The organism is Actinoplanes sp. NBRC 101535, from assembly GCF_030269225.1.
Lineage (GTDB): Bacteria > Actinomycetota > Actinomycetes > Mycobacteriales > Micromonosporaceae > Actinoplanes > Actinoplanes rectilineatus.
Window position 1 is genome coordinate 507591 of the sequence record NZ_BSSY01000005.1, and the last position, 57671, is coordinate 565261.

The 57671-nt window shown below is 71.0% G+C and carries 52 protein-coding genes and 1 tRNA gene (2 of these 53 cut by a window edge); 35 read left to right on the forward strand and 18 right to left on the reverse strand.

Going from position 1 to position 57671, the window contains the following annotated elements:
* Positions 1-581, reverse strand: the 5' portion of a protein-coding gene (locus QSK32_RS17330; RefSeq protein WP_285472521.1) for an ATP-binding protein. It extends 2668 nt beyond the left edge of the window; 581 of the gene's 3249 nt are visible here — the first part of the coding sequence; the start codon lies at positions 579-581; the stop codon falls past the left edge of the window.
* 169 nt (positions 582-750) lie between these two features.
* On the opposite strand from QSK32_RS17330, the gene QSK32_RS17335 reads away from it, so the two are divergent.
* Together QSK32_RS17335 and QSK32_RS17340 are read left to right on the forward strand one after the other, a co-directional pair.
* Positions 751-1437: a DUF998 domain-containing protein gene (locus tag QSK32_RS17335; RefSeq protein WP_045746500.1), complete on the forward strand. Its 687-nt coding sequence runs from the start codon at positions 751-753 to the stop codon at positions 1435-1437.
* 118 nt (positions 1438-1555) lie between these two features.
* Complete coding sequence (locus tag QSK32_RS17340) at positions 1556-1816, forward strand: hypothetical protein (protein WP_285472522.1); 261 nt, start codon at positions 1556-1558, stop codon at positions 1814-1816.
* Positions 1817-2051: 235 nt separating this feature from the next.
* Here the strand turns inward: QSK32_RS17340 and QSK32_RS17345 are convergent, their stop codons facing one another.
* Positions 2052-2528 (reverse strand): NUDIX domain-containing protein, encoded by a 477-nt coding sequence (locus QSK32_RS17345; protein ID WP_353050974.1) that lies wholly within the window; start codon positions 2526-2528, stop codon positions 2052-2054.
* A gap of 752 nt (positions 2529-3280) precedes the next feature.
* Between QSK32_RS17345 and QSK32_RS17350 the strand changes: the two genes are divergently transcribed.
* Genes QSK32_RS17350 through solA form a run of 4 tightly spaced genes read left to right on the forward strand, consistent with a single transcriptional unit; the run spans position 3281 to position 9904 of the window.
* A complete protein-coding gene (locus QSK32_RS17350) occupies positions 3281-4609 on the forward strand; it encodes a Rieske 2Fe-2S domain-containing protein (protein ID WP_045746502.1) in 1329 nt (442 codons plus the stop codon).
* A complete protein-coding gene (locus QSK32_RS17355; RefSeq protein WP_211275545.1) occupies positions 4596-6092 on the forward strand; it encodes a glutamine synthetase family protein in 1497 nt (498 codons plus the stop codon). The genes QSK32_RS17350 and QSK32_RS17355 overlap by 14 nt, the downstream gene beginning before the upstream one ends.
* A 15-nt stretch (positions 6093-6107) precedes the next feature.
* On the forward strand, positions 6108-7532 hold the full coding sequence (locus QSK32_RS17360; protein ID WP_285472523.1) for an aldehyde dehydrogenase family protein: 1425 nt from the start codon (positions 6108-6110) through the stop codon (positions 7530-7532).
* 59 nt (positions 7533-7591) lie between these two features.
* On the forward strand, positions 7592-9904 hold the full coding sequence (gene solA, locus QSK32_RS17365) for an N-methyl-L-tryptophan oxidase (RefSeq protein ID WP_285472524.1): 2313 nt from the start codon (positions 7592-7594) through the stop codon (positions 9902-9904).
* A gap of 1 nt (position 9905) precedes the next feature.
* Here solA and QSK32_RS17370 read toward each other — a convergent pair whose 3' ends face one another.
* Positions 9906-10592, reverse strand: a complete 687-nt coding sequence (locus QSK32_RS17370; RefSeq protein ID WP_045746505.1) for a GntR family transcriptional regulator — start codon at positions 10590-10592, stop codon at positions 9906-9908.
* 210 nt (positions 10593-10802) lie between these two features.
* Here QSK32_RS17370 and QSK32_RS17375 point away from each other — a divergent pair, with 210 nt between their 5' ends.
* The 16 genes from QSK32_RS17375 (at position 10803) to QSK32_RS17450 (ending at position 27165) form a co-directional block, all read left to right on the forward strand.
* Positions 10803-12689 carry a primary-amine oxidase gene (locus QSK32_RS17375; protein WP_285472525.1) on the forward strand — a complete coding sequence of 629 codons (1887 nt, stop codon included), beginning with the start codon at positions 10803-10805 and terminating at the stop codon, positions 12687-12689.
* A gap of 176 nt (positions 12690-12865) precedes the next feature.
* Complete coding sequence (locus QSK32_RS17380) at positions 12866-14497, forward strand: ABC transporter substrate-binding protein (RefSeq protein WP_285472526.1); 1632 nt, start codon at positions 12866-12868, stop codon at positions 14495-14497.
* Positions 14490-15359: an ABC transporter permease gene (locus QSK32_RS17385; RefSeq protein WP_211275547.1), complete on the forward strand. Its 870-nt coding sequence runs from the start codon at positions 14490-14492 to the stop codon at positions 15357-15359. Before QSK32_RS17380 ends, QSK32_RS17385 begins: the two co-directional genes overlap by 8 nt.
* Positions 15356-16423, forward strand: a complete 1068-nt coding sequence (locus QSK32_RS17390) for an ABC transporter permease (protein WP_052721031.1) — start codon at positions 15356-15358, stop codon at positions 16421-16423. Before QSK32_RS17385 ends, QSK32_RS17390 begins: the two co-directional genes overlap by 4 nt.
* Positions 16424-16425: 2 nt before the next feature.
* Complete coding sequence (locus tag QSK32_RS17395; protein WP_045746508.1) at positions 16426-17103, forward strand: alpha/beta fold hydrolase; 678 nt, start codon at positions 16426-16428, stop codon at positions 17101-17103.
* Complete coding sequence (locus QSK32_RS17400; protein ID WP_045746509.1) at positions 17100-18101, forward strand: ABC transporter ATP-binding protein; 1002 nt, start codon at positions 17100-17102, stop codon at positions 18099-18101. Before QSK32_RS17395 ends, QSK32_RS17400 begins: the two co-directional genes overlap by 4 nt.
* A complete protein-coding gene (locus QSK32_RS17405) occupies positions 18098-19096 on the forward strand; it encodes an ABC transporter ATP-binding protein (protein WP_045746510.1) in 999 nt (332 codons plus the stop codon). Before QSK32_RS17400 ends, QSK32_RS17405 begins: the two co-directional genes overlap by 4 nt.
* Positions 19093-19854, forward strand: a complete 762-nt coding sequence (locus QSK32_RS17410) for an amidohydrolase family protein (protein WP_045746511.1) — start codon at positions 19093-19095, stop codon at positions 19852-19854. The genes QSK32_RS17405 and QSK32_RS17410 overlap by 4 nt, the downstream gene beginning before the upstream one ends.
* An 11-nt stretch (positions 19855-19865) precedes the next feature.
* Positions 19866-20294, forward strand: a complete 429-nt coding sequence (locus QSK32_RS17415; protein ID WP_285472527.1) for a cytidine/deoxycytidylate deaminase family protein — start codon at positions 19866-19868, stop codon at positions 20292-20294.
* A gap of 25 nt (positions 20295-20319) precedes the next feature.
* Entirely contained in the window at positions 20320-21096 is a 777-nt protein-coding gene (locus tag QSK32_RS17420) for a creatininase family protein (protein ID WP_045746522.1), read from the forward strand.
* Positions 21097-21107: 11 nt separating this feature from the next.
* The gene (locus QSK32_RS17425) at positions 21108-21743 is read left to right on the forward strand and encodes a cyclase family protein (protein ID WP_211275549.1); all 636 of its coding nucleotides are present in this window, start codon (positions 21108-21110) and stop codon (positions 21741-21743) included.
* Positions 21743-23254, forward strand: a complete 1512-nt coding sequence (locus QSK32_RS17430) for a gamma-glutamyltransferase (RefSeq protein ID WP_285472528.1) — start codon at positions 21743-21745, stop codon at positions 23252-23254. The genes QSK32_RS17425 and QSK32_RS17430 overlap by 1 nt, the downstream gene beginning before the upstream one ends.
* A 1205-nt stretch (positions 23255-24459) precedes the next feature.
* Positions 24460-25221 carry a sulfite exporter TauE/SafE family protein gene (locus QSK32_RS17435; RefSeq protein ID WP_045748485.1) on the forward strand — a complete coding sequence of 254 codons (762 nt, stop codon included), beginning with the start codon at positions 24460-24462 and terminating at the stop codon, positions 25219-25221.
* 44 nt (positions 25222-25265) lie between these two features.
* Positions 25266-26303 carry an LPXTG cell wall anchor domain-containing protein gene (locus QSK32_RS17440; protein ID WP_285472529.1) on the forward strand — a complete coding sequence of 346 codons (1038 nt, stop codon included), beginning with the start codon at positions 25266-25268 and terminating at the stop codon, positions 26301-26303.
* A 38-nt stretch (positions 26304-26341) separates the two neighbouring features.
* Complete coding sequence (locus tag QSK32_RS17445; protein ID WP_285472530.1) at positions 26342-26809, forward strand: hypothetical protein; 468 nt, start codon at positions 26342-26344, stop codon at positions 26807-26809.
* A gap of 35 nt (positions 26810-26844) precedes the next feature.
* On the forward strand, positions 26845-27165 hold the full coding sequence (locus tag QSK32_RS17450; RefSeq protein WP_285472531.1) for a VanZ family protein: 321 nt from the start codon (positions 26845-26847) through the stop codon (positions 27163-27165).
* A gap of 1118 nt (positions 27166-28283) precedes the next feature.
* On the opposite strand, the gene QSK32_RS17455 is transcribed toward QSK32_RS17450, so the two are convergent.
* A complete protein-coding gene (locus tag QSK32_RS17455; protein ID WP_285472532.1) occupies positions 28284-29078 on the reverse strand; it encodes an N-acyl homoserine lactonase family protein in 795 nt (264 codons plus the stop codon).
* 131 nt (positions 29079-29209) lie between these two features.
* Here QSK32_RS17455 and QSK32_RS17460 point away from each other — a divergent pair, with 131 nt between their 5' ends.
* Both QSK32_RS17460 and QSK32_RS17465 read left to right on the forward strand, forming a co-directional pair.
* Entirely contained in the window at positions 29210-29869 is a 660-nt protein-coding gene (locus tag QSK32_RS17460) for a response regulator transcription factor (protein ID WP_285472533.1), read from the forward strand.
* Between the two features lie 18 nt (positions 29870-29887).
* Positions 29888-31270: a sensor histidine kinase gene (locus tag QSK32_RS17465; RefSeq protein ID WP_285472534.1), complete on the forward strand. Its 1383-nt coding sequence runs from the start codon at positions 29888-29890 to the stop codon at positions 31268-31270.
* Here the strand turns inward: QSK32_RS17465 and QSK32_RS17470 are convergent.
* Complete coding sequence (locus QSK32_RS17470; protein WP_045747750.1) at positions 31260-32171, reverse strand: TAXI family TRAP transporter solute-binding subunit; 912 nt, start codon at positions 32169-32171, stop codon at positions 31260-31262. The two genes, QSK32_RS17465 and QSK32_RS17470, sit on opposite strands and share 11 nt — an antisense overlap.
* Before the next feature lie 173 nt (positions 32172-32344).
* Between QSK32_RS17470 and QSK32_RS17475 the strand changes: the two genes are divergently transcribed.
* Genes QSK32_RS17475 through QSK32_RS17485 form a run of 3 tightly spaced genes read left to right on the forward strand, consistent with a single transcriptional unit; the run spans position 32345 to position 35158 of the window.
* The gene (locus QSK32_RS17475) at positions 32345-32998 is read left to right on the forward strand and encodes a hypothetical protein (protein WP_285472535.1); all 654 of its coding nucleotides are present in this window, start codon (positions 32345-32347) and stop codon (positions 32996-32998) included.
* A 52-nt stretch (positions 32999-33050) separates the two neighbouring features.
* Positions 33051-34643: a serine/threonine-protein kinase gene (locus tag QSK32_RS17480; RefSeq protein WP_285472536.1), complete on the forward strand. Its 1593-nt coding sequence runs from the start codon at positions 33051-33053 to the stop codon at positions 34641-34643.
* Positions 34640-35158, forward strand: coding sequence for a hypothetical protein (locus tag QSK32_RS17485; RefSeq protein ID WP_285472537.1), 519 nt, complete (start codon positions 34640-34642; stop codon positions 35156-35158). Before QSK32_RS17480 ends, QSK32_RS17485 begins: the two co-directional genes overlap by 4 nt.
* Here the strand turns inward: QSK32_RS17485 and QSK32_RS17490 are convergent.
* Complete coding sequence (locus tag QSK32_RS17490) at positions 35155-35595, reverse strand: DoxX family protein (RefSeq protein WP_285472538.1); 441 nt, start codon at positions 35593-35595, stop codon at positions 35155-35157. The two genes, QSK32_RS17485 and QSK32_RS17490, sit on opposite strands and share 4 nt — an antisense overlap.
* Before the next feature lie 69 nt (positions 35596-35664).
* On the opposite strand from QSK32_RS17490, the gene QSK32_RS17495 reads away from it, so the two are divergent.
* Positions 35665-36222 (forward strand): TetR/AcrR family transcriptional regulator, encoded by a 558-nt coding sequence (locus QSK32_RS17495; protein ID WP_245674329.1) that lies wholly within the window; start codon positions 35665-35667, stop codon positions 36220-36222.
* Positions 36223-36235: 13 nt separating this feature from the next.
* On the opposite strand, the gene QSK32_RS17500 is transcribed toward QSK32_RS17495, so the two are convergent.
* The 6 genes from QSK32_RS17500 to QSK32_RS17525 form a co-directional block, all read right to left on the reverse strand.
* Positions 36236-36763 (reverse strand): hypothetical protein, encoded by a 528-nt coding sequence (locus QSK32_RS17500; protein WP_285472539.1) that lies wholly within the window; start codon positions 36761-36763, stop codon positions 36236-36238.
* A 578-nt stretch (positions 36764-37341) separates the two neighbouring features.
* Entirely contained in the window at positions 37342-37845 is a 504-nt protein-coding gene (gene msrA, locus QSK32_RS17505) for a peptide-methionine (S)-S-oxide reductase MsrA (RefSeq protein ID WP_285472540.1), read from the reverse strand.
* 81 nt (positions 37846-37926) lie between these two features.
* Positions 37927-39009, reverse strand: a complete 1083-nt coding sequence (locus QSK32_RS17510) for a hypothetical protein (protein WP_285472541.1) — start codon at positions 39007-39009, stop codon at positions 37927-37929.
* A complete protein-coding gene (locus QSK32_RS17515) occupies positions 39006-41402 on the reverse strand; it encodes a hypothetical protein (RefSeq protein ID WP_285472542.1) in 2397 nt (798 codons plus the stop codon). The genes QSK32_RS17510 and QSK32_RS17515 overlap by 4 nt, the downstream gene beginning before the upstream one ends.
* Positions 41403-41411: 9 nt before the next feature.
* Positions 41412-42998, reverse strand: coding sequence for an AMP-binding protein (locus tag QSK32_RS17520; protein ID WP_083449682.1), 1587 nt, complete (start codon positions 42996-42998; stop codon positions 41412-41414).
* Complete coding sequence (locus QSK32_RS17525; protein WP_285472543.1) at positions 42995-45076, reverse strand: type II toxin-antitoxin system Rv0910 family toxin; 2082 nt, start codon at positions 45074-45076, stop codon at positions 42995-42997. The genes QSK32_RS17520 and QSK32_RS17525 overlap by 4 nt, the downstream gene beginning before the upstream one ends.
* A 66-nt stretch (positions 45077-45142) precedes the next feature.
* Here QSK32_RS17525 and QSK32_RS17530 point away from each other — a divergent pair, with 66 nt between their 5' ends.
* Positions 45143-46300 (forward strand): acyl-CoA dehydrogenase family protein, encoded by a 1158-nt coding sequence (locus QSK32_RS17530; RefSeq protein ID WP_285472544.1) that lies wholly within the window; start codon positions 45143-45145, stop codon positions 46298-46300.
* Between the two features lie 79 nt (positions 46301-46379).
* On the opposite strand, the gene QSK32_RS17535 is transcribed toward QSK32_RS17530, so the two are convergent.
* Positions 46380-46811: a GNAT family N-acetyltransferase gene (locus tag QSK32_RS17535; RefSeq protein WP_285472545.1), complete on the reverse strand. Its 432-nt coding sequence runs from the start codon at positions 46809-46811 to the stop codon at positions 46380-46382.
* Complete coding sequence (locus tag QSK32_RS17540) at positions 46808-47347, reverse strand: hypothetical protein (protein ID WP_285472546.1); 540 nt, start codon at positions 47345-47347, stop codon at positions 46808-46810. Before QSK32_RS17540 ends, QSK32_RS17535 begins: the two co-directional genes overlap by 4 nt.
* Before the next feature lie 247 nt (positions 47348-47594).
* Here QSK32_RS17540 and QSK32_RS17545 point away from each other — a divergent pair, with 247 nt between their 5' ends.
* The 3 genes from QSK32_RS17545 to QSK32_RS17555 are packed head-to-tail and all read left to right on the forward strand — an operon-like array spanning position 47595 to position 51207.
* Positions 47595-49205, forward strand: coding sequence for an FAD-binding oxidoreductase (locus tag QSK32_RS17545; RefSeq protein WP_285472547.1), 1611 nt, complete (start codon positions 47595-47597; stop codon positions 49203-49205).
* Positions 49205-50560, forward strand: coding sequence for a sensor histidine kinase (locus tag QSK32_RS17550; RefSeq protein WP_285472548.1), 1356 nt, complete (start codon positions 49205-49207; stop codon positions 50558-50560). The genes QSK32_RS17545 and QSK32_RS17550 overlap by 1 nt, the downstream gene beginning before the upstream one ends.
* Positions 50557-51207 carry a response regulator gene (locus QSK32_RS17555; RefSeq protein WP_285472549.1) on the forward strand — a complete coding sequence of 217 codons (651 nt, stop codon included), beginning with the start codon at positions 50557-50559 and terminating at the stop codon, positions 51205-51207. Before QSK32_RS17550 ends, QSK32_RS17555 begins: the two co-directional genes overlap by 4 nt.
* A 245-nt stretch (positions 51208-51452) precedes the next feature.
* On the opposite strand, the gene QSK32_RS17560 is transcribed toward QSK32_RS17555, so the two are convergent.
* Entirely contained in the window at positions 51453-52286 is an 834-nt protein-coding gene (locus QSK32_RS17560; protein ID WP_285472550.1) for an SDR family oxidoreductase, read from the reverse strand.
* Positions 52287-52403: 117 nt separating this feature from the next.
* Between QSK32_RS17560 and QSK32_RS17565 the strand changes: the two genes are divergently transcribed.
* Both QSK32_RS17565 and QSK32_RS17570 read left to right on the forward strand, forming a co-directional pair.
* Positions 52404-53006 carry a TetR/AcrR family transcriptional regulator gene (locus QSK32_RS17565; protein ID WP_285472551.1) on the forward strand — a complete coding sequence of 201 codons (603 nt, stop codon included), beginning with the start codon at positions 52404-52406 and terminating at the stop codon, positions 53004-53006.
* A gap of 252 nt (positions 53007-53258) precedes the next feature.
* Positions 53259-54590 (forward strand): CotH kinase family protein, encoded by a 1332-nt coding sequence (locus tag QSK32_RS17570; RefSeq protein WP_045747493.1) that lies wholly within the window; start codon positions 53259-53261, stop codon positions 54588-54590.
* 41 nt (positions 54591-54631) lie between these two features.
* Here the strand turns inward: QSK32_RS17570 and QSK32_RS17575 are convergent, their stop codons facing one another.
* Positions 54632-56764: a hypothetical protein gene (locus QSK32_RS17575; RefSeq protein WP_285472552.1), complete on the reverse strand. Its 2133-nt coding sequence runs from the start codon at positions 56762-56764 to the stop codon at positions 54632-54634.
* Position 56765: 1 nt separating this feature from the next.
* A tRNA-Leu gene (locus tag QSK32_RS17580) sits at positions 56766-56838 on the reverse strand.
* Between the two features lie 74 nt (positions 56839-56912).
* On the opposite strand from QSK32_RS17580, the gene QSK32_RS17585 reads away from it, so the two are divergent.
* Entirely contained in the window at positions 56913-57392 is a 480-nt protein-coding gene (locus QSK32_RS17585; RefSeq protein ID WP_083449640.1) for a BLUF domain-containing protein, read from the forward strand.
* A gap of 19 nt (positions 57393-57411) precedes the next feature.
* On the opposite strand, the gene QSK32_RS17590 is transcribed toward QSK32_RS17585, so the two are convergent.
* On the reverse strand, positions 57412-57671 hold the 3' portion of the coding sequence (locus QSK32_RS17590) for a hypothetical protein (RefSeq protein ID WP_157411532.1). Its footprint extends 43 nt past the window's final position; the window shows 260 of its 303 coding nt (coding positions 44-303); the start codon falls outside the window, past its right edge — the gene reads right to left on this strand; the stop codon is at positions 57412-57414.

A 57671-nucleotide genomic window follows, 5' to 3' on the forward strand; every position in this document is an offset into this window, starting at 1 on the left:
AGACCGGCCGCCCGCTCGTCACCGGGATGTCCGGTCAGCAGGGCCGCCAGCCGGGTGGCAGCCTGTTCGGTCCGGCCCAGCGCCACCTCGGCGTCGGCCAGGTCGGTGACGGCTTCGACGGACAGGCGGGCCAGACGAGTCGCCACGGTGGGCGCTACAGCGGCAAGGGCGGCGGGCTCGTCGCCCCACAACGCCACCGCTTCAGCGAGCGCGGCGGCCGCCGGTCCCGGCTCACCGGCCCGCAGATGCTGCCGGCCGGTGGCGGCGAGACGTTCGAACCGCAGCGCGTCCACCGCGGCCGGGTCCACCGCCAGCCGGTAGCCGCCCGGCACCTGCTCGACCACGAGGACGCGGCGCAACCGGGAGACCAGGTTCTGCAGTGCGGCAACCGGATCGGACGGCGGCTCCGGTCCCCAGATGCCGGCGATCAGAACGTCGGGGTGGACCGGATGGCCACCCGCGAGCGCCAGCCGCACGAGCAGCCCCTGTAACCGCACCCCGGCGACCGGCAGGACCACGCCACCGCGGGACACCCGGAAAGCACCGAGCAGTGTCACCCGGAGGCGATCATCGGAATCCATCTCTTGATCCTCGCGCGACCCGGCATCTGAACCCAAGCCGTGACAGCGCGCTGTCAGCGCCGTGGGAGCGACCCGGCCCAAGCTCCACCCACGCTCCACCCACCGAGAACACCGAGAACACCGAGAACACCGAGAACACCGAGAACACCGAGAACACCGAGAGGATCCCATGAACGACATCCAGCACCGCCGCGGAGCGGGCACGGCACTCGTCGCCGCCGGTGGCGTCTACTTCGCCGCCGAGTTCGTCGCCGCGGCGGCGTGGTCGGATCCGGCGTACAGCTACACCCACCATTTCATCAGCAACCTCGGGGTGCACGGGCCACTCACCGCATTCGGCCAGTACATGTACTCACCGCTCGCCGCCGTGATGAACGCCGGGTTCTTCCTGCTGGGAGTCGCCACCCTGATCGGCGTGAGCATGCTGCGGGGGCTGCCGGCCGGGCGGCGTACCGCGCTGGTCACCACGGCGGCGGTGCTGGCGGCCGGCATGGTGCTGGTGGCGGCGTTCCCGGGGAGCGGGGACGACGGCACGACCGACTTCCACGGGCTGGGCGCGCTCCTCGGGTTCGTGTCGTGCAACGTGCTGTCGGTGCTCCTCGGCCGATCGCACCGGTTCCTCGGGGTCTCCCCCACGCTGGGCCGGGCCCTGGTGCTGTTCGGCGTCCTCGGGCTGGCCTCGATCGGCGCTTTCGCGGGAACCCTCGCCTCCGGGGCCGGCATCCTGATCGGGCTCGCCGAACGCGGCATCATCTATCCGTTCCTCGTCGGCCTCATCCTGCTGGGCTCGACGCTGCTGAGGCCGGTCCGCCGGGACGCGGAAGCGCCGATGGCGGCACGGACACTCCGCGGCTGATACGTCCGGCGGGCTCGGTCGGCTGTTCGGGCCATCTTTGCCACAGGTGCTTGAGCGGCCGACCGGCCTACCGATTAGCGGACCCGTCAGCGACACGATGGGTAACTGGAGGACTGCAATGAGTAACAACTTGACGAAGCTGGTGGCGTCGGTGGCCTCGGGTTCCGCTCTGGCCCTGTGCACGGACGCCCCGGGCACGAGCCGCGAACTGCGTCGCCGCCGCGAGCACCACCGCAACAGCGTGACCGCCGTGGTTCCGGCCCCCAGCCGCTCGGGTGCCGGCGTGCGACCGGAGTCGGGGCGCGCCACCCACGCTACCGCCGTGACAGTCGGACCGACCCGCCCCCTGTCGGGCGTCGTGCGCCGCCGGGCACGCTGACGGTCATCCCATATCGGGTACGCACCGAAGCACCATCCCCGCACTCCCGGCATCAAGCCCCTGAACCCGTGACGCCCCGAGTCCCCACGTCGCGGCTCGTCACGGCACCGCAGCTCGTCGCGAAGGTGGACGGCGCTCCCGCAGCAGCCACGCCTCCCCGGCCGGCACACCACACCGATCCCCGATCCGGCCGCACGACTCCGAGCCGGATCCGGGCGCACGACATCGCACCGGGTCAGGACACCGGACAGCCGTCCTCCAGGTAGACCGCCGTGTTCTCGGCGCGGGCCCGGACCGCGGCGACCACCCGGCGGGCCAGCAACGCGGAGAGCCGCTCACCGGCCTCCCGCTCGGTGCACCAGGCCCATCCGCGCAGTTCCGCGGGCGGCAGCCGGATCGCCGCCACCTGCTCCGGCGGCAGCACACCACCGTCGAAGATCAGCATCAGGCCCTCGGTGCGGTCCGGTCGCGGCGGCACCCAGTCGGTCACCAGGAGCCGGCCCGGATACACCGGCAGCCCCAGCTCCTCGTCGATCTCGCGTACCACGGCCGCACGCGGTGACTCGTCCGCCTCGACCGTGCCGCCCGGAACCTCCCAGTAGTCCTTGTACGTCGGCTCGACCAGCAGCACCCGCCCCCGGTCGTCGCAGAGCAGGATCCCGGCGCCCATCCGCTTGCGGGGCAGCGTGGCCGTGAAGTCCGGATTCGTCACCGGCCCAGGCTATCGACCGCCCGCACCGCTCAGCTCCCGCCGCGAGCCGCGAGCCGCGAGCCGCGAGCCGCGAGCCGCGAGCCGCGAGCCGCGAATACGTTCCGCAGTCAGGGCACGAGGCCCGCATGGAAACCTCCGGCCCCTGGACACCCCAAATCACCACACCTGCAGCGGGTGTGGTGACTACGGGCGTCCTGGGCGCCCCAAATCACCACACCTCCAATGGGCGTGGTGACTACGGGCGTCCTGGGCGCCCCAAATCACCACACCTCCAATGGGCGTGGTGACTACGGGCGTCCTGGGCGCCCCAAATCACCACACTCGCAGTGGGCGTGGTGACTACGGGTGCGCCGGGCGCTTGAAGCTGCCACGCGGACACCGACTGCGAAACGTGTCCAGCAGCGAGTGGCGAGCACGGCCAGACGGGTAGCAGCGCCGCGCGAGTAGGCGCCCCCGGGCAAAGGCGTCCCGCAGACAGGCGCCCGGCAGACAGGCGCCCCGCGGGAGGCGAGCGGATGGGCGGGGCCACAGAGCGGTCACATCCGAGGGCAGGATGGGACGGGTCGGATTTCGGCGGGGGCTGCCGCCGACTCGTACCGCAGAAGCAAGAGTGCGGGAACCGCCTGGAGCAAGTCCGTCACAAGGTGGAAACGCGATGGCTCTTTCCTGGAGATCACTTCCCGTGGCAGGATTGGATCCAATCTTGGCGAGATCGTATGCCGCCGATGTGAAATGAGATCCCGGGAGGCTCTGTGCTCAAGCCTGAGGAGAACGAACGCGTCACCCGCAGCGGGCCGGGCACGCCGCTCGGCAAGTTGATGCGCGCCTACTGGCAGCCCGCCGCCCTGGTCTCCGAGATGGCGCCGGAACGCCAGGTCAAGCCGGTCCGGCTACTCGGCGAGGACCTGGTGCTGTTCAGGACCGAGGACGGCGGCTGGGCCCTGGTCGGCCGGTTCTGCGCGCACCGCGGTGTCGACCTGGCGTTCGCCCGGCACGAGAACGACGGCCTGCGCTGCCTCTACCACGGCTGGCTCTACGGCGCGGACGGCCAGTGCAAGGAGCAGCCGGCCGAGCCCGCGCACAGCCGGTTCGCGCAGCGGATCCGGATCCCCGCCTACCCGTGCGTCGAGCGCAACGGCATCGTCTTCGCCTACCTCGGTGAGGGGGACCCGCCGCCGTTCCCGGCCTACGACGCGTTCACCGCACCGGCCCAGTACACCTTCGCCTTCAAGGGCATGTGGGAGTGCAACTGGCTGCAGGGCCTCGAGGGCGGCATCGACCCGAGCCACGTGAGCTTCCTGCACCGGTTCATCGACGAGGATCCCCGCGAGGTGTACGGCCAGCAGTTCAGTGAGATCGTCGAAGGCACCGACCAGAAGCTGTCGAAACTCGTCGGCGACTCCTACCGGCCGGACATCGAGGTCGAGGAGGCCGAGCACGGTCTGCGGGTCTACGCGCTGCGGCAGCTCACCGAGGACGTCAAGCATGTCCGGATCACCAACCTGGTGTTCCCGAACGCGTTCGTGGTGCCGTTCGGCAACTCCAAGGTCTTCATCCAGTGGCACGTGCCGGTCGACGACTTCACCCACTACTGGTACATGATCTTCTACGACTTCGCCGAGGAGACCGACCAGGCGACCCTGCTCGAGCAGCGTCTCAAGGAGGTGTCGCTGCCGGACTACCGGCCGTTGCGCAACCGGGAGAACAACTGGGGTTACGACCCGTCCGAGCAGAAGAACCTGACCTACACCGGCATGGGCCTGGACATCAACGTCCACGACCAGTGGGCGGTGGAGAGCATGGGCCGCATCCAGGACCGGACCACCGAGCGTCTGGGCGTCTCGGACCGGGCGGTGACCGCGAACCGGCGGATGCTGCTGCGGGCGATCGAGTCGTTCGAGGCGGGCGGGGCGATCCCGGCGCATCCGGTCGACGACGAGTCGGCCGCCGCGCTGACCGGCCCGCTGGCGGTGGACACCATCGCGCCGACCGCCGACTGGGAGGCCACCTGGCGACGCCGCGAGGCCGAGCGCCGGGCCGAGTCTCCCTGGGCAGGGGAGAAGACGCATGCCGAGCGTTGACGAGCGGGCCGTCGCCGAGGGCGGCGGCGGGTGGGACGCCCGGCCGATGCTGGCGTCCGAGCGCGGCGGGTTCATCGACCGGCACGACCTGTGGAGCCAGGCGCAGTACGCCGCGGCCGGCCAGGTTCGCCGGGTCATCGACGAGCTGGGCCTGGAGCTGATCCGGTTCTCCTTCGCCGACCAGCACGGGGTGCTGCACGGCAAGACGCTGACCCGGCTGTCCGCGCCGGCCGCGTTCCGGGACGGTCTGACCGCGCCGAGTTCGCTGCTGCTGAAGGACTCGTCCGGGCGGTCGGCGCTGCCGGTGTTCACGCCGGACGCGGAGCAGGGGTTCGCCGGGGCGGGTGACATCGTGATGGTGCCGGACCCGACCACGTTCCGGGTGCTGCCGTGGGCCGAGAAGACCGGCTGGGTGCTGTGTGAGCTGCGTTTTCCCGACGGTTCACCGGTGCCGTACTGCACCCGGTCGATGCTGCGCGGACAGCTGGCGCAGCTCGGAGATGCCGGCTACGACATGACCGTCGGCGTGGAACTCGAATTCCACGTCTTCCGCGCCACCGAGAGCGCACTGACACCGGACCGCACGGGGGCACCCGGCGCACCCGGACGGCCGCCGGCGGTCGGGCCGCTCACCAGCGGCGCGCAGCTGCTCCACGAGGAGGGCCTGGACCGGGTCGACGACGTGGTCCAGCTCCTGCAGCGCGGACTCAACCGTCTCGATCTGCCGCTGCGGTCGATCGAGTTGGAGTTCGGCGCCAGCCAGCTGGAGATCACCCTGCAGGCGAGCGGCGCCGCCGAGGCCGCCGACCAGGTGGTGCTGACCCGCTCGGCGATCCGGCAGCTGTGCCGCAGGGCCGGCTATCACGCGACGTTCATGTCCCGTCCGGCCGGTACGGCGACCGCGTCCACCGGCTGGCACCTGCACCAGTCGCTGCGGGAGCGGGCGACCGGGCGGGCCGCGTTCGAGCCGGGCGCGGACGAGACGCTGATGTCCAGCACCGCACGGCACTGGCTGGGCGGTCTGCTGGCGCACGCCCCGGCCGCGGCGGCGTTCACCACGCCGACGGTGAACGGGTACAAGCGGTATCTGCCGTACTCGCTGGCCCCGGACCGGGTGCTGTGGGGCGCGGACAACAAGGGCGCGATGGTCCGGGTGGTCAGCGGGCGGATGGAGAACCGGTCGGGTGAGCCGGCCGCGAACCCGTACCTGTACGTCGCTTCGCAGGTGGTGAGCGGGCTGGACGGCCTCAAGCGCGGGATCGACCCGGGGCCGCCGACGGAGAACCCGTACGCCTCGGACGCGGTCCGGCTCCCCCAGTCGCTGGGTGCGGCGATCGACGAGCTGGCGAAGGACACGGCGTTCGCGGACGCGTTCGGCAGCCAGGTGATCGACTGGTACTCCCGGCTGAAACGTGACGAGTTCGCCCGCTATCTGGCGCACGTCTCCGACTGGGAGCAGCGCGAATACTTCGACCTGTTCTGAAGGGATTTTTCGGATATGTCAGCCTTTCTGATCGACGGCGAATGGATCGACCCCGGCGACCGTTCGACCATCCCCGTCGAGGACCCGGCGACCGGCGACGTGATCGCCGAGATCGCCCAGTGCACGGCAGAAGATGTCGATCATGCCGTCACCGCGGCCCTGAAGGCCCACACGGACCGCCGCTGGTCCGGCCTCCCGCCGATCGAGCGCACCCGGATCCTGTCCCGGATCGCCGACCTCATCGAGGAGAACCTCGAGGAGCTGGCCGTCCTGGAGACCCGCGACAACGGCAAGCCGATCGAGCGGTCCCGCGCCGACACCGCCTTCTCCGCCAAGGACTTCCGGCACTTCGCCGGCGCCCCGGGCCGGCTGACCGGCACGGTCGTCCCGATCGACGGCGGCGCCCACCACGTCTACACGGTCCTGGAACCGGTCGGCGTCGCCGCCCTGATCCTGCCGTGGAACTTCCCGATCATGACGGCCGCCCACAAGCTGGCCCCGGCGCTCGCCGCGGGCTGCACGGTGGTGGTCAAACCCGCCGAGCAGACCCCGATGACCATGCTGCGCCTGGCCGAGCTGTGCGAGGAGGCGGGCCTGCCGAAGGGCGTCCTCAACGTCGTCACCGGCGACGGGCGCACCGGCGCGGCCCTGGTCGAGCACCCCGGCGTGGCGAAGGTGTCGTTCACCGGGTCCACCGAGGTGGGCCGCACCGTCATGCGCAACGCCGCGGCGACCACCAAGCGCCTGACGCTGGAGCTGGGCGGCAAGAGCCCGAACATCATCTTCGAGGACGCCGATCTGGAGGCCGCGGTGGCGACCGCGATGCGGGCGTCGTTCGGGCACTCCGGGCAGATGTGTACCGCGGGTAGCCGCATCCTGGTGCAACGTTCGATCCTCGACAAAGCCACGGAAATGCTGATAAATGCAACAAAGCGCGTTCCGGTCGGCAACGGTCTCGACGGCGGCATCTCGGTCGGCCCGCTGGTGTCCGAGGAGCAGCGCCAGATCGTCCTGTCCTACATCGATCAGGGCGTGAAGGACGGCGCCACGGTCGCGACCGGTGGCGACAAACCGGATAGGTCAGGGTATTTCGTCAGCCCCACCCTCTTCACCGGCGTCACCAACGACATGACCATCGCCCGCGAGGAGATCTTCGGCCCGGTCGCCGGTGTCATCGCGTTCGAGGACGAGGACGAGGCGATCGCCATCGCGAACGACACCTCCTTCGGCCTGGCCGCGGGCGTCTGGACCAAGGACCTCTCCCGCGCCCACCGGATGGCCGCGAAACTGCAGGCCGGAACGGTGTGGGTGAACACGTACAACATCTTCGACCCGGCCCTGAGCTTCGGCGGTGTCGGCGACTCCGGCCTGGGCCGGGACCTCGGTGACGAGGCGCTGCACTCGTACTGCGAGCGCAAGGGCGTGGTGATCGCGCTGTGACCGCTCCCCCTTCGCATGACGGGATCCAATTAGATGCCTTTGACATCCAAGCCGGCGCGATGATCCCCCTGGACACCGCCGCGCTGCGGGCCGCCACCCCCGGCACCCGGCACGCCCGGCACTTCAACGCCGCCGGCGCCGCCCTGCCCAGCGAGGCCACCCTCGGCACGGTGATCGAACACCTCCGTCTCGAGGCGCGGATCGGCGGCTACGAGGCCGCGGAGGCCGCCAAGGACCGGTTCGAGAACGTCTACACCCTGGCCGGCCGGCTGCTCGGCGCCGACCCCGCGGACATCGCACTGATGGAGAGCGCCACCGTGGCCTGGCACCGGCTGCTGGACGCGCTGCCGCTGCGGCCCGGCGACCGGATCCTGGCGTCCGCCTCCAGTTACGTCAGTTCGGCGCTGCACCTGTTCCAGCTGCGCGACACCCGGGGCATCGAGATCGAGGTGCTGCCCTGCGGACCGGACGGCGCGGTCGACCTGGAGGCCCTGGAGACCGCCCTGCTGCGGCCCGCCGCCCTGGTCACCGTGGCACACGTCCCGACCTCGTCGGCGCTGATCGAACCGGTCGCCGAGATCGGTGCGCTGACCCGCGCCGCCGGGGTGCCGCTGCTGCTGGACGCCACCCAGTCGCTGGGCCAGCTGCCGGTACACGCCGTGGCGCTGGGCTGCGACATGGTGGTCGGCACCGGCCGCAAGTTCCTGCGCGGCCCGCGCGGCACCGGCCTGCTCTACGTCTCGCCCGCCATGCGGGAGAAGCTGCGCCCGCCGCACCCGGACGTGCGCGGCGCGGTCTGGAACAGCACCGACGGGTTCGAACTGGCCGCGGGCGCCCGGCGCTTCGAGACCTGGGAGACCTCGCACGCGTTGCGGCTCGGCCTGGGCACCGCGCTGGGCGAGGCCCTCGACCTGGGCGTCGAGGCCATCCACCGGCACACCACCGGCTTGGCGGACCGGTTACGCTCGGCGCTCTCCGACATCGCCGGGGTACGCCTGACCGACCCGCCCGCAGGTGGCGGCGCGATCGTCACGTTCGTCGTCGACGGCGAGCAGCCGGTCGCGACGGTCCGGCGGCTGCGGTCGGCCGGTGTGCACCTGACCCAGGTGCCGGCCAGCCACGGGCGCTGGGACCTGCAGCGTCGCGGCCTGGACGCGGTGGTCCGGGCGTCGGTGCACGTCTACAACGACCCCGAGGACGTGCAGACGCTGATCGACACCGTCGGCCGCAAGACCTCCGCACCGGCGTCGCCCGCCCTGCTCACCGCAGGCCCCCGGGCCGACGTGATCGTGGTCGGTGCCGGGGTGCACGGCGCGTCCGCGGCCTGGCACCTGGCCCAGCGCGGGACGAACGTGGTCCAGCTGGAACAGTTCGCCGACGGTCACGTGCAGGGGTCGTCGCACGCGCACATCCGGATGATCCGGCGGGCGTACCCGAACCCGGTCTGGGACGAGCTCGTGGATCGGGCGTACCTGGCCTGGGCGGAGTTGTCCGCGGCGGCCGGGACGCGGCTGCTGACCACGACCGGCGGGATCTACGCGCGGCCGGCCGCGGACGGCACCCCCGGTCTGCGCGGTCCCGGCGTCGAGACGGTGGACGCGGCCCGCGCCGCCGGGATCTTCCCCGGCCTGCGGCTGGGGACCGAGTTCTCCGCGGTGTACGACCCGGCGGCCGGTGTCCTGGACGCGGCGGCCACCATGCGCTCGCTGCGGGAACTCGCCCTGGCCAACGGGGTGGACCGGCGGACCGGCTGCAGGGTCGAGAGCTGGGCGGCCGACGGCGGCGGCGTCACGGTCCGGACCGCCGACGGGGTGCTGCGCGCCGACCGTCTGGTGATCGCCGCCGGGCCGTGGACCGGCTCGCTGGTCCCGGCGCTCGCCGCGCACCTGAACGTGGTCCGGATCGTCAACATTCACATCGGCGCCTCCGACCCGGCCGCGGTGTCGGCACCGCAGCTCGGGCCGTTCTCGGTCGAGGTGCCCGGGGTCGGCCTGCTCTACGGGCTGCCGGCCTTCGACGGCAGCGCCATGAAGATCGGGCTGGACCACGGTCCGGCCGACGACCCGTCGCGTCCGCAGACGCCGGTCACCGCCGCCGAGGCCGCCGAACTGATGGCGCTGGCCCGCCGATTCCTGCCCGCCGCCGACGGTGACGTGGTCGACTCGGTGTCGTGCCGGTACACGATGGCGCCGCGGAACCGCTTCGCGCTGGGAGCGCTGCCCGAGACGCCGCAGGTGCTGGTGGCGGCGGCCTGCTCGGGGCACGGTTTCAAGTTCGGCCCGGCGATCGGCGCGGCGCTGGCCGACCTGGCGCTCGGCAAGCAGCGCCCGGACCTGGATTTCCTCGCCCCCGGCCTGCTGGGCGAGGAATGAGTCAGCCGCGGAACACGGTGGCGGAACGTCGCTCGTACCACCGGGCGAGCTGCTCGCCGGCGCTGATCACGTGCGCCTGCATCTCCCGGCGCGCGGTCTCGACGTCCTCGGTGACCAGCGCGGCGAGGATCCGCTCGTGCTCGGCGAAGTTGTCGTCGCGGTGGCGCGGGTGTTCCTGCAGGACCAGGGCGGAGACGTTGCGCGGGAACGCCTCGTTGATCTCCTTGATCACCCGGGCCAGCCGCTCGTTCCCGGCGATCTCGTGGATCAGCGTGTGGAACCGGTCGTTGGCCGCGTGCGACGCCGCGTTCGGCGGGGCGTCGCCGGGGCGCAGCAGCTCGTTGGTGGCGCGCAACTCGTCCAGCCCGTCGCGGGTGATCCGCCGGGCCACCCGGACGGTGGCCAGGCCCTCGAGTTCGGCGCGAACCTCGTACGCCTCGCGGACCTCCCACGGTGCGGGCACCCGGACGACGGCGCCGCGGTGCGGGACGACCTCGATCAGGCCGCCGGTCTGCAGCTGGCGCAGTGCTTCGCGGACCGGGGTGCGGCTCACGCCGAGGGTCTTGGCGAGCTCGGCCTGCCGTAGCTGGGCGCCGATCGGGATCTCCCCGGACATGATCCGCGCACGGATGGCGGCGGCGGTCTCGTCGACGAGAGCGCTCGATGCGGTGGCGATGACGGCGTCCATGGTGGCCTCGTCTGAAGCGGCGTCGGGGGGAAGCGGAACCAGGCGTCACCTTAGCAAGACGCGTCTCGAAGTGGATGCATCGCTTGCAGATTTTGGATCCAACAACACTTTCTTCGTATCCCTAGATCACCTATGGTCATCCCCAGACGAGAGGAGCCGCTGATGAGCGCGTGCCATACCTCCAGTGACAGCGGAGCGAACGCCCGATCCGTGCGTTCGCATCCCCTCGACCCACCCACCCCCGCCGAGATCGAGCTCGCCGTCGCCGCGGTCCGCGCCGACGGCCGGGCAGGCGTTCGCCCCCGCTTCTGGGGGATCACCCTGGACGAGGCGCACGCCCGCAAGGTCGTCGCCGGGGACGCCTCCGGTGTCCGGTTCGGCCTGGTCGTGATGGCCCCGGGCGCCGGCGCCTGGGAGGTGGACGTCGCGCTCGACGACGCGGGCGCCACCGCCGTCGCCTGGCGTGACGTCGACCCGCGCCGCCCCGGCATCACCTCCGACGAGGCCCGCGCCGCCGCGCAGGCCTGCCGGGAGAGCCCGCTCTTCCAGGAGGTGATGGCCCGCCGCGGCATCCACGACGTGTCGCTGTGCATGGTCGACGCCGAGTCGATGGGCGGCTTCGAGGAGAAGTACGCCGGCCGCCGCGTCACCTGGGGCACGGTCTGGCACCGCACCGACATCGAGGACAACGGGTACGCCCGGCCGGTCCAGGGCGTCGTCCCGATCATCGACATGGCCACCATGGAGGTCCTGGACGTCGAGGACCACGGGGTCATCCCGGTCTCCGAGGAGGCCGGACCGCTCACCACCGGCGCGTTCGGCCCGGACCGCGAGGGCCTCAAACCGCTGGACGTGGTGCAGCCGGAGGGCCCGAGCTTCTCCGTCGACGGCTGGCAGGTCGACTGGCAGGGCTGGAAGTTCCGGGTCGGCTTCACCCACCGCGAGGGCCTGGTCCTCTACGACCTGGAGTTCCAGGGCCGGTCGGTGCTCAAGCGCGCCGCGTGCAACGAGATGTACGTGCCGTACCTGGACTCGAACTCCACCCAGTACCGCAAGAACTTCTTCGACTGGGGCGAGTACGGCGCCGGCCCGCTGACCAACTCCCTCGCCCTGGGGTGCGACTGCCTCGGTGTCATCTACTACTTCGACGGCACCCACCTCGGCGGCTACGGCGACCCGGTCAGCATCCAGAACGCGATCTGCATGCACGAGGAGGACGCCAGCATCCTCTGGAAGCACAACGACCTGCGCCGGGGCGTCAGCGAGGTCCGCCGCAGCCGGCGGCTGATCATCAGCAACTTCCAGACCGTGGCGAACTACGACTACGGCTTCTACTGGACGCTCTACCAGGACGGCCGCATCGAGCTGGAGGTCAAGCTCACCGGCCTGCTGTCCGCCTCCGGCATCGAGGAGGGCGCCGAGGCCCCGTACGGCCGGATCGTGTCGAAGAACGTGCAGACCCCGATCCACCAGCACTACTTCGGCATCCGGCTGGACACCGCGATCGACGGTTCGCTCAACCGCCTGGTCGAGGAGCACGCCGAGGGCGAGAAGGATCCGGCGCTCAACCCGTACGGCAACGCGGTCCGGTACGTCCGGGAGCCGCTGACCGTCGAGGGCGGGCAGCGCAACGACCCGAGCATCGCCCGGCACTGGCGGATCGAGAGCGCCGAGAAGACCAACCGGTACGGCGACCCGACCGCGTACCGGCTGGTCATCCCGAACACCACGCGCAGTTTCGGCCTGCCGGAGTCGGTGATGTCGCGCCGTGCCCCGTTCATCCACCAGCACGTGTGGGCGACGCCGTACGCCGAGGACGAGCAGTTCATCGGCGGCCAGTACCCGAACCACGCCGAGCCGGGCGAGGACGGTGTGCACGTCTGGCAGGAGCAGCAGCGCTCGATCGACGGGGTGCCGCTGGTCGTCTGGCCGGTCCTGGGGGTGCATCACCTGCCCCGCCCGGAGCAGTGGCCGGTGATGCCGGTCGAGGCGATCCACCTGGTCCTCGAACCGGACGGTTTCTTCGACCGCAACCCGGCGCTCGACATCCCGGACCCCGCCGCCGCCCGGGGCAGCGGTAGTTCCTGCTGCTCGTAAGCGTGATCGCCGGCCCGGTCACCCGGGTCGGCGTCATCACCAGTTCACATTCGGGATACACGAACGCGACGCAAGCCCTTCAGTATTGGATCCAATCCCAGCAAGATGAAATCCCAAATAGCTAAACTTTGATACCACCTCGGTTGTTCCCCCTTGAAGGCCAAGGAGTGCCCCCCATGAAGGAACTCGGCAACCACGCAGTCTCCCGCCGCCAGATGCTCCGCGGCGCCTCGATACTCGGAATGGGCGCCGGCCTCACCGGCCTGCTCGCCGCCTGCGGCGTCGCGGCGGAGGAGAAGGACGCCTCCGGCGGCGCCAAGACCGGCGGCACCCTGACCCTGGCGATCGACGGCACCAGCGCCGTCAACGACCCGGCCTTCTACACCACCCTCGGCGACTGGATGGCCGTCGACGCCATCTGCCGGGGCCTCACCTTCATCTCCTTCGAGAGCAACGAGCCGCAGGCCGACCTGGCCGAGAGCTGGACGATCTCCGACGACGGCCTCGTCTACACCTTCAAGCTGCGCCAGGGCGTGACCTTCCACGACGGCACCACCTTCACCTCCGCCGACGTGCTGGCCAGCTTCAACCGGCAGTTCAACGACGCCGACAAGACCCTGCCGAAGGGCTCGTCGCGCCCGCTGAAGAGCGTCGGCGCCAACCTGGCCGCACTGACCGCACCGGACGCGAACACCGTGGTCGTCAAGCTGATCAAGCCGGACCGCACCCTGCTCGGCCGGCTCTCCGACATCGGCGCCCGCATCATCTCCAAGGCCGCCCTGGAGAAGTACGGCGCGGACATCGGCAAGAACCTGGTCGGCACCGGCCCGTTCAAGTTCTCCGCCGCCACCAGTGGCCAGAGCATCACCCTCGAGGCGTTCGACAAGTTCCGCCTCGGCAAGCCGCCGATCGACCGGCTCGTGCTCCAGCAGGTCACCGACCCGTCGACGATCGTCAGCTCGCTGCTCTCCGGCGACATCTCGGCCACCCAGTTCACCCCGTACTCGGCGCTCGAGCAGCTCAAGGGCGACGACGCGGTCACCGTGTACGACACCCCGAAGAGCTTCGACGCGTTCATGATGATGGACGTGCGCCGGATCCCCGAACTCGAGGTCCGCAAGGCGATCAACATGGCGATCGACCGGCAGGCCCTGATCGCGCAGGCCTTCTTCGGTGCGGCCGTCCTGCCCGACGGCTACACCATCCCGCCGAACCAGGACGCGCACGACCCGTCGCTGGCCGACCTCTCCGCGACCAACGTCGAGGAGGCCAAGAAGCTGATCCAGGCCGCCGGCGCGACCGGCCGGACCGTGCGCCTGATGGCCGCCAGCGACAGCTGGCACCCGAAGGCCGCGCAGATCATCGCGCAGAACCTCACCGACATCGGCCTCAAGGTCGAGACCGACTCGGTGGACCCGGCCGCCTACTTCAACCGCCTGTACGACCCGGCGGACAAGTTCCACGACCTGATGATCTGGGAGCGCAACGGCTACTACCCGGACGCCGACGACATGATCGGCTCGCTGGCGAAGCCGTCCGGCGTCTACGGCGAGTTCATGTCCGGCTTCAACACCCTGGACGGCTCCGCCGCGTACGCCGACATGCTCTTCGAGGCCAAGAACATCGAGGACGCGGCGGCCCGCAAGGCGAAGTACACCGAGATCCAGCGCGAGTGGGCCGAGAAGTACATGACCCTGGCCATGCTGGTCAACGGCTCGAACCCGGTCGTCAGCGGCAAGGGCGTGGAGGGGATGAACTGGCGGGCCCTCGGCAACCACCGCTGCTACATGGACAACGCGAGTGTCTGACACGACCACCGTCGCCCGCTCCGGCCTCCGCTCCGCGTTCGCGGGGCGGCGGCTGGGGCGCGGCCCCCTCGCCGCCACCTCCTGGCTGGTCGTGGCCCTGTTCGTGGTGATCGCCGCGGTCGGCCCGCTGTTCGTCGGCGCCGACCCGGCGCGCAACACCAACGACACACTGCTCGGCCTCGGCGCCGCCGGTCACCTGCTCGGCACCGACGACCTGGGGCGCGACGAACTGGCCCGGATGGTCCACGGCGCCCGGCCGCTGCTGCTGGTGTCGTTCCTGTCCACCGCGCTGGCCGCGCTGCTGGGCATCAGCGTCGGCATGATCGCCGGGTACGCGGGCGGCCGCGTCGAGTGGGTCCTGATGCGCCTGATGGACCTGGCCCTGGCCTTCCCCTCGATGCTGCTGATCATCCTGATCGTCTCGGCGTGGAACCCCGGCGTGGCCAGTCTCGTCGTCGGCATCGGCATCGCGCTCGCGCCCGGCCTCGCCCGGCTCGCCCGGGCGCTGGCCACCCGCGAAGCCGGCCGGGACTACGTGATGGCCGCCAAGCTCGGCGGCACCCGCGGCCCGCGGATCCTGGTGCAGGAGATGCTGCCCAACATGGCCGGGCCGATGCTCGCCCAGGTGGTGATGACCCTCTCGGTCGCCGCCGGGTTCGCCGCCGGCCTCTCCTACCTCGGGCTGGGCATCCAGCCCCCGACACCGGACTGGGGTTACATGGTGCAGGCCGGTCAGGAGTTCCTCTACACGGCACCACGGCTGGTCGTGATGCCCGCCGCCGCCACCCTGCTGTTCGTGGTGGCCTGCAACTTCGTCGGCGACGACCTGCGCGACGCCCTGGATCCCCGGGGGTCGCGATGACCACGATGACCATCACCGTCCCGCCGCGGCTGCGCACCCCGTGGCTGATCGTCAAACGGCTGCTCGCCGTGCCGCTGGTGATGCTCGCCCTGGCCACCCTGGTCTTCATCGCCATGCGGTTGCTGCCCGGCTCCCCCGCCACCAGCCTGGCCGCCGGTGGCAGCAGCGGGAACATGACCGCCGCCGAGATCACCGCGAACGCCGCGAAGATCAACGAGGCGCTCGGTCTGGACAAGCCGCTGTACGAGCAGTACTTCACGTTCCTCGGCGACCTGCTCACCATGGACCTGGGCCACTCGTTCTACGGCAACAACAGCATCACCAAACTGCTCGGCGACTCGCTGCCGGCCACCATCGAGCTGACCGTGGCGTCGATGCTGATCGCGGTGCTGATCGGCATGGTCACCGGCGTGCTGGCCGCGCTGCGCCGGGGCACCTGGATCGACACCGCCACCCGCGCGATCGGCACGGTCAGCTTCTCGCTGCCCTGGTTCGCCCTCGGCGTCCTGTCGATCGTCGTCTTCGGCGTCTGGCTGCGCTGGCTACCGGTCATCGGCCGGCTGCCCAACGCGCTGGACTACCAGCCGTTCACCAACTTCGTCCTGCTCGACGCGATCCTGCAGGACCGTCCCGAGCTGATCCTGCCCTGGCTGGAACACCTGCTCCTGCCGGCCACCACGCTCGCCCTGTCGATGGCCGGGTTCATCACCCGCATCGTGCGGGCCTCGGTCCTCGAGGTGCTCGGCGACGACTTCGTGCGGACCGCCCGGATGAAGGGCCTGTCCAACGGCACGATCCTGCGCCGGCACGTGCTGCGCAACTCGGCGCTGCCCATCGTCACCGTGCTCGGCCTGCAGTTCGGCTCGCTGCTCGGCGGCTCGGTGATCACCGAGACGGTGTTCTCGTACCCCGGCGTCGGCAACATGCTCGTCAACGGGATCCTGCAGCGCGACTACCCCATCGTGCAGGGCGCGGCACTGTCCATCGCCCTGCTGTTCACCCTGGTCAACGTGGTCGTCGACCTGTTGTACCTGGCTCTCGACCCGCGGCTCCGGAAGGCCTGATCATGCATATCGTCCTCGTCCACGGCGCCGGCGGAACCCCCACCACCTGGCAGCAGGTCGTGCCGCTGCTGACCGCCGCAGGTCACGCCCACACGCTGGTGACCAACCCGATGACCTCGCTGAACGACGACGTCGCGCACACCCGGTCGGTGGTCGACGCGATCGACGGCCCGGTGCTGCTCGTCGGCCACTCGTACGGCGGCGCGGTGATCACCAACGTGGGCCGCCACGAGCGGGTCGCCGGACTGGTCTACGTCGCCGCGTTCGCCCCGGACGAGGGCGAGACCGTCAACGGCATCGTCGAGGGCTACCCGCCGGCCGAGGTGTCCAAGTACATGCGCCGCGGGCCCAACGGCGAGTGGCACTCCGAGCACACCGAGGAGTACTGGAACGAGATCGGCTGGGACGTGCCGCTGGAGCAGCGGGCGGTCTGGGACACCGAGTCCCGGCAGAGCGACAACCGGATCTTCACCCAGCCGACCGGCGAACCGGCGTGGCGTACCCGCAAGACCTGGTATCTGATCGCCGCCCAGGACAAGACACTGAGCACGGTCGTCCAGCGCGACATGGCGGCCCGGGCCAAGGCGATCACCCGCGAGGTCGAGGGCAGCCACTTCACCCCGCGGGTGCACCCCTCGGCCGTCCTGGCGGTCATCGAAGAAGCCCTGGACGCCCTGTGAGCGACGCCCTGCTGGAGATCAAGGGGTTGCGCGTCGAGTTCGACGTGCCCGCCGGCCGGCTGCCCGCGGTGGCCGGCATCGACCTGACACTGGGCCGCGGCGAGATCCTCGCCCTGGTCGGCGAGTCCGGCTCGGGCAAGTCGGCACTGTCGATGAGCCTGGTCGGCCTCAACCGCGGGCCTCGCGCGCACATCAGCGGCGAGGTCCTCTTCGGCGGCCGGGACCTGGTCGCGGCCGGCGAGAAGGAGCTTCGCGACGTCCGCGGCAAGGACATCGCGGTGGTCTTCCAGGACGCACTGGCCGCCCTCAACCCGACCCAGAAGGTCGGCGACCAGGTCGCCGAGATGATCCGCACACACCGGAAGACGACGAAGAAGGCGGCCTGGGCGCGGGCCGAGGAGCTGCTCGGCGAGGTCGGCATCGCCAACCCGCGCCAGGCCGCCCGCGCCTACCCGCACCAGCTCTCCGGCGGCATGCGGCAGCGCGTGATGATCGCGATCGGACTCGCCAACGACCCGTCGGTGCTGATCGCCGACGAGCCGACCACCGCCCTGGACGTCACCATCCAGGCGCAGGTGCTGCGGCTGCTCAAGAAGCTGCAGACCGAGCACGGCACCACCATCGTGCTGATCACCCACGACCTCGGGGTGGTCGCCGAGGTCGCCGACCGGGTCGCCGTGATGTACGCAGGCCGCATCGTCGAGCAGGGCACCCGCGACGAGGTGCTGTTCAGCCCGCAGCACCCGTACACGATGGCGCTGCTCAACTCGGTCCCCCGGGTGGACGGACCGGCGCTCGACCGGCTCCCGGCCATCGCCGGCAGCCCGCTCACCGGTGTGACACGCCCTTCGGGCTGTGCCTTCGCACCGCGGTGCTCGTTCGCCGAGGACGCCTGCGACTCCGCGGTTCCCCAGCTTCTTCAGCGGTACGGGCAGAGCGGCCACCTGGACGCCTGTCTGCTCGACGAGGCGGCCCGCCGCCGGGAGGTGGCCCTGTGACGACGCCCTTGCTGGAGATCGAGAAGCTCCGGGTCGAGTTCTCCGGGTCCGCGGGGCGGCGCGTCCGCGCGGTCCGCGACGTCGACCTGACCATCTACGAGGGCGAGACGCTCGGACTGGTCGGCGAGTCCGGCTGCGGCAAGTCCACCCTGGGCCGCAGCATCATCCGGGTCACCGAACCGACCGGCGGCGCGATCCGCTACCTCGGCCACGACATCACCCGGCTGCGCGGCACGGTCTTCCGGCAGACCCGCGCCGACCTGCAGATGGTGTTCCAGGACCCGTTCGGCTCGCTGAACCCGCGCCGCACCATCGGCGACAGCATCGCCGAACCGCTGCTGCGGGCCCGCGGCGCCACCCGCGCCGAGGCCCGGGCGGCAGTCGACGACCTGCTCGACCAGGTCGGGCTCGGCCGGGAGGCGGCCGGCCGGCGCCCGCACGAGTTCTCCGGCGGCCAGCGCCAGCGCATCGGCATCGCCCGCGCCCTCGCCCCGTCACCGCGGTTCGTGGTCGCCGACGAGCCGGTCTCCGCCCTGGACGTGTCCATCCAGGCCCAGGTGATCAACCTGCTCTCCGACCTGATCCGCGACCGCGGCCTGACCATGCTGTTCATCTCGCACGACCTCGGCGTGGTCCGGCACATCGCGGACCGGATCGCGGTGATGTACCTGGGCGAGATCATCGAGATCGCGTCCCGGGACGACTTCTTCGCCGGCCCCGCACACCCGTACGGCGAGGCTCTGCTCTCCAGCGTGCCGGCGCTGTCCGCGGCGCCCGCGCGCGAACGGATCGAACTCACCGGCGAACTCCCGGACCCGGCGGACCCGCCGCCCGGATGCACGTTCCACACCCGGTGCCGGTACGCGGTCGACGTGTGCCGCACCGAGGCCCCGGCGCTGCGGGAGGTCGCGGACGGCCGTCAGGTCCGCTGCCACCTGCCGCTGATTCCCGTCTCCGCTCTCTCCACAGCCTCCCCTGTGAAAGGCACCTCATGATCATCGACGCGTACAACACCACCCAGGACGTCCGGGGACGCTCGGACTACCTGACCGGGGCGCGGCCGGGCCAGGCGCCGCCGCCGTACACCCCGTTCGACCCGAAGCGCATCCTGGACCGGATGGACGCGGCCGGCGTCGACATGGCGATGGTCTGCTCGCTGGCCCAGCGCATCGAGAACGACTTCATCGCCGGTCTCGTCAAGGCGCACCCGGACCGGCTGTTCGGATTCGGACAGGTGATGCCGCAGGCCGACGACGCCCTGGACGAGATCGCCCGGATGAAGGACGCGGGCCTGGTCGGGCTGAAGCTGCACCCGTCGCTGCACGGGTACCACGTCGCCGACCACGGCCTGCTCGACCCGGTGTTCGCCAAGTGCGCCGAGCTGGGCATGCCGATCCTGATCAACGCGCTGGACGACTCGTTCTGCGCGCCGCTGGCCATCGAGGAGATCGCGAAGGGCTTCCCCGAGGTGCCGACGATCATCGCGCACATGGGTGCGGTGTGGAACGTGCCCGAGGCGATCATCGTGGCCGAGCGCAACCCGCACATCTACCTCGAGACGTCGGCGACGCTGATGAGCGACGTCAAGCGGGCGTACGCGCGGCTCGGCGCCAAGCAGATCCTGCTCGGCAGCGAGTGGCCCGGCTCCGACTTCGACCTGGAACGCTTCAAGATCGCGAAGGCGATCCCGGACGAGGCCGACCGGGCGCTCGTCGAGGGCGGCAACATGGCCCGCCTGCTGGGGTTCCAGTGACCATCACACCGGTGACCGCGCCGGCGACCATGCCGGCCGAGGACGTGGAACTGCTGCGCCGGGCCGAGCAGCTGCTCGGCGAGGTGTGGGTGTCCGGCCGGCACGAGGTGGCGACGGCACTGCGGGCCGCGGACGGCAGCATCCACACCGGGGTGCACGTCGAAGGCTCCTGCCGGCGCAGCTCGATCTGCGCCGAAGGGGTCGCACTCGGCACGGCCCGGGGCGCCGGCGTCCGCCTCGGTGACGTGGTCAGCGTGGTGTCCGTGCAGATCAAGCCGGCCGACACGTTCCGGGTCATCGCCCCGTGCGGAGTGTGCCGCGAACTGATCAGCGACTACAGCCCGGCGGCGACCGTGTGGCTGACCTCGCCGGCGGACGACACGGTCGTCGCTTGGCGGGCTCTCGAACTGCTGCCCGAGAAAAGCCGGCGGGTGTGGTGAACCTCTTTCGTGGATGGAGAGCGCGATGAGCGTACAAAATGACGGTTTTAATGTTGATGGTGTGCCCTTGCGGTGGGAGGAGCAGACCTGGCCCGAAGCCGCGGAGAGCCCCGACGCGGTGATCATCCCGGTGGGGGCGATCGAGCAGCACGGCCCGCACCTGCCGCTGAACGTGGACACGGTGATCTGCCAGGCCGTCGCCGAAGGCGTCTCGGCGCTGACCGGAGTGCCGGTGATCCCGCCGCTGGCCTACGGCGTGTCCGGCTCGCACGGCGACTTCGCCGGCACCGTCGCGCTGCGGCCGGAGACCCTGATCGCCATGATGGAGGACGTCATCGACTCGCTGCACGCCTCCGGGGTGCGGCAGTTCGTCCTGCTCAACGGGCACATCTGGAACAACGGCGCGCTCGACGTGTCGGCCGAGAAGCTGCGCGTGCGGCACAAGGACTCCCGGATCCGCGCCATCGGCTACGTGACCATGTATCCCGGGCCCGAGGTCAACGGCCACGTCCAGTACGGCCGGGGCCTGATGCACGCCAACTTCTTCGAGACGTCGGTGATGCTGCACCTGCGCCCCGACCTGGTACGCATGGACAAGGCCACCTCGCACCGCGACGTCGACTCGTTCTGGGACTACCGGATGGACCAGGTCAGCGACACCGGCGTCTGGGGACGCGACGTCGCCGACGCGAACCCTGAGCACGGCAAGTCCGAATTCGAACGCTGCGTCCGCACCACCGCCGAGGCCGTCGCCGCCGCCGTCCGCGAACCCTGGCCGTCCTCCGCGCACCGCCCCCACTGAAAGGACCCGCTGTGGAGATCTTCGACATCACCCTCCCGATCCACCCGGAGATGCTGCACTGGGGCCGCAAGCCCGAGGTGGAGATCGTCGAGTCGCTGGCCAACGGGGACGCCTCCAACGTCACCCGCTGGCGGCTCGGCGCGCACACCGGCACGCACGTGGACGCCCCCGCCCACTTCGTCGACGGCGCCACCCCCGTCGACAAACTCGACCTGCACTCGCTGGTCGGGCCGGCGATCGTCGCCGACCTGACCGCGGTCACCGGCGACATCAGCGTCGACGACCTGGTCGCGGCCGGGGTGACCGGCGAGAAGCGGGTGCTGCTCAAGACGTCCAACTCGGCCGGTCCGCTGAAGGAGGTCGACCGGGCGCCGTCCTGGGTCGGCCTCTCCCCCGAAGCCGCCCAGTGGCTGATCGCACAGGGTGTCGAACTGATCGGCATCGACTACCTGACGATCGAGAGCCACACCCGCACCGAGACCTGGGACGCCCACCACGTGCTGCTCGGCGCCGGGCTGATCATCCTGGAGAACGCGGACCTCGACGGGGTGCCGCCGGGCGCGTACGAACTGGTCTGCCTCCCGGCGAAACTGGTCGACTCGGACGGGTCGTTCGCCCGCGCCATCCTCATCAAGCGAGACGCCTGATGGTCGTGGCCGCGCCGGGCTCCGTTGCGGTTGCCGCGCCTCATCCGGCCGCGGTGGACGCCGCCCGCGCGGTGGTGGCCGCCGGGGGCAACGCCGTGGATGCGGCGCTGGCGGCCGCGGCGGCACTCACCGTCGCCTATCCACATCAGTGCTCGGTCGGCGGCGACCTGGTCGCGATCATCCGCCCGGCCGGCGGTGCCGCCCAGGCAGTACTGTCGATCGGGGCGGCCGCGGCGAACGTGGACGTGGCCGCGCTGCAGGCAGCCGGTCCCCGGATGCCGTTCGGCGGGCCGCACACCGTCACCGTGCCGGGCGCGGTAGCCGGCTGGGCAGCACTCGCTTCTCTCGGCGCCCGCCTGCCGCTGGCCACCCTGCTCGAACCGGCCCGTGCCCTGGCCGCTGACGGCGTGCCGGTCAGTCCCGGCCTGCGCAGAGCGATCCTCAACCGGATCGACGTGATCCGCGCCGATCCGGGGTTGTCCGCCCTGCTGCTCTCTCCGTCGGGCGACCCGGTGGACGTCTTGGTCCAACCCGCGCTGGCCTCGACATTCGCCGCACTGGGGACAAATTGGAAGTCGTTCTACCGCGGACACCTCGCACACCAGCTGGTCGACGGGCTGGCACGGCTGGGCAGTCCCCTGGCGGTCACGGACTTCGCGGCACACACCGCAGCCCTGGAGACCCCGCTGTCGGCGGTCATGGACGGCGTGACCTGGTACGCGGCTCCCCCGCCCGTACACGGCGCCTCCTTCCTGGCGATCAACGGATCGTCCTCGCTGCTGACCGACGCCCGCCGAGCACAGCTGGCCCGAGACGCACTCCTGGGCGATCCCCGCAACGGCCCGATCGACTTGGACGGCCTGCTGCTGCTCTCGCCCACTCCCTTGCCCGGGTCCGCTTCCGATCAGCCGAAGCCGGCCGGGGACACCGTCGCGGTAACCGCGGTGGACAGTGCGGGAACCGCGGTGACGCTGATCCAGAGCGTCTTCCAGAGCTTCGGCGCCGGCATCCTGGAACCCTCCACCGGCATCGTGCTGCACAACCGAGGCTCGTCGTTCAGCCTGGAACCAGGACATCCCGGACTGATCGGTCCCGGAGTGCGGCCTCCGCACACGCTGTGCCCCACCCTGGCCGTCTCCGGCTCGGACGTGGTGGCGCTGGGCTGCCAGGGCGGCCGAGCCCAGCCATGGATCCTGGCGCAGGTAGCCAGCGACGCCGTCACCTCACCCGACCTGCCCGCCCTCCTGGCGCGTCCGCGATGGATCATCGGGGCGCGGGAGATCGGGCGCGACACGCCTACCGCGCTTCTTGAGCCGGGTACGCCGGAAGCCGAAACCCTCACCACCGCGGCCGAGGCGGCCGGGCTGGTTGTGGAGTACACCGCCGGCCCCCACGACGACGCAGGCCACGTCCAGGTGTCCCGGCTGGCCGGCGACACCCTGTCCGCGGCGACCGACCCCCGAGCCGACGGCGTAGCCGCTGTCCTCCCCGGAAGGTCCCTGTCCCCTTGATCCCTTGATCCCTTGATCCCCTGATCCCCTGATCTCGCTGAACTCCCGTGGTTACCGGCCGGCTGACCCCCAGCAGGTCTCCGGAATCCACGGGCCCCGGGTTGTGGTGAGTTGCGGCCCCTCCACTCCGCAACTCACCACACCCGAACAAGTCCCCCACCCAACACAGATCAGTTGCTCCCAACCCGCCCCAGAACCCGAACCGCTCCCAGAACCCGGACCACCCCGGTCCCGAGCCGGGACCGGGACCGGCTCGGAACCGGGACCGGCTCGGAACCGGGACCCAACCACATGATCGGGTGCACCCACCACCGGTCCGGAAGCACAGGGCGGCAACCGCACCCGATGAGCTATCCGGTGCACCCACCACCCAAAAATGGGCCGCACCCGCACCCGATCACGCCATCGGGCGCGACCGACCACCCTTCGAGGACGGTGCCCGCACCCGATCAGGTATCGGGTGCACCCACCCACCCCGCCCGGCACCACAGGCCGGCAACGGCACCCGATAGCCGATCGGGTGCACCCACCCACCCCGGCCGGAACCACAGGCCGGCAACGGCACCCGATAGCCGATCGGGTGCACCCACCCACCCCGGCCGGAACCACAGGCCGGCAACGGCACCCACTCACGTGATCGGGTGCAGCCACCGCCCACCAACAGAACAACGGAAGGCAAACACACCCGATCACGCCAACGGGAGCGCTCGGCCACCGCTTGAGGGCAGTGAGGGCACCCGATAGTTGATCGGGTGCAGACACCTACGCCGGCCCGGAACCACAGGGCGGTAACGGCACCCGCTCACGTGATCGGGTTCCCGCACCGCAAGCCAGTAGACGACGAGCAGTGGGACGGCGAACGCCGAGCGGCGAAACAGCGAGCGGCAGGGGCAGAGCACCCGATCACCTTGACGGACGTGCGCCGTCCGCGCACCGGTGACGAATGGGGTGGAACCCGCGAATGGCGGGCGGGGCGGGAGCCACGGGCGGGTAGAAGCCGCGAATGGGTCGGAGTCGCGGATGGCGGGCGGGCGGGAGCCGCGGAACATGGGCGGAGTGGGAGCCGCGGGCGGGCGGGAGCCGCGGAACATGGGCGGAGTGGGAGCCGCGGGCGGGCGGGTAGGGGCTGCGGGCGGGTGGGGGCGGGAGTGGACTTTGGGCGTACCGTCGAGAAGACTTAGTGATCTTGGAAGTGAGAGACGAACGTGCATATTGCTGAAGCGGGTCTGCTGCTGGTGGCCGGGCTGGGGGCGGGAGCCGTCAACGCGATCGCCGGGGGCGGTTCGCTGATCACGTTTCCGAGCATGCTGGCGATCGGGATGCCTCCGGTCGCGGCCAACGTGAGCAACGCGCTGTCGGTGGCGCCCGGGTACGCCTCGAGTGTCCTCGCCAGCCGGGCCGACCTCGGTGGACAGCGGCAGCGGATCCTGCGGGTGCTGCCTACGGCGCTGATCGGCGCGCTCTGCGGATGTGTGCTGCTGCTGAACACGCCGCGGCGCGTGTTCGACCTGGTGGTGCCGTTCCTCGTGATCGGGGCGGCGCTGACGCTCGCCTTCCAGCAGAAGCTTCGCGGGCTCGTCGGCCATCCCGCCGAGGTGTCCGCCAGACGCGCGACGCTGATGCTGCACGGGGCGGTGTTCCTGTGCGCGCTCTACGGCGGATACTTCAACGCGGCCCTCGGTGTCCTGCTCGTCGCCGGGCTCGCCCTCGTGCTGGACGAGACGCTGGCCCGGGTGAGCGCGCTGAAGAACCTGCTCTCCGCACTGATCGGGCTCGTCACGATCGGGGTCTACAGCATCTTCGGCCCGGTGAACTGGGCGGCCGTCGCGGTGATCGCCCCCGCCACGGTGGTCGGCGGTTACCTGGGCGCGCGGGTGGCCCGGAGGCTTCCGGCAAACGTGCTGCGCTCGATCATCGTGGTGTTCGGTGTGGCGGTCGGCGTGTACCTGCTCATCCGCGCCCTCTGAAACACGGGCAGCGCGGCGGTGTGACGCGTGCCATACTGCCGCGCATGATGCAGTGGGTCCTCAGTCTCCTCCTGGCCGGCGGTCCGATCCTGGCAGCACCGCCGGACACCGTGGACCTGCGTGTCACCATCGGCGGCTCCGCGGAGGTCGTCGCCGGAGAGATCTTCGACATCACCGTGAACGCGGAGATCCCCGGGCCGCCGGCCGCCACCGGCATCACCATGACGGTCACCTTGCCGGAGGGCGCCACCTACGAGGGCCCGGGCGGTGGCTCCGGTCCCTGCGAGGGCGAGATCGGCAGCCGGGTGATCGTCTGTATCCCCGACCCCGGCTCGCCCGCCGAGGGCGGCCGGACCTGGGAGCTCACCGCCCGCGCCGCGGCGTCCCTGCCCGTCGGCACCGCCCTGAACACCACAGTGGTGGCGGCCTCGGACAGCACGGAGAGCAACCCGGCCGACAACACCGGCACGCTCGTCACCACTGTCGTCGCGCGGCCCGGCACCCACTTCACGGTCACCGGGCCGTCCGAGCCGGTCGTGCCCGGTGAGGCGTACCGGGTGACCGTCGGTGTGCACTACGCGGAGGGCCCGCCGATCCCGGAGTTGCACATGTTCGCGTCCTTCGACGACTGGTATGTGGACGCCCGGATCGTGAACCTGCCCGAGGTCCGCTGCTCCGCAGACCCCGGTTCGGTGCTGTGCGAGACCGGGCTGCGGCTGGTCGCCGGTCAGGACATCGAGTTGGTGTACGAGTTCCGCACCAGCACCGACCCGGCGGACTATCGGGAGCTGACGTTCACGCAGACGTTCAAGAGCTACAACTTCAGCGACGACTACGCGGTGTCGGCGAGCACGCTGATCCGGTTCGCGAAGCCGCCGGCCGCGTCGCCTTCACCCTCGGTCTCACCGTCCACCTCGGCCACGGTCTCGCCGTCGGTGTCCGCGTCCGCCTCCCCGGGCGGTGGCGGTCTGCCGATCACCGGTACGCCGACCGGGACGATCATGCTGGGCGGCGTACTGCTCGTGGCGGCCGGCGGAGGGCTGGTCCTGGTGAGCCGCCGTCGGCGAACCGGTTGGCGCTGACGGTCGCGATGCCGCCGGCCTTGGCGGAAAGGACACTCATGAAGGTCGATCCCGTCCTCGCCCGCATCGGGGAAGCGGTGGCCCTGCACCACGGTCGAGGACGACGGGACGACGCCCGGCGACTGTTCACGCAGATCTGGACGGAGATCGGCGGGGAACGGGGCGACCCACTGCACGTCTGCGTGCTCGCGCATGCGATGGCTGACGTGCAGGACGGCGTACACGATGAGCTCCTCTGGGATCTTCGTGCTCTGACCGCCGCCGGCGCGCTCACCGAGGCGGACGTGGCGCGGGCCGGGGTGCCGTTGACCGTGGCAGGTTTGTACCCGTCGCTGCACCTCAACCTGGCCGACTGCTACCGCAGGCTGGGCGAGTTCACGACAGCCCGGGAACACCTGAGGCTGGCCCGGGCCGGCATCGGCGCGCTCGGCGACGACGACTATGGTCGGCTGATCAGGACCGGCCTGGAGCGGATTGCGGAGCAGTTGGACCCTCGCGATCGGTAGCGACGGAATCCTCGGAGGTTCCATGGCTGGCCGATGTGCTGGCGGACGGCCCGCTGACCGCAACGGTCCAGATCGTCGCGAACCTGCCGGTGTTCGCGTCGCTCGGCTTCCTCGCCCCGATCCGGTTCGCGGTGCCGGCGTCGGCGTGGCGGATGCCGGCGCTGGGCGCGGGCCTGTCGATCCTGGTCGAGACCCTGCAGTACGTCCTGCGGCTGGACCGTGTCTCGTCGCGGCCGTTCCCGCTGCGGGAGCAGCCGTGGGAACGGGCAACGGTGGTGGTCGGCGGGCCACCCGGAAACGACGACAATCTGACCACCGCTGAGCCCGGCGGCGACAACAACGGTGGCTGGCGCTGATCCCGCGTCACTTCGAGGCGGCCCGCACGATTGTGGTGGCGCTGCCGGATGGGCCTCATTCTGAGAAGCTGTCGGGTCGCATCATGAAGGTCCGGATCCGCCGACGAGCCGGTGTCAGCGACGTTCGCTCGTTTCGGAAGCTGATCCGAAACGGGCTCCACACCCACGGCGGGTGTTGCCACACCCACCACGGATGTACACAGCGCCGTCAAACCCGCACCCCCATGCCGCATCGACACACTCTTCTACCGCAAACCGGGCGCTGCAGAGCTTCACGGCCCGCCCGACACCGGCCGGCGCCCGCTCACGCGGATGACAGCGCCCGACCCCGGACTTCTCACCACACATGCCCACGACACCTCAAGCCGACAACGCGTCCACTCTCCCGAAGTCGATCACCTAGCCCCACCCCACTGCTGCCCCACCGACGTTGAAGCAGCAAAAGCGCAGGGCCAGGTGATCGACTTCGCAGGGGCCCACCGGCGGCACACGCGCGTCGCCACCACCACACCTGCCGCCTGCTGCCCGGGCCGGCTAGACACCTAATGAGTCCTGGGAGTGAGCCATCCGGCAAACTCCTGGTGGGTGGGTAGCCGCCGGCCGGTGAGCACTCGAAATGTCGTTCGCAGTCAGGGTCTGTCTCCGTGGTGATTTCGGGCGCTCAACACGCCCGAATTCATCACACCCACAACAGCGTGGTGATTTGGGGCGTCCAGCGCGCCCGTATTCACCACGCCACCAGGGGTGTGGTGATGTGGGGTGGGCAGCGACTACGGCCGCGCCGGACACCCGAAGTCACCACACCCGTGGCGGATCCGACGCCCCTCGATCCACAGCTGAAGATCGCAGGCGGCGCAGCTCCTCACACACCGGGTGCCAGTGGCGATACCGTCATCCGGTCGGCTGGCTCCGGACGACGTCGAGTGCACATGGACAGACTTCGTCGGCACGGGACAGGAGCAGCCAGCCCGCCACGCCCTGGACCGCCACGCCCTGGACCGCCACGCCCTGGACCGCCACGCCCTGGACCGCCACGGAACTCCCGCCGACGCGTACCCCCAAATCCGCAGAATGCCCCCTAAAGGGCGGAAAGCTCCGCAGCAAGAGCAGAATGACCCCTAAAGGGCGGAAAGCTCCGCAGCAAGAGTGGGCCAGGCGACCGGGTCGTGTCCGGGAATGACCGGATACCCGCGGCGCGCCCCGATGTCCTTCAGCCGGCGGATCTGCTCGACCGTCTGTTCCGGCGTGGCCCCGCGGAACGAGCCGATGGCCCGTTCCTCGGTGATGTTCTCGGTGAGGTCGGCGGCGTCGCAGGCGAAGACGTAACCGCCGCCGCCGGCCAGGTCCACCACGAAGCTCTGATGGCCGGGCGTGTGTCCGGGGGTGGACAGTGCGGTGACGCCCGGGGCGATCTGCACGTCGCCGGTCGCGGGCACCCAGTCGATGCGCGGGTCGTCGTAGTCGATGCGGGCCATCGAGTAGTGCTCGGGTTCGGGGTGGTTGTTCAGGCCGTAGTCGAGTTCGGCCTGCTGGATGTGGACGGGGACGCGGCCGGCGAAGTGTTTCAGGCCGCCGGCGTGGTCGACGTGCAGGTGACTCAACGCTACGGCGGTGATGTCACCGAGGGCGACGCCGACCGCGTCCAGGGCCTCCAGCAGCGGTTCACCGGACGGCGACCCTGAAAGAGAAGGCTGATAGTTCGGACTTGGGTAGAAACGACTACGCAACGCTGGATCCCGCAGCAGCGCCGTGTTGAAGCCGGTGTCGAGGATCAGCCATCCGTCGCCGGTCTCGAGCAGCAGCGACGGCACCGGCTCTCGGACCCGCTCGGTGCGTGAGCCCCCATGGACGGAGGCTGACTTGGGCAGATCCTCCCAGCCCAGGGTGAGCGCGATGATCCGCCGCACTGCCATGTTGCCCCCTCGAAAGCGATTGGATCCCAAGGTAGCCTAGATGGATCCTCCGTCGACAGAGAAAAGTAAGGCAGTCTGAAACACAACCCGGTTAGCGTCCGGCGATCTGAAACAACCGACAAAGGGGGGCCATGCGGATCCTGCTCGTGGAGGACGACCTGCGGGTCAGCACGGTGATGACGTCCATGCTGCAGCGCCGCGGCTACCTCGTCGAGCATGCCGCCACCGCCACCGCCGCCCTCGAGGCCGCCCCCTGCGACCTGGTCCTGCTCGACCTCAACCTCCCGGACGGCGACGGCGTCGACGTGTGCCGGACGCTGCGGGCGCGCAACGAGAACCTGGGCATCATCGCGGTGACCGCGCGCGGCGAGGAACGCGACAAGGTGACCGGACTGCGGATGGGCGCCGACGACTACGTGGTGAAACCGTTCTCGATGGCCGAGCTGCAGGCCCGGATCGAAGCGCTGCTGCGGCGGGCCGTCCGCACCTCCACCGCCCCGCCCGAGGTCGCCGAGATCGGGCCGCTGCGCATCCACCACGGCGCGCGGACCGTCAGCTTCAACGACGAAGAGGTCACCCTGACCCGCAAGGAGTTCGACATCCTCGCGTCGCTGGCACGGCGGCCGGGTGAGGCGGTCACCCGGGAACGGATCCTGCTCGATGTGTGGCAGACCACCTGGTCGGCCAAACACACCCTTGAGGTGCACGTCGCGTCGTTGCGCGGCAAGTTGGGGGATCCCGGCCTGGTGCAGACGGTACGTGGCGTCGGCTACCGTTTGCGCACCGGATGACGGCGGGCAGGGGGCGGTGTGCGCAGGCGGCTCGTGGGCACCTATCTGCTGCTGCTGTGCATGGTGCTGCTGGCCCTGGAGATCCCGCTCGCAACGTCGCTGGCGAGCCGCGAGACGGCGGGCGCGGTCGCCGACCGGCTGGCCGACGCGACCCGGTTCGCCTCGCTGGCCGCCCCGGCGGTGCGCAGCGGCGAGCTCGACGCGCTCAGCGACGAGCTTCAGCAATACCACGAGTTGTACGGAATCGCCTCGGTCCTGGTCGACCAGGACCAGAAGGTGCTGCGCGTCTTCGGCGACGAACCGCGCGACCCGCAGGAGACCGGCATCGCCATCCGCGACGCCCTGGCCGGGCACCAGGTCGGCATGCCGGAGACGCTCTGGCCGTGGGACGAGCGACCGGTCGTGGTGGCGGTGCCGATCAGCGACGGCGGCGCGGTGCTCGGCGTGGTGCTCACCGTCTCCCCATCCGACCGCAGCCGCCGCGAGATCCTCACCCTGTGGCTGATCCTGGCCCTGGTCGGGGCGGTCGCCGTGGCGGTCTGCATGACCACCGCCAGCCGGCTGGCCGGGTGGGTGCTGCGGCCGGTGACCCGGCTCGACGCGGTCACCCACGAGATCGCCGCCGGTGACTCGGGCGCGCGGGTGCAGCCCGGTCTGGGCCCGCCCGAGCTGCGCCGGCTGTCGGCGAGTTTCAACGAGATGGCCGACACGGTCACCGCGTCGCTGGAACGGCAGCGGGAGTTCGTCGCGCACGCCAGCCATCAGTTGCGCAACCCGCTGACCGTGCTGCGCCTGCGGATCGAGGACCTGGGCAGCCGCCTCGACGACGAGGAACTGCGCGGCGAGAACGACATCGCCCTGGAGGAGACCGACCGGCTCGCGGACGTGCTCGACGGGCTGCTCGAGCTGGCCCGGGCCGAGCGGGGCCGGCAGCGCGTCGAGGTGGTGGACGCGGTGTCGCTGACCCTCAACCGGGCGCAGGCCTGGTCACCGCTGACCGAGCGGCGCGGCATCGAACTGGTCACCGACGTGCCCGGTGAGGCCCAGCACGCCCGGCTGGTGGCGACCGCTCTCGATCAGGCGCTGGACGCGCTGATCGACAACGCTCTCAAGTTCACGCCGGCCGGCGGGCGGGTCGAGGTGGGCGTGGCGGCTCGCGACGGTGGCGTGGAGGTCCGCGTACGCGACACCGGCCCCGGCATGACCGAGGAGCAGTGCCGTCAGGCCACCGAGCGGTTCTGGCGGGCCCCGGACGCGCAGAACGTCGACGGCGCCGGGCTGGGGCTGTCCATCGTCACGGTGCTGGTGGAGGCGTCCGGTGGACGGTTCGAGCTGGCGCCGGCGGAGTCCGGCGGGCTGGCGGCGAGCATCTGGTTCCCGGCCGGCGCCGTCACGGTTTGACCGACTTGTAATAGCGGGCCGCCCCCGGGTGCAACGGGACCGGCAGGGTCGCGATGGCGGTGCGCAGGTCGAGCCGTTCGGCGGCCGGGTGCGCGGCGGCCAGCACGTCGCGGCGTTCCATCAGCAGGCGGGTCAGGTCGTAGGCGACGTCGTCGGGCATCGACGACGACACCACGAGCAGGTTCGGCACCGCGACCGTCGACACGGCCGGCATCCGGTAGGCGGAGGTGGGGACGTCGCGGACCACGTACACGTCGCTGTAGGCGTCGCGCAGCGGCGCGGCCCAGGCCGCGAGATCCACGATCCTGGTGCCGATCTCGCCGCTGAGCTGCTTGATCCCGGCGACCGGGAGACCGCCGGAGAAGAAGAACGCGTCGATCTCACCGCGGGACAGCGCCAGGATGGAGTCGTCGAGGCTCAATTCCCTCTGGTGTACGACTCCGTCAGCACTCATGTCCGCCACCGCGAACAGGCGGCTGACCGTGACGCCGGTCCCCGACCCGCGGGCCCCGACCGACACGGTGCGGCCCTTGAGGTCCTGGAGCCGTTTGATGGGGCTGTCCGCGCGGACCACCAGGTGCAGCAGGTCGTCGTAGACGCGGGCCAGCGCGGCCGTCCCCGGCACCGGGTCGCCGCCGGTCACCTGCACGTCCGCCTGGGTGAACCCGACCTCGGCGGTGCCGTTGACGATCATGTTCAGGTTCTCCGCGGAGGCCGCGGTGACCAGCACGCTGGCGTCCAGGCCGGGCAGTTCCTGGTTGACGACCTCGGCGAAGGCGCTGCCGATCGCGTAGTAGACGGCGGTCGGGCTGCCGGTCGCGATCCGGATCCGGTGCTGCTCCGGAGTCCCGCCGACACAGCCTGTGATCATGAGGAGCGTGGCGAGCCCGGCGAGTGCCATCCGGCACGGCCCGGCGAGTCGCCGGCCCCTGGTTCGGGGTACCACCCGTCTCCCAACGCAGCAGGGCGTGATCCCCGCAAGTTTCCCTCAACTTTGTATCCGGGAAGTACCGGCTGAACGTCCGACCCGGCACGGTAACGGAAACCCGCAAACCACAGGGGGGCGAACAGCACATGGACCAGATTCCGGCCCGGGCCGTCGTGCTCGCCGCGGCGCTGCCGGCCGCCTTCGAGTCGGCCGTGCTCGTACAGTGCGTGGAGACGCCCCGGCTGCCCGGGTTGCGCCCGTCGCGGCACGCCGCGCTGACCCCGGCGCCCCTGATCGGTGCGGCCCTCGCCGAGTTCGACAACCCGGACGCCGCGGACCGCCTGGCGGCGCTGCTCGGCGGTCTCGGCTGTGCGGCCACCCGTGAGGTGCGGGCCGGCGGCGGCCGCCGGCGGTACGAGGTGCACGGCGTACTCGTCCCCGGGCACCTGCGCCTGGCGGCCAGCGGGATGCTGGCCGCGGCCTGGCGGCAGGGCCGTCAGGCGCTGCTCTCCCCCGAAACGCTGGGCGTGTCGTCGCCGCGCAACCTGCAACGGCTGGCCCTGGCCCACCTGTCCTGGCGGGCCGTGCTGCTCGCCGGTGGACGGCGCAAGCGCGCCGACCGCCTCTGGGTCCGCCTGCCCGACCAGGACACCGCGGCGGTGCTGGTCCGGGCGGCCCGCCTGCTCGGCGTGTCCGCGACGGTCACCCGGCGCCCGGGCTGCCTCGTCGTGACGGTTCCGGCGAGCGCCGCGCCGGTGCTGACCGCCGTCCCCGTCACGGCCGCACGGGTCCTGTGCTGACCGTCCGGTCCCCTCGACGACGGCGTTCCTTGATCCCGTAATCTACCGACCCATGCCCACCGATCCGTTGCGACCCGGCGACCCTGCGGAGCTGGGCGGTTACCATCTGCTCGGCCGGCTCGGCGAGGGCGGTATGGGCGCCGTCTACCTGGGCCGCGGACCGGACGGAAACCTCGTCGCGGTCAAGGCGATCCGCCCCGAACTGGCCCACCAGTCCGAGTTCCGCGGACGGTTCCGCAGCGAGGTCAACCGGGCCCGGCAGGTCCCGGCGTTCTGCACCGCGCCGGTGCTCGACGCCGACCCGGAGAGCGAGACCCCCTACCTCGTCGTCGAGTACGTGGACGGCCCCAGCCTGGCCGACGTGGTCACCGACCGGGGACCGCTGTCCGGCGGCGACCTGTACAGCGTGGCGATCGGCGTGGCGACGGCGCTGACCGCGATCCACGGCGCCGGGGTCATCCACCGCGACCTCAAACCGCGCAACGTGCTGTTCTCGCTCGGCACCCCGAAGGTGATCGACTTCGGGATCGCGCGGGCGTTCGAGGCGACCAGCAACCACACCCGCACCGACCAGATGGTGGGGACGGTGTCGTACATGGCACCGGAACGCTTCGACGGCGACAGCTCCGGGGTCGGGCCGGCGTCGGACGTGTTCGCCTGGGGGGTGGTGGTCGCGTACGCGGCGACCGGCCGGACCCCGTTCGGCGCGGACTCCCCCGCCGCGACGGCCGCCCGCATCCTCACCCAGCCACCGCAGCTCGGCAACCTGCCGTCGCCGCTGCGCGAGATCGTGGACCGGTCCCTGGCCAAGAACCCGGCCGACCGTCCCACCTCGACCGAGCTGCTGGACCTGCTGCTCGACACCGGTTCACACGGCGTCGGCGACCTGGCCGGCAGCCCCGAACTGCGGCAGGCCGCGCAGGCCGCCCGGGCCGGTGGGCGCTCCCGGCAACGACGCCGCCGCAGTCTGCTCGCGGCGGCCGGGGCGGGCGTGGCCACTCTCGCGGTGCTCGGCGCGGCCGGCGGGATCGCCCTCAAGAACTCCGCGCTCGACGAGCCCGCCGCCCCCGTCGAGGCCGCGCCGACCCCACGGATCGGCAACGGTCCGATGATCATCGACCCGCTGGGGCGGGCCGCCCAGTGGACGGTGAAGGCCGACGGGCGCAACACCTGCCGGTTCCGCGACGGGCACCTGGTGGCGACCACCCCGTACGGCGAGTCCAGCTCCTGCCCCGGCCCGAAGGACATCATCGGCGGCGACCAGTCGATCGCCGTCACGGTGTCGGTGCCCCAGGCGGGAAGTTGCGCGTACATCTCGTTCCGCCGGATCGAGGACACGGTGGGCTACCACCTGACGCTCTGCCGCGGCGAGATCACGGTCACCCTGGACACGAAGGGCGCCGCGACCACGGTCGGCACCGCCCGCTCGACGGCCTTCGCCGACGGCAAGGACCACCGGGTCGGCCTGGAGATCCTCGACGACGTGGCGACCGTCTCGCTGGACGGCGCCGAGGTGCTCACCGCCGACGTCGACGACCGGCGGCTGATCAGCGGCTGGATCGAACTCGGCGTGGAGAACGAGCTGGAGACGACCGCCGACTACGCGCAGGTCACGTTCAAGGATGTGGAGATCCGGACGCTATGAGACTCCGCCTGCTCGCCCTGCCCCTGGTCCTGCTGCTCGGCGCCTGCTCCACCGCGACACCGGTACCCACGTCGTCGGCCTCGCCGGCGCCCGCCCCCACGCCGACGTTCACCGACGTCAGTCGAGGCGACACCGACTCGATCGTGCGGCTGCTCACCTACCAGAGCGGCAAGGACAAGGCGATCGTCGTCGAACCGATCATCTTCATGATCAATCCGGATTTCTGCGAGGCGTTCCACCTGCCTCCGGACAACCAGCAGTGCCAGAGCGCCTGGAACACCGCCGACAGCGAAGCGAAGATCACCCTGCCGCGGGCGGACGACGCGGAGTTCGCCCTGGTCGGCGCGAGCGGCAACGACGACCTGACCCAGTGCATGGACGAGCAGGCGGCGGCCACCTGCAAGGCGTCGGCCAAGGAGTTCGCCGCATGGTACGAGTACAACTCCACGCCGATGGTCCGCCTGAAAACCCGCAACGGCGTAGCGGTCAGCCTGGCCGAGGTCTACGTCCCCTAGAAAGCTGCTGCCACCGCGGCACCGACGAACACGATCTGCAGAGCCGTCCGCAGCGGTAACGCGGTGGCGGGGCGGCCGCCCAGTTGCAGGTGGTGGCGTGCGGCCACCACGTTCGCCGGGAACATCGCGAGCATCAGCAGCGCCAGCAGCACCGCCGCGAGTGGGGCGACCCGCGGGATCAGCAGGCCCACCGCCCCGGCCAGTTCGAGGACGCCGGTCAGCGCGACCAGCAGCTCCGGGCGGGGCAGGCCGGGTGGCACCATCGCGGCCATCTCCCGGCGCCACCCGGGCAGGAAGTGCGTCGTCCCGGTGAGGACGAACATCAGCGCCAGTGCCCAGCGCAGCGGGGTCTGCCAGTCGTCGAGCATGTCGATGCCGGCCAGGCCGAGCAGGCGGAAGATCGCGAAGCCACCGGCCAGCGCGAAGAACGGAGCCATCTCATTCCCCAATCTTGTCGTTGGTAAGATTGCGCCTCGGCTAGGATGTTGTCAACGGTAAGATTCGAGGTGAGGAACATCGGCTACCACCACGGCAACCTGCGCCGGGCCATCATCGACGCCGCCCTGCAGGCCACCGCCGAGACCGGCCCGACCGGCTGGAGCCTGCGCGAACTGGCCCGCCGCAGCGGCGTCTCACACGTCGCCCCGGTCCACCACTTCGGCGACAAGACCGGCGTGCTGACCGCCGTCGCCGCCGAGGGCTACGAACTGTTCGCCGACGCCCTCGCGGCGGCCGGCGACGACTTCTTCGAGGTCGGGGTGGCCTACGTGCGGTTCGCCCTGAGCCATCGCGCGCACTTCCAGGTGATGTTCCGCCCCGACCTCTACCGCCGGGACGACCCGGACGTGGTCAGCGCCGAACGCCGCGCCGCCGGCATCCTCCGGGCCGGATCACGCACGCTGTCCGGAGACGCCGGCCCGGACCGGGCCCTCACCCTGGCAGCGTGGTCGACGGTGCACGGCTTCGCGAGCCTGTGGCTCAACGGGAGCATGGCCGAAAGTGCCGACGGCGACCCCGAGGCCACCATCCGCGCCGTCCTGCGAGCCGCCTTCGTCAGACCGTGACAGCCGACACCACTCACGTGCCCAGGCAGAACCTCTTGCCACGATCCGCGAACTCGGCCTGCGACACCAGGACATCCTCGTCGCTGCGTACGTCCTGGATCAGCACCGTGCCGGGCGCGAGCCGCTCCCGGTCGGACAGCCGGAACGCGACCTCCATCGTCCGAAAGCTGTTGTTCTTGGTGTGGCCGTACAACCGGTAGTCCACGTCGGGCAGGAGCCGTGGCGGCCCGAGACTCGCCACCCACCCGTCGGCGGGAGCCTCCAGCGGGAAACTCAGCACCCGGCCGGCGCCTCGCGGAACGGTGTACTCGACCTCGCCCAGTTCCTCGCCCGCCAGGCTCGGGTGGTCGTCCGGGGCGCTCTGCGAAGGCGCGGGCGCCGGCCGGAAACCGGCGAGATAGACGACGTCCGGCGGATCGTCGTAACACATCGCGACGGCGCCCCAGAGGTCTCCCTGAGCGTCGACCGTCAGCCCGGTGATCCCCTCCTCGGGCACCGAACACGCGGCGAGCCCGGAGGCGGCACCCAGGATAATGATCAACTGTCCTGCTCTCCGTCGCATGACAAGCCACTCTGCACGCTGCGGCACCCACAGGCCAGCGCCGTGTCGATACCGCAACCCGCGTCGTCAGGTGATGCGCTCTGGAGGGCGTGAGACGAGATTCGCACGATGTCCACCCAGCACTGGTCAATCCGTCGCGGGCAGGTAGCGCACGCTGCCGCCGCCAGGCCAACGAGGCCGGACCGCCGACCATATGCGAGCCGGAACGGGGCTCGGCACGGCCCAACGCGCTCAGCGGCAGGTAGAAGTCCAGCCAGTCAGGGCCGCTGTCCTCGCGGCCCGCCACGACACCGCACACGATCAGCGCTCCGTGGGGCAGTCGGACCACACCGCACAGATGGCCGAACCACAGCAGCGACGCCGGGTTGCACGGCACGGCACGGCCTGGTGGCCGCCGCGGGCCACGGTCGGCCCACCCGTGCGTACCCCCATCAGGCTTGTGATCGGGCAGAAGCGCACCGGCCTACATCGGTGAGCCGACCTTGGTGCGCGGGCCACCCCGGGCGGGGGTCAGCGCACCAAGGTCGCAGCAGTATCCGTCAGACAGCGGCTTCGGGTCACTGCGCGCGGCGCGGGAGCTTCCAGTCGGGCCGCGGGAAGTGGCAGGTGTAACCGTTCGGGATGCGCTCCAGGTAGTCCTGGTGCTCCGGCTCGGCCTGCCAGAACGCGCCGGCCGCGGTCACCTCGGTGACGACCTTGCCCGGCCACAGGCCGGAGGCGTCCACGTCCGCGATGGTGTCCTCGGCGACCCGCTTCTGCTCGTCGGTCTCGAAGAAGATCGCCGAGCGGTAGCTGGTGCCGATGTCGTTGCCCTGCCGGTTGACCGTGGTCGGGTCGTGGATCTGGAAGAAGAACTCCAGCAGATCCCGGTACGACGTCGCGGCCGGGTCGAACTCGATCTCGATCGCCTCGGCGTGACCGTCGTGGTTGCGGTACGTCGCGTTCTCCACCCGGCCGCCGGTGTAGCCGACCCGCGTGGACACCACACCGGGACGCTTCCGGATCAGGTCCTGCATCCCCCAGAAACAGCCGCCGGCCAGAATCGCCTTCTCCGTGGCCATGTCTCCTGCACCCCATTCGTTCGCAAAGCTTCCGCCGCGAACACTAGCTCGCCGCGCCCGCCCCGACACGGCGACCCGGCGTCACCGTGTCGAGCGCAGCACCGCGCACGCGCCGGCCAGGCCGGTCCGCAGGTCGAAGAAGAACGAGGTGAGCAGCGGGACCGGGAAGTTCGGGTATTCGGCCGCGTGCGCCGCCGCCGTCGTGAGCTGGCAGGACCAGGCGAGTGTGGTCAACAGGTTGCTGCAGAACCGCCCGGCTTCGGTCGGCGGGCCGTCCGGCGTGCGGTTGATCACCTGGGCCAGGGTGGGATGCCAGTGCCCGCCGGGGTCGTCGGGCAGCCGCAGTGCGCCGGCCAGGTGTTTCGCAAGCCGGGGCACCCCGCCCGGGTGGGTCTTCTGCATGGCGCCCCACAGGCGGGCGACCAGGGATCGTCCCTCGCGCAGGCTCGGCCGGAACGACTCCGGGTTGCTGACCTCGCCGTGTGCCGCCTCCGCATCTTTCAGGAAGTCGTCGTAGCGTTCGCCGCGGCTGGACAGAACCGACCACAGCGGCTGGGCGGTGGTGGGAGCGTCGCGCCAGACCTCGATCAGCCGGGTGAGCAGGACGCCTTCCAGCTCGTGGACGGACCGGCGCAGGCGGCCGACCGCCCGCTCGTCGGCGTTCAGGCTCACCTCGACCCGCCAGGTGAGATCGAGGATCACGACGGAGATCTCCCGGCCGCCGATCCTCGGGAACCAGTCCGGCACCCGGGCCGGCGACGACAGCTGGGGCAGGCGCATCTCGGTACGGGCCAGCAGGACAACGCCGTACCGGGTGGCGCCGGGTTCGTGGCCGAACGCGTCCAGGCAGTCCTGCCGGTTCCCCTCGAGGACCGCCATGAAGTCGTTGAGCAGCGCGTTCGCGTTGGCGAACGAGACGTCGCGGACCACGACCACCGCGATCGGTACGTCCCGCAGGTGTTCGCGGAGTTCGATCGCGTACTCCTCGCGGCTGCCGGCGACCTGAAACCAGAAGCCGGTGAGTTCCGCGCCCCCGGAAGCACCCCCGGAAGCACCCCCGGAAGCGCCTACGGAAGCGCCCCCGCCGGCGCCGGCGCCGGCCAGCCGGTCGCGGACGCTGCGGGCCAGTTGCGCCGGGGTGACCTGGTCGGCGACGTCACTCATGCGTGGATGCTCCCCTCGGAGACGGCGGCGATCCGGCCGAGGAGACGGATCCGTGGCCAGACCCACTGGTTGTCGTGGGCGATGAAGTTGCTCGCCGCCGCGGCGGTGAGCAGGGTCTGCGGGTGGGTGGTCACGGTGCGGGCGATGGCCTCGAAGTCGGCGTGCGAGCACCGGAACGTCGTCGGGGACGCCTGCATGAGGCCGCGCATGCAGGCGTACACGTCGTGCAGCCACGGGCTGTGTTCGCGGCCGAAGTCGCCGAGCGCCTCGGCGGCCGCGCTGCGGAAGAAGTCGTACTCGGAGCTGCGGCCCAGCATCGACGGGGTGAGGGCGGCACCGCAGAAGCCTTCGATGTCGCTGCGGTCCAGGGTCAGTTCGGACTGCGGGCGGCCCTGGTCGATCAGGGACTGCACGAACTCCCGCAGCAGGTTGACGGTCAGGTACGGGTGGCCGGACGTCTCGGCGTACACGCCGTCGATGAAGGACGGGTCCGGCGACATGGTGTTGCCCAGGGCCTTGGCGACCAGTTCGGAGAATTCGCTGCTCTCGTCGCCGGCGTGGTGCGGGAACAGCGGGAACGGGTCCTGGCGGACCAGGGGGCTGAGCTGGTTCTGGTCCATCATGATGAAGTGGGCGTTGGGCTGCTGCCCGAGGAAGATGAGCAGGTTCTCCCGGGAGAACCGGACGAGCTGGTTCATCAGCGGCTGCACGACGGTGAACCGGATGTCGCGGTCGCGGCGCAGGAACGCGGCGAGCTGGCCGAACAGCGTCTCGTACTCGTCGAGGACGAAGACGATCCGGCCGTGTTCGCTGGATTCCCGGTCGGAGCAGTGGTCGATCAGGCCCTCCACGAAGTCCTGCGGGATCCGCCGGCCCTTGTCCAGCGCGTCCGACACCCGGTCGTAGAAGACACTGTCGTGTTCGCGTTGCCCGGTGGTGTCGCAGGTCTGGCTGATGATGGTGGCCTGGCCGGTCGACGAGCCCAGGTCGAAACCCGCGGTGGTCTTGCCGCTGCGCCGCACACTGCACCACAGGCGTACGCCGTTGCGACTCTCGTAGGTGCGCAGCAGGTTCTGCACGCTGCGCCGCCGTACCCGGTAGAAGCGCAGCTGTCCCGGCTCGGCCAGCGGGAAGTCCAGGGCCGGGTTGCGCAGCAGCGGCTGGTGCCGGTCGGCCCGGGTCTCCGCGCGGTAGGCGTGGTCGACCAGCATCCCGAACACGGTCTCCCGGGTGTCGCCCACGTCGCTGGGCTGGTCCCCGCGGGCGGCCACCACCATGGTGGCGAACCGCGGGTCGCGGGCCACTTCGGAGCGCAGGTCGGGGCGCAGCGGGGCGACCACCACGGCCACGCCCCGCCGGGACGCCTCGACCAGGTCCAGCGGGTCGACGCTGTCGTCCAGGTAGCACTGGAGTTCGATCATGTGAGCGATCGGGGACAGGTCCGAGGGCCGCAGCGTGATGTCGAGGCGGTTCTCGTTCACCCGGAACTGGGAGATCGCGGGCAGCGGGACGTGCCGCCGGCCCAGGCCCAGGTCGTCGATCGCCGCGGCGGTCGGCCGCACGATCCGGGCGATCCGGTCGCCGAACAGGCTGCTGCCCAGCACCTGTTGCAGCCGGTCGAGGTCCGGTTCGGTGAGGAACGCGAGGGTGTGCGCCCACGAGCGGTACTCGACCGACAGGATCTCCCAGCCCTTGCGGGTGCCGAAGTCGACGTCGGCGAACCCGCCGAGGATGGCGATCAGCATGGTCGAGGTGAGTCTGCGCAGATCCTGGGCCTGCTGGGTACGACTGGCCCGGTCCAGCCGGTGGCAGTAGAAGTCGATCGGCAGGTCGAGGAAGTGCTGCAGGCCGTTCATGTTCTTCGACTGGGCGTAGTCCTGGCTCTCGCCGCGGGTCAGCTGATGGTTGAACCCCTTCTGGAAGATCTCGGTGGAGTGCTGCCACAGCAGGAAGAGGACGTACTGCAGGAACCAGTCGACCTGATCCGTCTCGTCGTCGATCAGGCGCAGGAACCGGTCGAAGTCGTCCTCCAGCCAGTCGCGGTAGTAGGTCGACCATTCGAAGATGTGCCGCCCGCTGAGCTCCTCCAGCCCCGCCTCGAACTGCTCGACGAGTTCCTGCGCGGTCAGCGGTGTCTCGGGGGCCGCCTGTGCGGGAGCCGGGGGTTCGGGTTCGCGGGCGGAGAGACGGTTGGTCAGCACCACCTGCAGCCGGGCCCGGCGCCGGGGCAGGAAGTAGTCGTCGATGGTCTCCTGGATGCTCGCCAGGTGCCGGTCCAGTTCGGTGCGGGTGAGGATCTCGATGAGGTCCTTCGTCTGCCCTTCGGCCTCGGCGAGCCGGTTGCGGTACGCGAGGAGCCGGATCGCCTCGATGCGGTCCACGATGTCGCTCATCCCGTACCCCTAATCGGTGGGAAGCTCGCGCCGGAGCACCTTGCCGGTGGGGTTGCGGGGTAGCTCGTCGAGGAAGAGCACGTCGCGGGGCACCTTGTAGCGGGCCAGGTTCGCCTTGACGAAGTCCTTGATCTGCTGCGGGTCTTGGGCGGCGTGCGCGGCCGGCACGATGAAGGCGCGCAGGCGGGTGCCGAACTCGGGGTCGTCGACGCCGATCACCGCGGCTTCGAGGACGTCGTCGCGGGAGGCGAGCAGGTTCTCCACCTCGAGCGGATAGACGTTCTCTCCCCCGGAGATGATCATGTCGTCGTCGCGGCCGTCGATGTGGAGCAGGCCGTCCGTGTCGAAGTGCCCGCGGTCGCCGGTCGCCATGTGGCCGTCGATGACCTGTTTGGTGCGGCCGTCGGTGTAGCCCTCGAACGGGATGCCGGTGCGCACGAAGACCCGGCCGATCGCGCCCGGCTCGTCGACCCGTTCGTCGTTCTCGTCGAAGAGCGCCACGTGGACGGTCACCGGCGGCCGGCCGACCGTGCCGGGAGATCGTCGCAGCTCGTGCGGTTGGGCGACGGATGCCACCGCCACCTCGGTCGAACCGTAGACGTTGTACAGGACATCACCGAAGGTGTCCTGGAAACGGGTGCTCAGCTCGGGCGAGAGGGCGGAACCCGCCAGGAAGACCGCGCGCAGCGACGACGTGTCGTACTTCCCGATGATCTCCGGGCCCAGGGCGAGCATCCGGGTGAGCATGGTCGGGACCGCGACCAGCATCGCGGCCCGGTGGTCGCTGATCGCGCGCAGGATCGACTCGGCGTCCAGGCGGCGCAGCAGGACGGCGTGGTTGGCCAGCGACAGGCCCACCGTCCAGGCGCCGAACCCGGTGCTGTGGAACAGCGGGGAGGCGATCACCGCGGTGCCCTGCCGGGGGAACGCGATCCGGTCCGCGATCAGGGCGCTGGCCAGCGGTGACACCTTGGTCCGCGGGGCACCCTTGGGCAGGCCGGTGGTGCCGCTGGTCAGGATGATGAAGCCGCCGGGCCGGCGGGGTTCGGGCTGCGGCGGCGTGGTCGGTTCGGCTGCGGTCAGGTCCTCGACGGTGCGGTCCTCGGACGGCCCGTCGGCCCAGGTCAGACAGCGGGGGACGCTCGTCGGCACGATGTCGGCGAACTCCTGGTCGTAGAGCAGGAACCGCACGTTCTCCCGGTCGATCACCTCGGCGAGCTGGGTCTTCGCCAGGCCGGTGTTGAGCATGGCCAGGCGCAGGCCGGCCCGGGCGGTGCCGGTGATCGCCAAGGCCAGGCCGCGGTGGTCGCGGGCCAGGACGCCGATCACGGCGCGCGGTGGCAGGCCGACCCGGAGCAGGGCGTGGGCCAGGGCGTTCGACCGTTCGTAGTATTCGCGGTACGACCAGGTGCCGCGCTCGTCGGTGAGCGCGGGCGCGTCCGGGTGTTCGAGGGCGGCCTTCTGGGTGAGGGCGGCCTGCGGTCCGAGGCGGGCGTTGGCGACCGCGGCACGCAGGAGCCGGTCGGGCCGGCGCAGGTCCACGATGCCGATCTGGTGCATGCGCAGCACTGCTCGGAGATGTTCGGATGCGCTCACGGCCGGGGCTCCTCGAATCCGTCGCGGGTGATGTGCAGGATCTGTCCGGGTGTCAGCGGTCCGGGCCGGGGCGGGACGCGGCGGATCACCCGGTCGCCGGAGGGCGTGATCGCGGTGACGATCAGGGCCTCCGGGGTGGCGTCGCGGTGGTATGTCGTGGTGAAGGCTTCGAGGGTCGCCGGTCCGGTGTAGCCTTCGGCGACCTTGCGGGGCTTCTCGCGGGACGCGGCCGCGTCGGCGTCCAGGTCGGCGAACGGTCGTTCCGGCGGCGTCGCGGACAGCAGCGTGATCGCGTGTTTGGTGAGGTACCAGCCGAGGGCGGTGACCAGACCGTGATCGTCCGGTGCGGCCCGCAGCAGCGGGACCATCGTGGCCACCGCGTGACTGGAGTAGTTGTTGCCCGGGCCGCCGGCCATCGTCAGCCCGCCGGTGACGGTCAGCGGCCGGTCCGGGTCGTCGAGCGGGAGCCCCAGCTCCGCCGCGCCGATCTGCACGGCCGACGGAAAGCAGGCGTATAGGTCCACGTACCGGATCTGTCCGATGTCGCGGGCCACGTGGTCGAGGACCGCACGACCGTTCGCCCGGATCGCGGGGGACTCGTTCAAGGACGAGCGTTCGGTCACGTACCACTCGTCGGTGGCGTGTGCGCCGACGTGCGGGAACACCCACTTCTCCTGCGGGATGCCGGCCTCGGTGGCCGCCGCGACACTGCACAGGATGATTCCGGTCGCCTGGTTGACCTGCAGGTTCGCGGTCATCAGCTTGGGATAGGGGTCGGCGATCGGGCGATTTCCCGGCCCCGGAGCGGCCACTTGCGCCGCGGTGAGGCTTTCCCTGCGCCACGCGTACGGGTTCCCGGCCGCGACCCTGGAGAACCGGGACCACAGTTCGCCCGCCCCGCCCGGAAGGGTCGACTGGATGAGCGCGTAGAGGTGGATGGGCGCGACGAGCCCCGCCTCGATCTCCGCGTCGGTGTTGGGTGCCGTGTCGACGCCGATGGTCCGGCCGGGTACGGCGTCGTCGTCCTGTCGCGGCCAGTCGAGCGTGATTCCGGCCCGCTCGGCGGCCGCCGCGGTGGCCGCGGCCTCGCCTCCTCCGAGCAGCGCCACCCGGGCCCGGCCGTCCACGATCGCCGCCGCCGCGTCGTTGAGCAGCCGCAGCGAACCGTCCCCACCGAACACCGTCGTCTGAACAGTTTCGGACGGCCGGGCTCCCACCCGGTCCGCGAGCAGTGCCGCCGCGTCCGGGTACTGCCAGGACACGCTGGCGACGTACCCGACCAGATCCACCTCGGCCCAGATCCGCTCTCCCGCCCCGCAGTCCGCGGCCGCCGACCGGGCCGCACGCGCCGCCAGCGACACCGGGTCACCGTCGCGCGGTTCGGTCCCGTGGTCGCTGACCTGGCCCACGCCCACGATCACCGGGGTCCATGCGTCCAGGTCCTGGCCGGTGCGCTGGTGCCGGACCGGCCCAGGTTTCGCCGCCCGCTCCCGGTCACGGCCGGCTGCCCGCTCCGGCTCGCGCCGGGCTCCCCCGGCCAGCCGCTTCAGCGAGACCCGCACCGCATCGCCCAGGTTGCGGGCCACCATCGGGCCCAGCGGCCCGTCCGCCGTGCCGCCCTCCACCCCGCCGTCGAAACGCACCGTGGTCCCGGACCCCGACGGCTCCACCGTCAGGGCGAACCCGACACTGATCCCCATCGGACCACGGCCCTCCAGCCACAGACACCGCGGCGCCTCGGCGCGCACGATCGTCCACCGCACCTCGGCGGGTGTGCCCATCAACTTGACCCGCTCCACCACCCGCTCGCCGTCGCGGAAACCGGTCGGCGTCTCCCCCACCCAGCCCAGATGCGAGGTCAGCCAGCTTCCACGCCGCCCGGGATCCGCGATCTGCGCGAAGACCCGGCCGGGCGGGGCGCCGACCTCTTGCCGCACATCGCAGGGGTACGCGTAGACCCGCGGTCCACCGGCAGGCGGCGTTGTCGGCGGCTCCCGCCGCGGGGACAGAACCCGGGACACGACGGAGGCGGCGACCGCCCGTGCCATGGCGAACACGGCACGCAATGGTGTCGGCATCGCCCGACGGTAAGCGAGTGACGCACGTCACTGCAAGATCGCGACAGGGTATTGACCGGAATGACGATGCGAGACAGTCTCAGCGGCGTGTACGAGACTCCGGAACGCCTAGCCCTGCGCGACGCGATGACCCGTTTCGTCGCCCGCGAGATCCTCCCGAACCTGGCCGCCTGGGAACAGGCCGGCGAGATCCCCCGCAACCTGCACCGGCGCACCGCCAAGGCCGGCCTGTACGCCGTCGGCTTCCCCGAGGAGATCGGCGGCGACGGCGGCTCCACCGTCGACACGGTCGTCCTGACCGAGGCGTTCATGCAGGCCGGCGGCTCGTCGGGCTGCCACGCCTCGCTGTTCACGCACGGCATCGCCCTGCCGCACATCATCGCCGGCGGAGGGCCGGGCCTGATCGACCGATTCGTGCGACCGGCACTGGCCGGCGAGATGATCGGGGCGCTCGGCATCACCGAACCGGGCGCCGGCTCGGATGTGACCGGCCTGCGCACCACGGCGGTCCGCGACGGCGACGACTACGTGGTCAACGGCGCCAAGATGTTCATCACCTCCGGGGTACGCGCCGACTTCGTCACCACCGCCGTCCGCACGGGCGGTCCGGGAGCCGCGGGGATCAGCATGCTGATCGTCGAGAAGGGCACGCCCGGTTTCACGGTGTCCCGCAAACTGGACAAGATGGGCTGGCTCTGCTCCGACACGGCCGAACTGTCGTTCGACGACTGCCGGGTGCCGGTGCACAATCTGATCGGCGAGGAGGGCACCGGGTTCCAGCTGATCGGCCAGGCGTTCGTCCCGGAGCGGATCATGGCGGCGGTGCACGCCTACGGGGTGGCGCAACGCTGCCTCGATCTGACACTCGCGCACGTCCGCGGGCGGGAGACGTTCGGGCGCCCGCTCATCAGCCGGCAGGTGGTGCGGCACAAACTCGTCGAGATGCGGCAGAGGATCGAGTTGGCTCGCGCGTACACCCGATCGATCGCCGAACGCCATGCCGGCGGCGACCCGGTGATCGGCGAGGTGTGCCTGGCCAAGAACGCCGCCGTGGACGCCTGCAAGTTCGTGGTGGACGCCGCGGTCCAGTTGCACGGCGGCATGGGGTACATGCGGGAATCCGAGGTCGAACGCCACTACCGCGACACCCGGATCCTGGGCATCGGCGGCGGCGCCGACGAGATCATGTCCGACCTGGCGGCGAAGGTCTTCGGCTATCAGTGAGGATCGTCCGTCACGGTGACGGGTCATCTGACCCGCCGGATCTCCTCGAAGTAGAGCACCGGCTCGACCGGTCCGGTCGTCATGTGGTCCCGCCTGTCCTCTTCGTCAGTGGAAACCAGTAGTTCACGGTCGGTCCCTGGGTTGCCACCGTCGCGCCCATCGTTTCGTAGAGGTGGCGCGCGCCCGCGTTCGCCTCCCCCGTGATCAGGAACATCCTGGTGGCGCCGAACTCCGCCCCCGCCTCCATGAACGCCCGCAGCAGGGCCCGCCCGATGCCGCGCCGCCGGTTCTGCTCCGCGACCTCGAGGTGATGCAGGTAGACCATGCTGCTGCCGTCCGGTCTGGCCAGCACATGTCCCCAGCACCAGCCGAGAAGGCCGTCCTCGTCCGCCGCGACGAACGCGAGCGCCCCGGGTGCCGGCACGAATGCCGCGGCGCCGTTCCCCGCACCGAATCGCCGGACAGCCCGGTCGAGTAGATCCTCATCAGCCGGTAGGACACTCCAGATCATCTGGCCATCCAGTCGAGCAGGGCATCCCATTCGTCCGCCTCGCTCGCCTCGTTGCCCTGGTTCGCCTCGTTGCCCTGGTTCGCCTCGGTCGCGCCTCGCCGACCGCCTGCCGGGCCGGGTCGTCCGGATCCGAGCAGGCCCGCGGCACGATCGCGCCGGCGGACCATCGCGGTGGCCAGTTCGGCGCGGTGGCCGGCCAGCGCGGGGAGCCGGACCATCGCGGTCAGGTTGTCCGCCAGGAAGAGGGCACGGTCCGGCCGCGCGTCGTTCAACAGCATGCGGAGTACGGGATAAGCATCCGTGATCGCCTCCTCCAGCCCGGGCACCTGGTCCACCCAGGCCGCGGCGTCCCCGATCAACTCGACGATCGACTCGACCGTGTCCGACGGTGCCCGCCCGTCGGCGATCATCGCGCTGAGGTGCCGGACCGCTCCCGTGCTCTCCGGCCACGGCGGGCCACCTCGGTAGACGTTCCACACCACGAGGTCGAGTCGGCAGAGGGCGTCGTCACGCTCCGCCGAGTCCCCGAACTCCACATCCCGCAGGCAGGCCTCCACCTGCGACGCCCGTTCCTCTTTCCGCAGTCGTTGTGGCCGTCGCCGCAGTCAACCGATCATGTCGACCATCCCCCAGCCTCGTCGCGCCGCGCAATTCGGAGAGTACCGGCGTCCTCGGCACCCCGGAACAAGCCCGCACTCAGCCGATCGGTGGGTTCGCGATTCAGCCCTCACATCATCACGGCCATTGATGCGTACGCCGCCGGAGTCCTGGAATCGTGGCGGCATGACCAAGCCCGAACGTCTCCAGGTCCGCCGCCGTTCTCTGATCGTCGGCGCGGGTGCCGTGGCCGGTGGTGCCCTGACGTCCCCGGCGGCTGCCGCTGCCCCCGCTGCCGCCGCCCCCGCTGCCGCGGTCGGCGCGGTTCGCATCACGCCCGGCGACCGGCGCTACGACAGTCTGCTGCGGGGCAACAACTTCCGGTTCGCGGGGCGGCCCGACGAGATCCGGGTCTGCGCCACCACCGAGCAGGTGCGGCAGGCCGTGTCCGAGGCGGTGCGGGCCGGGCGGCGGGTGGCCCCCCGCAGCGGCGGGCACTGCTTCGAGAATTTCACCGCCGACCCCGGCGTCCGCACGCTGCTCGACCTGTCGCCGATGGATGCGGTCACGTTCGATCCGGCGATGCGCGCGTTCGCCGTGCAGCCGGGCGCCACGCTCGGTCAGGTCTACCGGGCGCTGTTCAAGGGCTGGGGTGTGACGATCCCGGGCGGCAGCTGCCCGTCGGTCGGGGCGGGTGGTCACATCGTCGGCGGCGGCTACGGCGCTCTGTCGCGCCGCTACGGTTCGGTGGTCGACCACCTGTACGGCGTGGAGGTCGTCGTCGCCGACCGGGGCGACACCGCCCGCACGGTGACGGCCACCCGGGAGGCCGACGATCCGAACCGGGAGCTGTGGTGGGCGCATACCGGCGGTGGTGGCGGCAACTTCGGGGTCGTCACGAAATACTGGCTGCGCTCCCCCGAAGCCGACGATGCCGGCGGTCCGCTGCTGCCGCCCGCCCCGGAGCGGATGCTCGAGAGTGTCGTCGCGTTCGGCTGGGACGGTCTGACCGAGGAGTCGTTCAGCACCCTGGTCCGCAACTTCGGCGTCTGGCACGAGCGCAACAGCGCCCCCGGCGCCCCCGCGCTCGGGCTCTACGGCCTGCTGCTGCTGTCGCACCGCGCCGCCGGTTATTTCACGCTGGTCGCCCAGATCGACGCGGATCTGCCCGGCGCGGACGGCATGGTGACCGCGTTCGAGGCCGCGGTGACCGCCGGTGCGGGCGTGCAGCCGATCTTCACCTCCCGGCGGACGTCGTCCTGGCTGCACAAGATGACCTGGCCGGGCACCGGCGAGTCGGGCGACGCGACCAGCCGCCGCTACAAGATCAAGGCAGGTTGTCTGCGCCGCTCGATGACCCCACATCAGATCGCCGCGGTGCACCGGCACCTCACCGACGACAGCGGGACGGCCGACGCGAGCGTCCTGCTGATCGGCTACGGCGGTCAGGTCCGCGCGGTGCCGCCGGGGCAGACCGCCGTGGCCCAGCGGGACGTGGTGATGAAGGCCGTCTACCAGACGGCGTGGTCCGACGAGTCCGACGACGCCGCCCGGCTGGCCTGGGTCCGCGAGCTGTACCGCGACGTCTACGGCGAGACCGGCGGCGTCCCGGTGCCCGGCGAGGTCAACGACGGCTCCTACATCAACTATCCGGACGTGGACCTGCTCGACCCGGCGTGGAACACCTCCGGGGTGTCCGCCCACCAGCTCTACTACAAGGACGACCTGCCCCGCCTGCGGCGGATGAAGGCGCGATGGGATCCACGTGGGACGTTCCGGCACGCTCTGTCCCTCTGATGCTTCCCATCTCGTACGCGCTGCTGACCGTCCTCGCCGCCGGGACCGTGTTGCTGCGCCGCGCGGACGGGCAGTCCCCGGCCGGCGACCTGATCCTGTGCGCGGGCGTCGCGGTGTGGCTGCTCGGGCTGCGGTGGATGCGGCAGCGGACGCCGGCGCTGTTCGTCGCCGGGCTGATCGTGCTCGTCGGGGCTCTCGTGGTGCGCGCGCCGCTGTTCGGGTTGTTCACCCCGGTCCCCTACTTCTACGCGTTCAGCCTGCTCGCCTGGCCCGGGCAGCTCGCCGGGGTCGCCGCGACGGCCGTGGTCGCGGGTCTCGCCCAGGCGTCGACCATCGACGAGAGCACCCCGGCGGGCCGGCTCCTGGTCGCCGCGGTGATCGCCGCGAACATGCTGCCGCTGCTCGGGTTCGCCTGGTTCCTGCAACGCTACGAGCAGCGCAACGAGGAACGGGTGCGAGCCTTGGCCGCGGCGCGGACGGCCAACGAACGGCTACGGACGGCGACAGCCGAAGCACGGGAGGCCAACGTACGGCTGCGTGAGTCGCTGGCCGAGAACGAGGCACTGCAGGAGCAACTCGTCGCGAGGGCCCGCGAGGACGGCGTCCGGGACGAACGCCGGCGTATGGCCCGCGAGATCCACGACACGCTGGCGCAGGGGCTGACCGGCATCATCAGCCAACTCCGGGCGGCCGAGCACGCCGACGACGACCCACCGGTACGCCGCCGGCATGTCGTCGCCGCCGCCGACCTGGCCCGCGAGAGCCTCGCCGAGGCGCGCCGCTCGGTGCACGCGCTGCGCCCGGAGCCGTTGCGGACCGCCCGGCTCGGTGAGGCCCTGGCCGGGGTGTCCGCCCGGTGGTCGCGGCTGCATGGCGTCCCGGTCCGGTTCGCCACCACCGGCAACCCGCGGGAACTGCCGCCGGACGCCGACATCGCGCTGCTGCGGGCGGCACAGGAGGCCCTGAGCAATGTCGCCCGGCACGCGGCGGCGGGGCGCGTGGGTGTGACACTGTCGTACATGGATGCCGAGGTCGCCCTGGACGTCCGCGACGACGGCAGAGGTTTCACCCCGGCCCCGACCACGCGACCGGACGCAGGCCCCGGGCTGCCCTCCGCGGAGGCGGGCCCCGGGCTACCCTCCGCGGACTCAGGCCCCGGGCTGCCCTCCGCGGAGGCGGGCTTCGGGCTGGTCGCGATGCGCCAGCGAATCGAGGCGCTGGACGGCACGTTGGAGATCGAGTCGGAGCCCGGTTCCGGCACGGGCATCTCGGTCCGCGTCCCCGCGTTTCCCGGGACGGGGCACGGGCCGGACGTGCCGATGGACAGCGACGCGCCGGTGGGGGAAGTTCGATGAGTCGCGTTCGGCTGATGATCGTCGACGACCATCCGATCGTGCGGGACGGGTTGATCAGCCTGTTCGCCCGTGAGCCGGAGTTCGAGGTGGTCGGGGAGGCGGGCGACGGCGCGGAGGCGGTCCGGCTGGCCGCGGTGTGCGAACCCGACGTGATCCTGATGGACCTGCGGATGCCCGGCGTCGACGGGGTGACCGCGATCCGGCAGCTCACCGAGGCCGGTTCCACGGCGAAGGTGCTGGTGCTGACCACCTACGACACCGACAGCCACGTGCTGCCGGCGATCGAGGCGGGGGCGGTCGGCTACCTGCTCAAGGACGCGGACCGCGACGCGCTGCTGCGGGCGGTCCGTGCCACGGCCCGCGGCGAGGCGGTGCTCGCGCCGACCGCGGCGGCCCTGCTGATGAACCGGGTCCGGTCGTCGGCGACCGGGCTGCTCAGCCGTCGCGAGCTGGAGGTCCTGCGCCTCGTGGCGGGCGGCGCGACCAACCGTGCCGCGGCCACGAAACTGTTCGTCACCGAGGCCACCGTGAAGTCGCACCTGCTCAACATCTACGCGAAACTCGGCGTCGGCGACCGCGCGGCCGCCGTCACGGAGGCGTTCCACCGCGGCCTGCTACAGCCCCGCCCTCGACCTCCGGAGCCATGAGCTGCAGGTATGGCGCTCAGCCGCAGCTGGTAACTGGTAACTGGTAGCTGGTACGACCTTGCCTGGGTGACTGGTGTTGAACAGCGCGTTTGACACCAGTCACCCAGGCCCTGTGTCGAGCGGCCCGGCGCGTCCGAACGGCGACGTGCACGGCGAGATGCCGCCGGTCGAGGGCGGCAGCCGCTCGGCCCCCACGATGGCCGAGCCGGGGCACGAAGGGCATGCGCAGCGATCTCCTGATCGGCTCAGCGGAAGTCGGCCGCGTGGTCGCGGGCCCAGTCGGCGAAGGTCAGCGCGGGCCGGCCCAGCAGTCCGGGGACGGCATCGACCGCCACCTCGGTGGGCAGCTGCGGCACGCTGCCGCCGGCCCGGAGCAGGCGGTCGACGACCGGCGCGGGCAGCTGTGTGAGCAGGTCGGCGCGGTAGGTGTCGACGTCGATCTCCGCCAGGCGCACCGGCTCGCCGAGCGCCTCGGCGATCGCGGCGACCTGGTCACGGATGGTCACCGGGCCCGCGCCGAGCACTGGATATGCGGCATTGCGGGGGTCGTCCAGCAGGGCGTGCACCGCCACCGCGGCGATGTCACGCTCGTGCACCGGTGCGGTGATCGCGTCCGGGAACGCGGTGCGCAGCACGCGATCGGTGCGGATTGACCGCCAGCGCAGCGAGTTCGTCGCGAAGTAGCCGGGCCGCACGAATGTCCGGCCGAGGCCGGCGTCGTCCAGCGCCCGTTCCGCCGCGCGGTGCTGTGCGGCGATCGGGTTGGTGGCGGCGTCCGCGGCCAGCACGGAGCCGGAGGACAGCAGGACCACGTGCTCCACCCCGGCCTTGCGGGCCGCCGCCGCGAACTCGGTCGCGGTCGCCGGATGCGCGTAGAGGAACACCGTGCGGACATCGGCCAGCGCCTCCGGGAACGTGCTCGGATCGGTCAGGTCGGCGCGCACCACTTCGGCGCCGCGGGGGAACTCCCCGGGCCGCGGGGTGCGGCTGGACGCCCGCACGGTCGCGCCGGCGGCCAGCAGTCCGTCCAGTACGGCGGCGCCCACGTGTCCTCGGGCGCCGGTCACCAGGATGGTCATGATCAAACCCTCTTCCGTCGGGAACGTGGTTCAGGTTACATAATTTGAATTCTGTTACCAAGGGACGGCCGGGCACTATGCTGGCGGGATGTCCAGCCTGCTGAGCGGTGAGGTCTGATGCGCGCCGGTGGGCCGCTCGACGCGGAGATGATCCTGTCCGCCACTGAGGATGTGCTGCGCCGCCACGGGCCCGCCAAGGCGACCGTGGTCGACGTGGGCAGGGCACTCGGCGTCAGCCACGCCGCCGTCTACAAGCACTTCCCGTCGAAGACGGCGCTGCGCGAGGCGGTCTCCCGGCGCTGGCTGAACCAGGACCGCGACGCCCTGGCCGCGATCGCGGGTGACAGCGAGATCCCGCCGCGGCAACGGTTGCGGAGCTGGCTCGCCGCCCTGCTGGCGGCGAAGCGCGCGAAGGCGCACGACGATCCGGAACTGTTCGCGGCGTACCGCATCCTGGTCACCGAGAACAGCGACGCGGCGGCCGAGCACGTGGCCGATCTGCTGCGCCAGTTGCAGGGCATCCTCGCCGACGGCGTCACCAGCGCCGTGTTCCGGGACGCCGACCCGGCCGCGCTGGCCCTGGCCGTCTTCTCGGCCACCACCCGCTTCCACCACCCCGCCCACACCGGCGACTGGCAGACCCCCGGCGTCGAGGACGAACTCGACGCCGTGTGCACCCTGCTGATCGACGGCCTGGGTCACCCCGACGTTCACCCGTGAGAGCTACGGGCAAGTGCCCCGTTTCGGCGACGATCGGGCGGGGCGCGTCCATAGCGTTTCGGGTGTCGGCAGGACACGCGAAACGCGGAACAGGTGCCCGGCACCCCCAACGGAGCGTGTGGGTGGACTGCCACCGGTGCCGACGCCTTGCGCCGCGGACTGCGGGCCCGGGGCGCTCCGAGCGACCTGTTGCCAGTCGATCCACAGGTGCAGCACAACGGAGTCCTGAACGCGGACGTTTTCCTTGCGTTCATGAATTCGTTGCCGCGCAGTGGGCTGTCGCGCCGGGCCTTCGGGGCCGGCCTCATCGGAGCGCTCGGGATCGCCGTGCTCGCGGGATGCGCGGAGGAGAGCGCGTCGGCGGAAGGGAGCACGACGTCGGCCGACGGGCTGTTCGACACCGGCACGGTGCATGACATCGATGTGACGTTCGAGCAGGCCGATTACGACGAGATGATCGCGGCGTACCTCGACAACGGCGACAAGGGGTGGATCTCCTCGTCGATGACGATAGACGGGTCGGCGTACGAGAAAGTGGGTCTGCGCCTGAAGGGCAACTCGTCGCTGCGGAGCGTTTCCGCGTCGGCGGATCCGAAGGATCTGCCCTGGCTGGTGCGGCTGGACAAGTATGTCGACGGGCAGGCGCACGAGGGCTACACCGATTTTGTCATCCGATCGAACAACACGTCGACGGCGCTGAACGAGGCCGTGGCGCTCGACCTGCTCGGCAAGGCGGGACTGGCCACCCAGGCCGCGATGTCGCTGCGCCTGAGCGTGAACGGCGGCGACGAGGTGCTGCGGCTGGCCGTCGAGAACCCGGACGACACCTGGGACGCGGCCAATTTCGCGTCGGCGGGCATTCTCTACAAGGCCGAGGCGGACGGCGACTACAGCTACCGGGGTGAGGACGCGGCCGATTACGAGGACGTGTTCGACCAGGAGACCGACGACGACGATCCGAACCTGGTGCCGCTGATCGCATTCCTCAAGTTCATCAACGAGTCGGACGACGCCACGTTCGGTTCGGATCTGGGTGAGCACCTGGACGTCGATGCTTTCGCGACGTATCTGGCGTTCGAGGAACTGGTCGCCAACTCGGACGACATCGACGGTCCGGGCAACAATTCGTATCTGCGCTACACGACGGAGAAGACACAGTTCACGGTGGTCGCCTGGGACCACAACCTGGCGTTCGGCGGCATGGGCGGCGGTGGCGGGCGCGGCGGTGCACCGGGCGGCGGGGCGATGCCGAGCGGCGGCGCCATGCCGAGCGGGGCTCCGGGTGGCAACGACCAGAAACAAGGCGACCAGAAGCAGAACGGTCAGGGACAGAACGGCCAGAAGCAGGGCGGCCCCGGCGGACGAAGCAACATCCTGGTCGAACGCTTCAAGGCGAACAAGACCTTCGCCGCGCTCTTCGCCACCGCGCAGACTGATCTGAAAGCGTCGCTGTACACCAGCGGCGAGGCGGCGAAACTCCTCGAGGCGCGGGCGTCCGTGTTGACCGCGCAGGCCGCCGACCTGGTCACCGCCGACACCGTCACGCAGGAGTCCGCCACCATCTCCGCCTACTTCACGAAGTGATCAGAACAAACGACCAGGACCGAGTGATCGGAACGCGGTGATCAGCGGCGGGCCGCCCATCCGAGGAGCTGCTGCTCACGGGTGAGGCGGCCGCCCGTGACGACACCGGCCAGGTCGTTCAGCGGGGCCTCGAGGCGGGACCGGGCAGACACCGGCGCCGCAGCGAGATCGGTGCGGCACTGCTCGACGACCGATGACGCGTCCACCCCGGGCAGAGACAGGAAGAAGATCAGCTGTCGCCACGCGTACGCCAGATCGCGCTGATCCCGACCGGACAGCCGGACCACCGACGCGAACGTCCGCCGTGCCACGGGAGCCCAGCCGTCCGCCGGGACGACACCCACCGCGTGCACGAGCGTCGCCAGGTTGTGGCTGGTCAGGATCTGCGCCTGCTCGATCACCATCCCGTTCTCGCCCACCGTCAGCCGGCCGCTGCGGGCCACCCCGGCACGGGCGTGACACCGTTCGCCGAAGTCCTGCCGGCGCAGCCCCGAGTATTCGATGTCGTAGTAACGCGCGTAGAGGCTCCCGGCCAGCAACTCACCGGCCAGGTCGGCGGCCCGCACGAACTTGGGCGTGAACCAGCCGGTGAAGATGTCGGCGGCGAGCTGCTCCACCCACGGCAGGTCCCGTCCGGCCTCGGTGGACAGCGCGGCGAGTTCCCTGATCAGCGGGTTCGGTAGCAGCGTCGCGGGGAAGCCGTCCACCGCCAGTTCCCCGAGCCGCCGCAGCGTGGCGAACGCCTCCTGGCGGGTGCCGTCACCGGCCTGCCGGTGCGGGCGCAACGCGTCGATCCACGGCAGTTCGGACAGCCGCACCTGATGCGCCAGGTCGACCAGGAGCAGCGACCGCCGCACGCGGAACGCCCGGTAGGAGGCCGCCACCAGCCTTTCCACGGCCTCATCGGGGTACGCCGCCGCGCTCGTCCGGGCCGCCAACTGGGGTACGAGTTCCGCGAGCACCTCGGCCGACGGCACCGCCCCGGAGCGCACCAGTTCGTCGACCGGCCCGGCCTGGGCCCGCCGCACGACCTGCCGGACCTCGTCGGGGATCGGCGTACCGGCGGGAATCCCGTGCGTGGCGGCCTCGGCGGCGGTCACCGGGGCGCAGACCGCCGCCACGTCCCGGATCCCGGAGTCCGGGTCGAGTGCGGCGATCCGGGACACCACCACGCGGGCCAGCCGGTGCCGTCCGGGAATGCTCGCGATCCGCGCCTGACCGTCACGCAGCGCGGTGTGCCCGGCCGATCCGGGCCGTCCGCGCCGCGCCACCATCGACGTGATCACGTGGCGGAGCAGTCCGGCCTGCCGGGGCGCGAGTTCCTTGCCGGCGACGACGTGCCGGGCGGCGGATCGCAGGACGGCCAGGTTCTCCTTCGGATTGCGGTGTTTTCGGCACCGCGTGTACCGGCCGGCGAGCCGGTCGTAGCGGGCGAGCAGCGCCGTCGCCCGCTCCCGCCACTCGTCGTCGGCGGCAGACGGGCCGGCAGACGAGAAGCCGGCGGACAGCCACAGGGACAGGAACTCGTCGGCGAGCGGATTCCACACCGCCAGCGCCTCGCGCATCGCCTCGACCCGCTCGTTCGGTCGGCGCCCGGCCAGGGCGGCGCCCACCTCACCCGCACTGGACCGCCACAGCACCTCCGGATCCTGCTCACCCACCGGACCGGGAGAGGGCACGAAACAGAGGCGATCGGCGAACGGCCCGATGCTGTCCAGCACACCCAGCGCGCCGGACCGATCGCCGGCCCGCAGCAGCCACGCCACCACGAGCAGGGCCGCCTCCTCCGGCGTGCTCAGCCGGTAGGCACCACTGTCCAGCAGCGCACACAGCTCGGCCTGCCCCGCATCGGTCAAGAAGTGGGCGAACACCCGGCCCCGGAGGTCGCCGAGCGCTGTCTCCTGTGGGCGCAGCGGTCCACCCGCCACCGGCTCCCCGGTCGCGAACCCGCCCTTGACCACGGTCGGCGTGACCCAGGCGGGATAACCGGCCATCGGGGTACGCGACCCGACGCGTACCCTGCCGGACGCCATCCCGGCCAGCACCCGCGACCAGCGCTCGACCCGTTTCCCGGCCCGCGCCCGGGTGGCCGGGTCCTCGTGCGTCGTCGCGGTGACGAACGCCGCCGCGAGCTGTCCCAACGGGTACGCCGTGCCGGGCTGTGTACTCTCCACGCCGGCGTGGCAGGTTCCGCCCCTGCTCCCTCCGGGTCCTGAGCCCGGTGCTCTGCTGATTGAGCTACACGCCGTATCCGCACGAACCTAGTGCACGGGTTCGGGCGTTCCACGACGGGCGTGTGCCCGTACGGCGTACGGTGCGAAGGTGACCTTGAGCCGGCTGATCTACATCAGCGCCAAGCCACCCCTGCCGTCCGGTGAGATCTTCGAGATCCAGCAGCAGGCGATGCGCAACAACGCACGCGACGAGCTGACCGGGGTGCTGCTGTTCAACCGCACCTGTTTCCTGCAGTGCCTGGAGGGTGAGCGGGTGACCGTGACCCGCACCTTCACCGTGATCGCCGCCGACGACCGCCACCACCGGGTCGAGCTGCTGTCGATGGCCGACACCGACCGGCGCGCGTACCCGGACTGGTCGATGGGACTGCTCGACGTCGACTCCCCGGCGATCCGGGTGGTCCTCGACGAGGTGGTGCCGGGTGGGCTGCTCCCGGCGAACCTGTCCGGCGAGAACTCCCGGCTGCTGCTGGACCGGCTGCGTGGCGTACACCTGACGCGCCGTACCGCTGTCCTGCCGAGCCTGCGCCCGGCGGCCATGCCGGATCTCACCGCGCCGAACGCCTGACCGCCCCCGGGGGGAAGGGTCAGGCGAACCGCACCGGTTCGTCCTCCACGTCGGCGCGGGTCCGCACGTCGACCACCGCCACCATGACCGGGGACCCCAGCCGGGTGTCGAAGGGCAGGTCCGGCACCGTCGCCGGACCGTCCTCGACGATGAGCAGGTCCCGGGTCGTGGGCGGGGTGGGCGGCTCGGTGACGGTGTCGACCACGAGCTCGGTCGTCCGGCCCTGTGCCCGCCCGGAGGCCTGCGCCGGGGCGGTGATCAGGCCGCCCATCGCCAGGC

Bases quoted from the DNA above. Each gene is read 5' to 3' on its own strand.
- QSK32_RS17335 (WP_045746500.1), top strand. From the start codon at position 751: ATGAACGACATCCAGCACCGCCGCGGAGCGGGCACGGCACTCGTCGCC.
- QSK32_RS17340 (WP_285472522.1), top strand. From the start codon at position 1,556: ATGAGTAACAACTTGACGAAGCTGGTGGCGTCGGTGGCCTCGGGTTCC.
- QSK32_RS17355 (WP_211275545.1), top strand. From the start codon at position 4,596: ATGCCGAGCGTTGACGAGCGGGCCGTCGCCGAGGGCGGCGGCGGGTGG.
- QSK32_RS17360 (WP_285472523.1), top strand. From the start codon at position 6,108: ATGTCAGCCTTTCTGATCGACGGCGAATGGATCGACCCCGGCGACCGT.
- solA (WP_285472524.1), top strand. From the start codon at position 7,592: ATGATCCCCCTGGACACCGCCGCGCTGCGGGCCGCCACCCCCGGCACC.
- QSK32_RS17370 (WP_045746505.1), bottom strand. From the start codon at position 10,592: ATGGACGCCGTCATCGCCACCGCATCGAGCGCTCTCGTCGACGAGACC.
- QSK32_RS17380 (WP_285472526.1), top strand. From the start codon at position 12,866: ATGAAGGAACTCGGCAACCACGCAGTCTCCCGCCGCCAGATGCTCCGC.
- QSK32_RS17390 (WP_052721031.1), top strand. From the start codon at position 15,356: ATGACCACGATGACCATCACCGTCCCGCCGCGGCTGCGCACCCCGTGG.
- QSK32_RS17395 (WP_045746508.1), top strand. From the start codon at position 16,426: ATGCATATCGTCCTCGTCCACGGCGCCGGCGGAACCCCCACCACCTGG.
- QSK32_RS17410 (WP_045746511.1), top strand. From the start codon at position 19,093: ATGATCATCGACGCGTACAACACCACCCAGGACGTCCGGGGACGCTCG.
- QSK32_RS17420 (WP_045746522.1), top strand. From the start codon at position 20,320: ATGAGCGTACAAAATGACGGTTTTAATGTTGATGGTGTGCCCTTGCGG.
- QSK32_RS17430 (WP_285472528.1), top strand. From the start codon at position 21,743: ATGGTCGTGGCCGCGCCGGGCTCCGTTGCGGTTGCCGCGCCTCATCCG.
- QSK32_RS17440 (WP_285472529.1), top strand. From the start codon at position 25,266: ATGATGCAGTGGGTCCTCAGTCTCCTCCTGGCCGGCGGTCCGATCCTG.
- QSK32_RS17445 (WP_285472530.1), top strand. From the start codon at position 26,342: ATGAAGGTCGATCCCGTCCTCGCCCGCATCGGGGAAGCGGTGGCCCTG.
- QSK32_RS17455 (WP_285472532.1), bottom strand. From the start codon at position 29,078: ATGGCAGTGCGGCGGATCATCGCGCTCACCCTGGGCTGGGAGGATCTG.
- QSK32_RS17460 (WP_285472533.1), top strand. From the start codon at position 29,210: ATGCGGATCCTGCTCGTGGAGGACGACCTGCGGGTCAGCACGGTGATG.
- QSK32_RS17470 (WP_045747750.1), bottom strand. From the start codon at position 32,171: ATGGCACTCGCCGGGCTCGCCACGCTCCTCATGATCACAGGCTGTGTC.
- QSK32_RS17475 (WP_285472535.1), top strand. From the start codon at position 32,345: ATGGACCAGATTCCGGCCCGGGCCGTCGTGCTCGCCGCGGCGCTGCCG.
- QSK32_RS17480 (WP_285472536.1), top strand. From the start codon at position 33,051: ATGCCCACCGATCCGTTGCGACCCGGCGACCCTGCGGAGCTGGGCGGT.
- QSK32_RS17485 (WP_285472537.1), top strand. From the start codon at position 34,640: ATGAGACTCCGCCTGCTCGCCCTGCCCCTGGTCCTGCTGCTCGGCGCC.
- QSK32_RS17490 (WP_285472538.1), bottom strand. From the start codon at position 35,595: ATGGCTCCGTTCTTCGCGCTGGCCGGTGGCTTCGCGATCTTCCGCCTG.
- msrA (WP_285472540.1), bottom strand. From the start codon at position 37,845: ATGGCCACGGAGAAGGCGATTCTGGCCGGCGGCTGTTTCTGGGGGATG.
- QSK32_RS17510 (WP_285472541.1), bottom strand. From the start codon at position 39,009: ATGAGTGACGTCGCCGACCAGGTCACCCCGGCGCAACTGGCCCGCAGC.
- QSK32_RS17515 (WP_285472542.1), bottom strand. From the start codon at position 41,402: ATGAGCGACATCGTGGACCGCATCGAGGCGATCCGGCTCCTCGCGTAC.
- QSK32_RS17525 (WP_285472543.1), bottom strand. From the start codon at position 45,076: ATGCCGACACCATTGCGTGCCGTGTTCGCCATGGCACGGGCGGTCGCC.
- QSK32_RS17530 (WP_285472544.1), top strand. From the start codon at position 45,143: ATGCGAGACAGTCTCAGCGGCGTGTACGAGACTCCGGAACGCCTAGCC.
- QSK32_RS17535 (WP_285472545.1), bottom strand. From the start codon at position 46,811: ATGATCTGGAGTGTCCTACCGGCTGATGAGGATCTACTCGACCGGGCT.
- QSK32_RS17545 (WP_285472547.1), top strand. From the start codon at position 47,595: ATGACCAAGCCCGAACGTCTCCAGGTCCGCCGCCGTTCTCTGATCGTC.
- QSK32_RS17550 (WP_285472548.1), top strand. From the start codon at position 49,205: ATGCTTCCCATCTCGTACGCGCTGCTGACCGTCCTCGCCGCCGGGACC.
- QSK32_RS17555 (WP_285472549.1), top strand. From the start codon at position 50,557: ATGAGTCGCGTTCGGCTGATGATCGTCGACGACCATCCGATCGTGCGG.
- QSK32_RS17560 (WP_285472550.1), bottom strand. From the start codon at position 52,286: ATGACCATCCTGGTGACCGGCGCCCGAGGACACGTGGGCGCCGCCGTA.
- QSK32_RS17565 (WP_285472551.1), top strand. From the start codon at position 52,404: ATGCGCGCCGGTGGGCCGCTCGACGCGGAGATGATCCTGTCCGCCACT.
- QSK32_RS17570 (WP_045747493.1), top strand. From the start codon at position 53,259: ATGAATTCGTTGCCGCGCAGTGGGCTGTCGCGCCGGGCCTTCGGGGCC.